Genomic DNA, 55,915 nt, shown 5'->3' with positions numbered 1-55,915 from the left:
ACCCGTGCACCTGGTGCACGGGTCGCGGCCCACCGCTTGGGCGACCGAATTTCAGAGGCGTACGGCCTTCTTCAGCGACCGGGCCTTGCGGACCACCCGGCGCGCGGTGGCATTGCGGGGCAGGAACGCCAGCCGTTCCGGGATACCGCCCGGCAGGCCCAGCGAGGTGAGTCGCTTGCGCTTGAAGTAGCGCTGGGTGCGCGGGCCGAATTCCTTCGACAGATATTTCTCCGCCGCCGGGCGCAGCGAGGGGTGGATCTGCGGCTGCATGGTGAAACCGACCGCGGTGACAAGGCCGCCCAGCGTCTTGGCCGCCACCGTTTCCTCGCCCTTGCGGCCCTCCAGGTCCGGGATCACCGCGTCCGCGAGGACGGCCGGGACCCGGTTGCTGTTCTGGTACGGCGTGAGGCGGTCGAGCAACGGCTCGGTGCCGACCCGGGCCACGGGCAGGTCGTAGAACGCGGCCGCGGTGAACAGGGCGGTCGAGAAGCAGCCGACGACCAGCGCGGGCGGGGACTTCTCGAACAGCACCTCGGCCAGCACCGGCAGGTCCAGGACGGTGAGGTCGACGCCCAGCTTCTCGGCCTCCGCCTCCAGGATCCGGCTGTAGCGGGCCGGTGCGGTGGGATGCGGCTTGAAGACGATCGCGCGGTGACCCCGCTCGACCGCCCCGCGCATCATCCGCACGTGCAGTTCCTCCTCTTCCTTGGCGGAGAGGATGTTCAGCGCGGACAGGTACTGGCCGAGCAGCAGCGCCGAGTTGGCCGGCAGCACCGGCGCCTCGGGCACGGCGGCGGTGAGCTCGCCCATCACCTTCAGGAAGGCGGTGGTGGGCACGACCTGCGCCGGCACGTCGAACTCGGTCAGCAGCATCGGCGTGAGACCGGCCACCAGGTCGAGGTGGAGCAGCCGCCGCACCCGCGTGCCGACCAGCGGGTCGAGCTTGTTGCGGGTGGGGCCGTAGCTCATCAGACCGTCGGCGTAGACCTCGACCGGGGCCTCGGTGAACAGCTGGGCCACGGTGAGGGCGGGGGCGACCTGGATGGACTCCAGGACCAGCTCCACCTTGTCGTCGCCCAGCTCCCACAGCAGCCGCAGATAGCGCTCGAAGAGCGGGATGTCGTCGGGCCGCGGCGCCCACGCGCCCGGGTGGAAGGGGCGGATGGCCTCGTTCCACGACAGCACGGCGTCGAAGTGGTCGCGCAGCGGCTCGAAGCCCGGCATCCGGTCGACGGCCGGCGTGGTCTCCGGCGTCGCGGAGTTGTTGAAGACCAGCAGCACCTGCCGGTCGCCGTCCGTCTCCGGGAAGAGGTCGGACTCTATGGCGGCGGCGAGGGTGGCCGCGCCGTACAGCGTCGAGACGCAGAAGATCCGGGTGGTACGGGGCATCAGGCGGCCGCCTTCGCTGTGGTGATCCGGCGCCGCAGCCGCCGCAGCTTGGCGGAGCGGCGCAAGTCCATGGTGTCGAGCACGTCACCCAGCGCTTCCTGCGGCATGCGCTGTATGGCCGCCGCGCTCATGGTCCGCAGCTGCTTGGCCACGGCCGGCTCCCACTTGGAGTCGTCCGCGAGGTGGTGGGCGATGATCGCGCAGTACGTCCGCACGGCCTTCGGCAGCAGCCGCTCGGCGTCCGGGTCGAGCGCCGTCTCCTCGACGACCTGGTCGAAGGCGCGGATGAAGTCGAGCTGCCGGACGTCACCGATCTGGGTGAGCGAGGAGGCGACCCCGCGCCGGTAGAAGACGCCGAGCAGGCTCACCACGGCGAACGACTCCGCCTCGCGGTGCAGCTTCCAGATCCACGGCCGGTCCTCGGCGGTGCGCAGCCCGTCCGTGAAGTGCAGCAGGCCCTTCTCCAGGAGCCGGCGGTGGTAGGCGCCGGCCCAGGCGTAGGCGTAGTCCACGGAGGTCGTGCGGTGTGCGGGCAGGATCGCCTCGCGCGGGTTCATGACCTCCCAGCGGCGCCCGTGCGGGACCCGGTGCACCGAGCGGGAGCGGGCGGTCGCCTGTACGTGGTCGGTGCGGATGAAGTCGCAGTCCAGCTTCTCCATGGCCGCCACCAGCTCCTCGTAGTAGCCGGGGGCCAGCCAGTCGTCCCCGTCGAGGAAGGTCAGGTACTCGCCGCTCGACGCGTCCAGACCGGTGTTGCGCGCGGTGGCGAGGCCTCCGTTCTTGTCGTGGCGGACGTAGCGCACCTGGGCCACGTCCGACAGTTCCTCGGCGGCGCGTTCAAGGATGGCCGGAGTTTCATCCTTCGAATGATCGTCCACAAGAACGAACTCGAAATCCGGTCGAGCGTTGAGGCGGAGGCTTCTGAGGGTGTCCGGGGCATATTGCTGCACGTTGTAGAACGGCACGATCACGGAGAGCTTTGGCACCCGCAAAAGCCTAGGAGGCGGCTCGGCTGCGGAACTTTCCGGTACCCGTACGGCGGGTGAACTCCATGTGTCGGAACGGTGCATCCCATGTACTTCCGAGGCTTTGGCGAGCCAGTTCGGCTCTCGGCGATGTGTTGTTAACTTTTTGGCCAGGTGCGGTTGGGCCGCACCTTGGATTTGCTTCCTAGCGTCTTCGTTGTGCCGCCTAGTACAACTAAGCCCATGAGAATCGCTGTTCTCGCGGACTCCGACACCCGCTGGAAATGGGGTGCGTTGACCGCGGCTCGTATCGTTCCGGGCCCGACCATGGAAGCCGCAGGGCGCGACGCCGCGCAAGTCGGCCCCGAGCTCAGTGGATTCCTGCTGCGCGGCCGGGCCACGCCGACGGCGCGCCAACTGGCCGAAGTGGGCGTCCATGTGGACTCGCTGAAGGAGGTCACGGCGCTGGAGTTCCTGCGCGTCATGGCCGAGGAGGAGTACGACCTCGTCGTGCTCGCCCTCGTCGGCGGCGGCGTCCAGGCCATGCTGCACGGCCTCAAGCGCGTGTGGGAGGGCCGCAAGCGGCGTCCCGTCGTCGTCACCGGCTATGTCGGCGTCGTCTACGAGAAGCTCGCCGACGGCCTGCTGCTGCGGCACGGCGCGGACCTCGTCCTCGCCAACTCCCGTCAGGACGCGGAGCGTTTCAGAGGTGTGTACGAAGGGGTGGGCGCGGACGCCTCGTCGGTGACGGAGGTGGCACTCCCGTTCCTCGGCGGCGCTCCCTACGAAGGTGAACACGACCCGTACACCGTGGTGTTCGCCGCGCAGCCGTCCGTACCGGACAGCCGCAAGGACCGTACGTACCTGCTGGAGCGGCTGATCCGGCACGCGCGCAAGCACCCCGAGCGCGAGGTGCTGCTCAAGCTGCGCTCGCGGCCGGGCGAACACACCACGCACATCGAGGAACTGCCCTACCAGAAGCTGGCCCAGAAGCTCGACGCACCGGCCAACTTCCGCCTGGTGTACGGGAACATGGGCGAGGTCCTCGACCGCACCGACCTGCTGGTCACCATCAGCTCGACGGCCGCGCTGGAGTCCCTGCACCGACGTATCCCAACCGTCATCCTCAGCGACCTGGGCGTGCGCGAGGTGCTCGGCAACCACCACTTCGTGGGCTCCGGCTGCCTCGCCTCCTGGGACCAGCTCGACGAGGGGCACCGGCCCGAGCCCGACGAGGACTGGGTGGCCCGCCAGGGCGTCGCCGCGGACGGTTCGTACGCCACCGCCTTCGACGCGGCGCGCGAGCGGATCACCAAGCTGCTCGGCCGGCCCGGCGGCCTCGCGCCCCTCACCCCGTACTACACACCGGCGACCGCGCCCGGCTACCTGCCCGGCATCCTCGCCCGCCACCACCTCGGCCCGGACGGCAGCCCGCTGCCCGGCGCCCCCGCCGCCGACAAGGAACCCAGCGCGGTCAAGCAGATAGTCCGCCGCGCCGCCCGCGGCGCCTACCGCCACGGCGTACAGCGCGTCGCCCCGGTGATCCGACGGATGGGCGACCTGTGAGCCCCCGCCCCACCGAGCGACCGCCGTCCCCGACCCCCTCCCAAGGAGTAGAGCCCATGTCCAACCCCGAAGCGGGTCGAGGCGCTTCGGTGCGCCGGGTGCTCGCGGTGATTCCCGCGCGTGGCGGTTCCAAGGGCGTGCCCGCGAAGAACCTCGCCTCTGTGGGCGGCGTACCGCTGGTGGCCCGTGCCGTGCGTGAGTGCCGGGCCAGCCGGCTGGTGACGGACGTCGTGGTCTCCACCGACGACCAGGCCATCGCCGCCGCGGCCCGCTCGGCGGGCGCCGAGGTCGTGCTGCGGCCCGCCGCCATCGCCGGCGACACCGCCACCTCCGAGGCCGCCGTGCTGCACGCCATGGACGCGCACGAGGCCCTGCACGGGGCCACGGTCGACGTCGTGCTGCTCGTGCAGTGCACCAGCCCGTTCATCATCCGCGAGGACGTGGACGGCGTCGTCGGCGCCGTCGTCGACAACGGCGCCGACAGCGCCCTGACCGTCGCCCCCTTCCACGGCTTCGTGTGGCGCGACGCCGACGACGAGGCGAGGGCCGGCACCGTCGCGGAGGCCGACGCGGCCACCGGCGGCGGCTACGGCGTCAACCACGACAAGTCCTTCCGCCCCCGCCGCCAGGACCGCCCCCAGGACTTCCTGGAGACCGGCGCCGTCTACGCGATGGACGCGGCCGGCTTCCGCGAGCACCAGCACCGCTTCTTCGGCCGCACCGAACTCGTGCGCACCGACCCGGCCCGGGTGCTGGAGATCGACGACCACCACGAGCTCGCCCGCGCCCGGGCGCTCGCCCCCCTCTTCGACGCGGACCGCCCCGGTTCGCTGCCGACCGGCGCCGACATCGACGCGGTCGTACTGGACTTCGACGGCACCCAGACAGACGACCGGGTGCTGATCGACGCCGATGGAAAGGAGTTCGTCTCCGTGCACCGCGGCGACGGACTCGGCATCGCCGCGCTGCGCAAGACCGGCCTGAAGATGCTGATCCTCTCCACGGAGCAGAACCCTGTCGTCGCCGCGCGGGCCCGGAAGCTGCAGATCCCGGTCCTGCACGGCATCGACCGGAAGGACCTCGCACTGAAGCAGTGGTGCGAGGAGCAGGGCATCGCGCCCGAGCGCGTGCTCTACGTCGGCAACGACGTCAACGACCTCCCGTGCTTCGCCCTCGTGGGCTGGCCCGTGGCGGTCGCGAGCGCCCACGACGTGGTACGCGGCGCCGCCCGTGCGGTCACCACCGTTCCCGGTGGCGACGGCGCGATCCGAGAGATCGCCAGCTGGATCCTCGGCCCCTCTCTCGATTCCCTCAACAAGTAAGGACTGTTTCCGACATGAGCAACTCCCGTCTGCGCACCTTCGGTTCGAAGACCGCAGGACCCGGTCACCCGGTCTACGTCGTCGGCGAGATCGGCATCAACCACAACGGTGAGCTGGAGAACGCGTTCAAGCTGATCGACGCCGCCGCCGAAGCCGGCTGCGACGCGGTCAAGTTCCAGAAGCGCACCCCGGAGATCTGCACCCCGCGCGACCAGTGGGACATCGAGCGCGACACCCCCTGGGGTCGCATGACCTACATCGACTACCGCCACCGCGTCGAGTTCGGCGAGGACGAGTACCGCCAGATCGACGAGTACGCCAAGAGCAAGAACATCGACTGGTTCGCCTCCCCGTGGGACACCGAGGCCGTCGCCTTCCTGGAGAAGTTCGACGTCCCCGCCCACAAGGTCGCCTCCGCGTCGCTGACCGACGACGAGCTGCTGCGCGCCCTGCGCGCCACCGGCCGCACGGTCATCCTCTCCACCGGCATGTCCACCCCGAAGCAGATCCGCCACGCGGTCGAGGTCCTTGGCTCGGACAACATCCTGATGTGCCACGCCACTTCGACCTACCCCGCGCAGGCCGAGGAGCTCAACCTCCGCGTCATCAACACCCTCCAGGCCGAGTACCCGAACGTGCCGATCGGCTACTCCGGTCACGAGACGGGCCTGCAGACCACCCTCGCCGCGGTCGCGCTGGGCGCCACCTTCGTCGAGCGTCACATCACCCTGGACCGCGCGATGTGGGGTTCCGACCAGGCCGCCTCGGTCGAACCGCAGGGCCTGCAGCGCCTCGTGCGTGACATCCGTACCATCGAGGCCTCGCTCGGTGACGGCGTCAAGAAGGTCTACGACTCGGAGCTCGGCCCGATGAAGAAGCTGCGCCGCGTGCCTGGCGTCGTCGCCGAGGCGGAGATCGCCGCCGCCGCGGGCGAGCCGGTTTCGGTCTGATCCACACAGGGACGGTCATACGTCGATGAGCCCCCGCGCCGGATCCGCCGGCCACCCCACGCTCGCGTTCGTCGAGAGCCCGGTACAGCTCCTGAACGTGCTGGAGTGGGCGCATGCCCATGCGCCCGGCGCGGAGCTCACCCTCGTCGTGCTGTCCCCGACCGACCCGATGACCCGCGGTCAGCTGCGCCGGATGGCGGAGCTGGCCCGCGAGGAGGGTCACCACGTCCGCTGGGAGGAGGCCCGCGGAGGTCCGGCCGCTCCGTTCCAGACGATCGGCGGCCTCAGCGGCCTGCTCCGGCGGGCACCCCGGGTCGTCCTGGGCGACCCCTTCTCCCGTTACGTACAACTGCTGTTGACCATCACCAAGGCCCGCGACCTCGTCGTCGTCGACGACGGCACCGCGACCATGGAGTTCGTCGCCCAACTGGCCCGCGGGGAGCGGCTGGTGCGCTGGCACCGCAAGGGCGGCCGGCCCGGCGCGCGGGACCTGCTCTTCGCCCCGGTGTCCTCCCGGGCCCGCCACCGCCTCACCCCGAGCGCGAAGCGGCGGGTCGAGGTCTTCTCCTCCATGCCGATGGACGAGACGCCGGTCGGTGTGACCGTCACCGCCAACGACTTCTCCTGGACCCGCGCGCGTTTCGGACCGCCGCGCATCACCAAGGGCGCCGACATGGTCGGCACCTCGCTGGTGGAGACCGGCGTGGTGGACGGCGAGCGCTACCTGGAGGCCGTCCAGCACCTCGCCAAGGCCCACGGCGCCACCCGGTACTTCGCGCACCGCCGCGAGAGCACCGAGAAGCTCCACCGGCTGGCCACCGAGACGGGCCTGGAGATCGTCCGCCCCGACCTGCCCCTTGAGCTGATCGCCCGCCGCGGCCCGATCGGCCGCACGATCCTCAGCTTCCCCTCGACGGTCGTCCACACCCTCCCGCTCGCCCTGGCCGGCACCGAGGTCCGCGTCGCCGTCTGCGACATCGACCCCGGCTGGCTCACGGACAAGGCCTCTCCCCGCGCCCAGGGCTTCCTCTCGGGCGTGACGGGCACGGCGAAGGACGTCACCAGACTGTCGTCGGTGACGGTGGTGGCCTGACCCGAGGGCTCGGCTCAGCCGTCCTTGCGGGCCACCAGGAACGCGCGTGGGCGGGTCTCCGTGTCCTGGGGTTCCCGGATTACGCGGGTGACCGGGACGAGGTCCGCCTTGGCCAGTTGTTCCGTCACCGCGTCCGGGGTGCGCCAGTAGTAGTCGAGCGAGATGTCGTGGCCGAAGCGTTCGGCGAGGTGCAGGCGGCCGTCGTCGTCGCCGCTCTGGAAGCCGAGCAGGACGTGGCCGCCGGGGGCCAGGAGGCGGTGGAACTCGGTGAATACCGTCGGCAGCCGGTCGTCGGGGACGTGGATGATCGAGTAGAGGGCGACGATTCCGCCGAGGGTCTCGGACGGCAGGTCCAGGGACGTCATCGATCCCACGTGGAAGCGCACGTCGGGGTGGGCCCGGCGGGCCAGTTCCACCATGCGGGGCGAGAGGTCCACGCCGAAGACGGGGATGCCGAGCCGCTGGAGCCGGGCGGTGACATGGCCGGGGCCGCTGCCTATGTCGGCCACCGGCCCGCCGCCCGCCTCTGCCACCAGCTCCGCGAAGCCGGTGATCAGGGCTCTGTCCAGGGTGTGGATGCCCAGCCAGTCCGAGAACTGCTCGGTGTAGGCGTCGGCGATCGTGTCGTACGAGGTCCGGGTGGTGTGCAGGAAATCCGCGGTTTCTGGGCTCACGTGGCCGCACCCTAGTGCGGCCCGGACGCGCCCGTCCGCCGGTTCATCGGGGCGGCACCTCCCGTTCTCCCGGCGGAGCGTCCCGCCACGGTTGTGCGACAGTGCGGTCCCGACAGGTGAACAGAACCGCCGGGTGCGTGCCGAGCGTGGTATCCGTTGAAGGAGTGACTCTCCGTGGATCTCATGATCCGCCCGACCGGAAAACGGGCGAGTTTACCCATCCGAACCGATACATACGCGTCGGGCGACCAGATTTTCTTCCCCTAACGGGTTGAACTTTTGTTGATCGAGGGTCAGTTGGTCCCTCCGGCGTCCTACCCTTCAGAGGGTGAAGCAACTTATGTCACTGGAGTCCGAGGCCGATCTGCCCGGGGAAGCATCGCTTCCCGGCACGCTGCCCGCCGCCCTGCGTGCCGAACTCGTCGCCTTCCGCCGCGACTTGCACATGCACCCCGAGCTGGGCAACCAGGAGTTCCGCACGACCGCGGCGATCAAGGCCCGCCTTGAGCAGGCGGGGCTGAAGCCGCGGGTGCTCGCCATCGGGACCGGGCTCATCTGTGACATCGGCGAGTGGGACGGCGGGCGGCCCATGCTCGCCCTGCGGGCCGACATCGACGCGCTGCCGATCCCGGACACGAAGAGTGAGTGCGCGTACCGCTCCACCGTGCCCGACCGCGCGCACGCCTGCGGTCACGACATCCACACCACCGTGGTCCTCGGCGCCGGCCTCGTCCTCGCCGAGCTGCACAAGGAGGGCCTGCTGCCGCGGCCCGTGCGGCTGCTCTTCCAGCCCGCCGAGGAGGTGCTGCCCGGCGGCGCCGCCGACGCCATCGAGTGCGGGGTGCTGGACGGCGTGGGACGGATCGTCGCCGTGCACTGCGACCCCCGCGTGGACGCCGGCCGGATCGGCCTGCGGCACGGCGCCATCACCTCCGCCTGCGACCGCCTTGAGGTCTCCCTCGACGGCCCCGGCGGCCACACCGCGCGCCCGCACCTGACCACCGACCTGGTCACCGCCGCCGCCCGGGTCGCCACCGACGTGCCCGCCCTGGTCGGCCGGCGCGTGGACAGCCGTAGCGGACTCGCCGTCACCTGGGGCCGGATCGAGACCGGGCACGCACCGAACGTCATCCCGCAGCACGCCGAGCTCTCCGGCACCGTGCGCTGCCTGGACCTGGAGACCTGGCGGCAGGCGCCCGACATCGTGGTCGCCGCGATCGACGAGATCGCCAACCTGCACCGCGCCAAGTCGGAGATCACCTACGTCCGAGGCGTCCCGCCGGTCGTGAACGACCCGGTCGTCACCGACCTGCTGCGTGACGCCATGACCGCCCGCCTGGGCGCGGACGCCGTCGAGTCCACCGAGCAGAGCCTGGGCGGCGAGGACTTCTCCTGGTACCTGGAGCACGTGCCCGGCGCCATGGCCCGGCTCGGCGTCCGCACCCCGGGGGAGCGGACCGTACGCGATCTGCACCAGGGCGACTTCGACGCCGACGAGTCCGCGATCACCGTGGGCGTGGAGATGTTCACCGCCGCCGCGCTGCTGGACGCCGCGGAGTAGTCGCAGGACGCGCAACAGCCCCCACGAGGGCTGTTGCGCCGTCCGGCGCAACACGGTTGTAAGCCAATCGTGCACCGTTCGAAATCCACCCGTGTCAGAGGGTCGGAGCCCGAGTTCAGACGCCGTTTGCCTCGAATCGATAACGGCTTTGGAGTAGGTCTTTTTCTGACATCTACGCGCGTTACGATGCCGCGAAGCCGACGCCGCATGGGCGTGCAGGCCTGAGCACTGGCATGGTGCTCACATCCAGCGCCGATATGGCGCTCAGGTCAGGTGAAGGAGCCTTCCCGTGCGCCGGGTAGCCAAGCTTTCCGCTGCGGTCGCCGCTTCCGCAGCTCTCGCACTGACTGCCACAGCCTGTGGCAGTACCTCCTCCGACAGCGACACCTCGTCGTCCGCCTCCTCCGGGAGCGGCAAGGGCATCAAGATCGGCCTCGCCTACGACGTCGGCGGCCGTGGTGACCGTTCCTTCAACGACTCCGCCGCGCGCGGTGCCGACAAGGCCGAGAAGGAGTTCGGCGGTTCCATCAAGGAACTGACCGCCAAGAGCTCCGACACGGAGGCCGACCGCGAGCAGCGCCTGACCGACCTGGCGGACGCCGGCTACAACCCGATCGTGGCCGTCGGCTTCTCCTACGCCACCTCGGTCGACAAGGTCGCCGCCAAGTACCCGAAGGTCAGCTTCGGTCTGATCGACTCGGTCGCGACGGCGAAGAACGTCGACAGCATCACCTTCACCGAGGAGCAGGGCTCCTACCTGGCGGGTGTCGCGGCGGCGCTGAAGACCAAGAAGGACCACGTCGGCTTCATCGGCGGTGTGGACACCCCGCTGATCAAGAAGTTCGCGGCCGGTTACGTCCAGGGCGTCAAGGACACCAACTCCAAGGTCAAGGTCGACGTCCAGTACCTGACCCACGGCTCCGACCTGTCCGGCTTCGCCAGCCCCGACAAGGGCAAGGAGGCCGCGTCCGGCCAGCTCGACAACGGCGCCGACGTGATCTACGCCGCGGCCGGCTCCTCCGGCAACGGCTCGATCGAGGCCGTCTCCGCGGTCAAGGGTGCCTGGGCCATCGGCGTGGACTCCGACCAGTACAACATCCCGGGTCTGTCGAAGTACAAGAACTCGATCCTGACCTCGATGGTGAAGAACGTCGACGTCGGCGTGTACGACTTCGTCAAGTCCGTGCACGACGGCAAGCCGCTGACCGGCAACCAGATCTACTCGCTCGAAAAGGGCGGTGTCGGCCTGGCCACCAGCGGTGGCTTCATCGACGACATCAAGACCCAGCTGGACGCCGCGAAGGCGAAGATCGTCGACGGCACCGTCAAGGTCAAGACCAGCTGACCTGACGGTTCCCGCCGGAACCCTGGCTCGGCGAGGGGTCTCGACAACCCCTCGTCGAGCCATAACAATGTGTCAACTCTACGCGTGTAGCGGGGAGTTGCCGCGCTAGCGTCGCCGACGCCTGCCCTCCCCTAACGAGCCCCTTTCCCCTTCAGGAGAGTGCGCCATCAACGCGTCCAGCCCTCCCGCTGCCGTCGAACTGCGCGGCATCACCAAGCGATTCCCCGGTGTCGTGGCCAACAAGGACATCGACATCACCGTCCGCACCGGCACCGTGCACGCCCTGTGCGGTGAGAACGGTGCCGGCAAGTCCACCCTGATGAAGATCCTCTACGGCATGCAGCAGCCGGACGAGGGCACCATCACCGTGGGCGGCGAGACGGTCACCTTCAACAACCCGGCCGACGCCATCGCCCGCGGCATCGGCATGGTCCACCAGCACTTCATGCTGGCCGACAACCTCACCGTCCTGGAGAACGTCGTCCTGGGAGCGGAGAAGCTGCACGGCATCGGCGCCGGGGCGCGCACGAAGATCAAGGAGATCTCCGACGCGTACGGCCTGAACGTGCGGCCCGACGTCCTGCTCGAAGAGCTCGGGGTCGCCGACCGCCAGCGCGTGGAGATCCTCAAGGTCCTCTACCGCGGCGCCAAGACGCTCATCCTCGACGAGCCCACCGCGGTTCTCGTGCCGCAGGAGGTCGAGGCCCTCTTCGACAACCTGCGCGAGCTCAAGGCCGAGGGCCTCACCGTCATCTTCATCTCCCACAAGCTGGGCGAAGTGCTGTCCGTGGCCGACGAGATCACCGTCATCCGCCGCGGCACCACCGTCGGCACGGTCGAGCCGGCCGGCACCACCCCCAAGCAGCTCGCCGAGCTGATGGTCGGCAGTGAGCTGCCGACGCCGGAGACCGAGGAGTCCACGGTCACCGACGTCCCGCTGCTGAAGGTCGACAAGCTCAACCTGAGCCAGACCGACCTCGACGGCGTCGAGCGCGTCATCCTCGACGCGATCTCCTTCACCATCCATCAGGGTGAAGTCCTCGGCATCGCGGGCGTGGAGGGCAACGGCCAGTCCGAGCTGGTCGAGGCGATCATGGGCATCCGCGACCCGGACGCCGGTGTCATCACCCTCGGCGACACCGACATCTCGCACGCCCCCACCCGCCACCGCCGCGAGGCCGGCATCGGCTACATCCCCGAGGACCGCCACCGCCACGGCCTCCTCCTGGAAGCCCCGCTGTGGGAGAACCGCATCCTCGGCCACGTCACCGAACGCCCCAACTCCCACGGCCAGTTGCTCGACATCAAGGGCGCCCGCGCCGACACCGGCCGCATCATCGAGGCGTACGACGTCCGCACCCCCGGCATCGACGTGACGGCCGCCTCGCTGTCCGGCGGCAACCAGCAGAAGCTGATCGTCGGCCGCGAGATGAGCCACTCGCCCAAGCTGCTCATCGCCGCCCACCCCACCCGCGGTGTGGACGTCGGCGCGCAGGCCGCGATCTGGGACCACATCCGCGAGGCCCGCCGCGAGGGCCTGGCCGTGCTGCTGATCTCGGCCGACCTGGACGAGCTCATCGGCCTCTCCGACACCCTGCGGGTCATGTACCGCGGCCGGCTGGTCGCCGACGCCGACCCCGCCACCATCACCCCCGAGGAGCTGGGCTCCGCCATGACGGGCGCGGCCACCGGCCACCTGGAGCACACAGAGGCCTCCGGCCCGGAGCGCACAGAGGACGACGCCCGATGAAGAAGCTGACCCAACGCATCGACAAGGAGCGGCTGCTCCTCGGTATCGCGGCCCCGCTGCTCGCGATCGTCGCCGCGCTCGTCGTCACCGCCCTGGTGATCCTCGCCACCGGCAAGAACCCGGGCGCCGCCTTCAGCGACATGCTGACCTACGGCTCCGCGAGCGACAGCCAGGTCTACATCCTCAACAAGGCGACGACGTACTACCTGGCGGGTGTCTCGGTGGCCATCGGCTTCCGGATGAACCTGTTCAACATCGGCGTCGACGGTCAGTACCGCATCGCCGCGTTCTTCGCCGCCGTCCTCGGCGGCGCGCTGACCACGCCCGGCTGGATCTCCATCCCGCTGATCATCCTGTGCGCGATGGGCACCGGCGCCGTGTGGGCGGCCATCGCGGGCGTCCTGAAGGTGACCCGCGGAGTCAGCGAGGTCATCTCGACGATCATGCTGAACTCGATCGCCACCGCGATCATCGCCTTCCTGCTCCAGCCCGGAAAGCTCGCCGAGCTGCAGAGCGGCGGCACGGTCGTCTCCACCGACCCGCTGCCCTCCTCCTCGTACTTCTTCCAGATCAACACGGGTGCGGCGGGCGAGCTGTGGGGCTTCATCGTCATCGCCGTGCTCGTCGGCATCGCCTACTGGTTCGTGCTCGGCCGCACCCGGTTCGGCTTCGACCTGCGCACGGTGGGCCAGTCCGAGAGCGCGGCCGCCGCGAGCGGTGTCTCGGTCAAGAAGATGGTCGCCACCAGCATGGTGATCTCGGGCGCGGTGGCCGGTCTGATCGGCATGCCGACCCTGCTCAACGACAGCCACCAGTTCAGCAACGACTTCCCGGTCGGCATCGGCTTCACCGGCATCGCCATCGCGCTGCTCGGCCGCAACCACCCGGTCGGCATCGCGCTCGGCGCCCTGCTGTGGGGCTTCCTGGAGCGCACCACCAACCACCTTGAGTTCGAGGGCTACGACAAGGAGATCCTCGGCGTGATCCAGGGCGTCATCGTCCTGTGCGTCGTCATCGCCTACGAGATCGTGCGCCGCTACGGCCTCAAGCGCCAGCAGCAGCGGGTCGGCGCGGAGCTCGCCGCCCAGGCCGCCGCCCCGACCGAGAAGCAGGAGGTGGCGCGATGACTGCCACGATGACCGACACGCCGCCCCCCGCGGCGCCCAAGGCGGACAGCGGACGCACCCGATCGAGCCGCTCGCTCGGCCAGATCCTGATGATCGTCGCGGGCGCGCTGCTGCTCGTCGCCGCGGTCCGCGTCATCACCGGCGCCGACCAGCTCACCTCCGAGGGCCAGGTCAGCGCCGCGCTGGCGCTGGCCGTACCGATCGGCCTGGCCGGTCTCGCCGGTCTGTGGTCGGAGCGGGCCGGCGTGGTCAACATCGGCCTCGAAGGCATGATGATCCTCGGCACCTTCGGCGCCGGCTGGATCGGCTGGCAGTCCAACCCCTGGCTTGGCCTGCTGTGCGGCATCGGCTTCGGTGTCCTAGGCGGCCTGGTGCACGCGGTCGCGACCGTCACCTTCGGCGTCGACCACATCGTCTCCGGTGTCGCGGTCAACCTGCTCGCGCTCGGCGCCACCCAGTACCTCGCCAAGATCTTCTTCTCGGACGGCAAGGCGGCCGACGCGGGCGGCAACCCCAAGCAGTCCCCGCCCGTGGACTCGCTGCCCAACATCGACGTACCCGGCCTCTCGGACGCGCTGAGCTCCGTCGAGAAGCACCACTGGTTCCTGATCTCCGACCTCGCCGGCATCCTCGGCGGCCTGGTCAGCGACCTGTCCGTGGTCACGGTGTTCGCCGCGCTGCTGTTCGTCGGCAGCTGGTGGCTGCTGTGGCGCACCGCGTTCGGCCTGCGGCTGCGCTCCTGCGGCGAGAACCCGATCGCCGCGGAGTCCCTCGGCGTCAACGTCTACAAGTACAAGTACGTCGCCGTCGCCGTCTCCGGCGGCCTCGCCGGTCTCGGCGGTGCCTTCCTCGCGCTGGTCACCTCGCACACGTACCTGGAGAACCAGACCGGCGGGCGCGGTTACATCGGTCTCGCGGCGATGATCTTCGGCAACTGGCGGCCCGGCGGCCTGGCCATGGGCGCGGGGCTGTTCGGCTACTCCGACGCGCTCCAGCTGCGCAACGGCGGCGAGACCGTCCACGCGCTGCTCCTGCTCCTTGTCGTCCTGCTCGCCGTACTGGCCGGCTGGAAGCTGTACAAGAAGGCGCTGTGGCAGGGCGGCATCAGCGCCGGCATGGCCGTCCTCGTCCTGCTCTGGTACCTGCTCACCGACGAGGTCCCGAGCGACTTCGTGGGCGCCACCCCGTACGTCGTCACCCTGCTGGTGCTCTCGCTCTCCGCGCAGCGCCTGCGGATGCCGAAGGCGGACGGCATGCGCTACCGCAAGGGCCAGGGCAAGTGACCTCGCGGCCGGACGTCGACTGGGACGGACTGCGGGAGGTGGCCCGCGAGGCCATGTCCCACGCCTACGCCCCCTACTCGGGTTTCCCGGTCGGCGTCGCCGCGCTGGTCGACGACGGCCGCACGGTCTCCGGCTGCAACGTCGAGAACGCGTCGTACGGTCTCGGCCTGTGCGCCGAGTGCGGTCTGGTCTCGGAGCTGCAGCGCACCGGCGGCGGGCGGCTGACGCACTTCACCTGCGTCGACGGGCGGGGCGAGATCCTCGTCCCGTGCGGCCGCTGCCGCCAGCTGCTGTACGAGTTCGGCGGCCCGGAGCTGCTGCTGGAGACCCCGGCGGGGGTTCTGCCGCTGTCGGAGATGCTGCCGCAGGCCTTCGGCCCGGACCACCTCACCAAGTAACACCCGTGCGGCCCCGCCGAGTTGTCGCCATCGCTCGGGGGCCGCACGGCTGCTGGAACCCTCGGAAGGAACCAAGCCATGGCCATGGACGCCGTCTCCGTCATCCGCACCAAGCGGGACCGCGGTGAGCTCAGCGACGCACAGATCGACTGGGTCATCGACGCGTACACCCGCGGGGAGGTCGCCGACGAGCAGATGTCCGCGCTCGCGATGGCCATCCTGCTCAACGGCATGAACCGGCGCGAGATCGCCCGCTGGACCGCCGCGATGATCGCCTCCGGCGAGCGCATGGACTTCGCCGCGCTGTCCCGCCCGACGGCCGACAAGCACTCCACGGGTGGTGTCGGCGACAAGATCACCCTCCCGCTGGCCCCGCTGGTGGCGGCCTGCGGCGCGGCCGTCCCGCAGCTGTCGGGCCGGGGTCTTGGCCACACCGGCGGCACCCTGGACAAGCTGGAGTCGATCCCGGGCTGGCGCGCGCTGCTCTCGAACGAGGAGATGCTGTCCGTCCTCGACGGGACCGGCGCGGTGATCTGCGCGGCGGGCGACGGACTGGCCCCGGCGGACAAGAAGCTGTACGCGCTGCGGGACGTCACCGGCACGGTCGAGGCGATCCCGCTGATCGCCTCCTCGATCATGTCGAAGAAGATCGCGGAGGGCACCGGCTCGCTGGTCCTGGACGTGAAGGTGGGCACGGGCGCCTTCATGAAGACGATCGAGGACGCGCGCGAACTGGCGTCGACGATGGTCGGCCTCGGCACCGACCACGGCGTGAAGACGGTCGCGCTGCTGACGGACATGTCGACCCCACTCGGTCTGACCGCGGGCAACGCTCTCGAAGTCCGGGAATCCGTCGAGGTGTTGGCCGGCGGCGGCCCCGCGGACGTCGTCGAACTGACCCTCGCCCTGGCCCGCGAGATGCTCGACGCGGCCGGCGTGAAGGACGCGGACCCGGCCAAGGCCCTGGCCGACGGCTCGGCGATGGACGTCTGGCGCCGCATGATCGCGGCTCAGGGCGGCGACCCGGACGCGACCCTGCCCACCTCCAAGGAACAGCACGTCATCAAGGCCCCGACCTCGGGTGTCCTGACCCGCCTGGACGCCTACGACATCGGCATCGCCGCCTGGCGCCTGGGCGCGGGACGCGCCCGCAAGGAGGACCCGGTGCAGGCCGCCGCGGGCGTCGAACTGCACGCCAAGCCGGGCGACGAGGTCACCGAGGGCCAGCCCCTGCTGACCCTCCACACGGACACGCCCGAACGCTTCGACTACGCGGTCGAGGCGGTACTGGGCTCCTACGACATCGAGGCCCCGGGCACGACGTTCACGGCGTCACCGGTGGTGCTGGAGCGGATCGCCTGACAGCAGGACAGGGGACATCAGGGGCCGGTCCTTCGGGGCCGGCCCCATCGCGGTCCCGGTCGGCGGGCATGCCTCCTGAGCGCGTGCCGTCGGCGAGCACACCCCGTTGCCGTCGGCGGACACACCCCGTGAGCGCGTGGTCCGCGATGAGTTCCGGCCGTCCGGTCGGTCTACCGCTCGTGGAAGCCATGACACCCGCCGTACTCGTGCTGCCCGGCCCCGTCACCCGTGACGAGGTGGCCGGGCTGTGCGACGGCGTGCGCACGCGGCTGGAGGCGACCGGGGCGGGCGTCGTCGTCGTGGACGTCGCCGCGCTCGGGCCGCCCGGGATCGGGGCGGTGGATCTGCTCGCGCGGCTCCAGCTGGCCGCCAAGCGGGCCGGGGGCCGGATCAGGCTGCGCGAGCCCGATCCCGCGCTACACGCCCTCCTCGGTCTGGTCGGGCTCCGCTTCGAGATGGAGGGGCAGGTCGAAGAGCGGGAACCACCGCTCGGTGTCGAGGAAGAAGTGGAACCCGGTGAGCCGGCCGTCTGAGATCTCCAGCACCTGGACCGCCCACGGGCTGTAGCCGCCCGCCTCCGGGTCCGGCTTGTACTGGGCGAACCCCGGCAACCCGTTGACCTGCACCGGCAGCAGCCGCGAGCCCTCGCAGGCGGAGCCGATCGTGGTCATGAAGCCGGTGATGTCGTCGTGGCCCGTCAGCCACAGGTCGAACGGCGGCATCGTCATGACCGCGTCCTCGTGCAGCAGCGCCGTCAGCGCCGTCATGTCGTACCCCTCGAACGCCTTCACATAGCGCTCCAGGAGCTTCTGCTGCTCCTCGTCCAGCGGGTCGGAGACGGCCGCGCCGGCCGCCTTGTCCTCCCGCTCCGCGAGCGTGGCCCGGGCCCGCTGCAGCGCGCTGTTGACCGACGCGACGGACGTGTCGAGCAGCTCGGCGACCTCGCTCGCCCGCCAGGCCAGCACCTCGCGCAGGATGAGCACCGCGCGCTGCTTGGCCGGCAGCTGCTGCAGGGCCGCCATGAAGGCGAGCCGCACGGATTCCTTGGCCACCGCGGCCTCCGCCGGGTCCTCGGGCGTGGGCAGCACGCGCGCGTCCGGCATGGGCTCCAGCCAGGTGTTGTCCGGGCGGGGGGAGAGCGCGGCCTGGGCGAGCGGGGTGGATTCGCTCAGGTCCATCGGGCGGGCGCGCTTGTTGCCCGCGGTCAGCATGTCCAGGCAGACGTTCGTCGCGATGCGGTAGAGCCAGGAGCGCAGGCTGGAGCGGCCCTCGAACTTCTCGTAGCTGCGCCAGGCGCGGACCATGGTGTCCTGCACCGCGTCCTCGGCCTCGAAGGAGGAGCCGAGCATGCGATAGCAGTACCCCGTCAGCTCCGTGCGGTGTTTCTCCAGCCGGACGTCCAGGTCCGTCGTCGTCGCCGTACCGTCGCTCATCGTCCACCCACCCCTGTGGTGTTTCTGTCGCGCTTCTGTGCGCCCAGCACTTCGGAAGCTACCGCAGGGCACTGACAATGGCCCCTGGAGTGAACAAAGGGGCAGGTCAGAGGTGGGGTGGAGGACCGGCGTCAGGCGGTCGCGGGGCGCGCGGCCAGCCGGGCCGCCCGGGTCCCGAGGAGAGTGATCGTCACGACTCCGGCCACCGCGAGCAGTCCGACGCCGACCGTCCCGGCCCAGTCGCCGGCGTGGAAGGCGAGCGCGCCCACCGTGCTGCCCGCGCTGGAGCCGATGTAGTACGCCGACTGGTACAGCGCCGAGGCCTGGGCGCGGCCGGTCGTGGCCGTCTTGCTGACCGCCGAGGAGGCGCACGCGTGCCCGGCGAAGAAGCCCGCGGTGATCAGCACCAGGCCCAGCAGGACCAGCGGGAGCGAGGGCGCCAGGGAGAGCAGCAGCCCGGAGGCCGTCGTACCGGCCGCGAGGTACAGCGCCCCGCGGCGGCCCAGCCGGCCCACCAGGCGTCCCGCCGTGGACGCCGACACCGTGCCGACCAGGTACACCAGGAAGATCGAGCCGATGATGCCCTGGGGGAGCGAGAAGGGCGCCTCGGTGAGGCGGTACCCGATCACCGTGTAGACCCCGCCGAAGACGGTCATGAACAGGGCGCCGATCGCGTACAGCCGGCGCAGCAGCGGGTCGGCGAGGTGGTCGCGGACCGTGCGGGCCAGCACCCGGGGCCGCAGCGAGCCCGGCGTGAAGTGCGTCGGCGCCGGCAGCAGCAGCCGGAAGGCCACCGCGCAGGCCACCGCGATCGCGCCGATGACACCGACGGCCACCCGCCAGCCCCACTCCTGCGCGACCCACCCGGTGATGACCCGGCCGCTCATCCCGCCGACGCTGTTGCCCGCGACGAACAGTCCGATCGCCGTGACCAGCGCCCTGGGCCGGACCTCCTCGGCGAGATACGCCGTCGCGGAGGCGGGCAGCCCGGCCAGCGCGGCCCCCTGGAGGAAGCGCAGCGCCACCAGCGTGCCCAGCGAGGGCGCGAACGGCACCAGGACACCCAGGCTCACCGCGACCACCAGCGACGCGGTCATGACCGTACGACGTCCGAACCGCTCCGACAGCGCGCTCATCGGCAGCACGAACAGCGCGAGTCCGCCGGTCGCCGCCGCCACCGTCCAGCTCGCGTCACTGGCCGCCACCCCGAACTCGCTTGAGATCAGCGGCAGCAGGGCCTGGGTGGAGTAGAGGAGCGCGAAGGTCGCGACGCCCGCGAGGAAGAGGGCGAAGCTCATCCGGCGGTAGCCGGGGCCGCCCGGGGTCAGCCGTGAGTCGGAGGCGGGGACGGAGGGCGTGGCGGCCACGACGGTGGACGCCCCGGTATCGGCGGGAGGCATGCTTCGAAGCTACGTACGCTCCCGTTCATCCGTCCAATGCACGGAAACGTCATAATCGTTCCCATGGCGCATCAGCAGAGGTCACAGGCTCAACTGTCACCGTCCGGTGACACAGAAGACATCGTCGCGCTCCTCGCGCCCCGCCTCGCGTACTTCGCCGGCGTCGCGCGCACCGAGCACGTCACGCGGGCCGCGCAGGAGATGCAGGTCCCGCAGTCCACCCTGTCGCGGGCCATGGTCCGCCTCGAACAGGACCTGGGCGTCGACCTGTTCGCCCGCAGGGGCCGCACGGTGTCGTTGACCCCCGCCGGCCGCACCTTCCTCACCTCGGTCGAACGCGCCCTCGCCGAGATCGAGAAGGCGGCCGAGGAGGTCCGTGCCGACGCCGACCCCACCACCGGCAAGGTCGCGTTCGGCTTCCTGCACACCATGGGCTCCGAGACGGTCCCCGGTCTGATCCGCGCCTTCCGCGCCGACCATCCCCGGGTCCGTTTCAGCCTCGTCCAGAACTACGGCGAGGCCATGCTGGAGCGGCTGCGCGCGGGCGAGCTGGACCTGTGCCTGCTGACGTCACCGACCCTCGACGCCCCCGACGTCGTGGCCCACCGCCTCGACGTCCAGAGACTCCGCCTCGTCGTCCCGGCCGACCACCGCCTGGCGACGCGCAAGCGGATCCGCCTCGCGGAGGCGGCCGACGAGACCTTCGTGACCCTGGAACCCGGCTACGGCCTGCGCAGCATCACCGACGACGTCTGCAAGGAGGCCGGCTTCCGCCCGAAGATCGCCTTCGAGGGCGAGGAGGCGGAGACGCTACGAGGCCTGGTGGCGGCGGGACTGGGAGTCGCCCTCCTGCCCCCACCGGCCGTACCCCGCCCGGGAGTCGCGGAACTGACGGTCACGGCCCCGAGGGCGGTACGGGAGATCGGCGTGGCGTGGATGGAGGGCCGTCCGGACACGCCCCCGGTGGCCGCCTTCAAGAAGTTCGTCCTGTCGAGAAAGGGGAGTCTCCTGACCTGACCTGACCTGACCTGACCTGACCGTCACCGGCGCAACGATTTTCCGAACCCCGCGGCCAACGGCATCCGCAACCCCAACGGCGGCGGAGCCGCGAACGCGTCCTCCAGCGGCCGGGCGAACGACGTCCCGAACAACGCCCCGCTCACGAAGTCCCGCGCCAGCGCGTGCACTTCCCCCCGGTACTGATGCAACCCGTGTCCGTCCGCGTGCACTTCGAACCGGCACACATCCCGGTTCGCCTTCTTCGCCCGGGAGGCGAGCCTGAACGACAGTTCGGGATCGGTCCGTTCGTCGTTCGTGCCGTGCACGATCAGCACCCGCCGCCCCACCAACTGCTTCACCGGTTCGGGCGAAGCCGCCACGTCGTCCTCCGGCAGCCAAGGCGCGATCGCCAGCACGGAGTTGACGGCCTCGTGCCCGCCGGCCCGCAGCGCCGCCCGGCCGCCCATGTCGACGCCGAGCAGACACACGGGCACGTCCCCGTAGCGTCGTACGACCTCGTCCGCCGCCCAGGACGCGTCGCCCGCGAGATGCGCCTCATTGCCGTTCCAGCCGCGGTAGCGGTAGTGGACGACGTGCGCGGCGAGGCCGTCGTCGCGGCCCGCGCGGGCCAGCCGGCGGCCCAACGCCCGTACGGAGGCGGTGGCGAGCATGGGGGACGGTCTGCGGGCGGACTCCTCGTCGCCGCCGGGGAGCAGCAGCACCACGCCGCTCACCGTCGTCGGCTCCGGGCCGAGTGCCCTCCCCAGCCGGGCCCGTCGCACCGGCGTCGTCGCTTGGTGTGCCATGACAGAACAGTGTCAGAAGGGTCGGTGCACACGAACCGTCCGCGCGGTCACCGTTACGTATCGACGGAGTTGTACACCGAGCGATCTACGCGCGTAGGAAGTAGAGTGCGGCAATGACGAGCCAGAGCACCGCGAACATCCCGACGCCGGACCAGATCCGCCGGGCGCCGAAGGTTCTGCTGCACGACCACCTCGACGGCGGCCTGCGTCCGGGCACGATCGTCGACATCGCGCGGGAGACGGGATACGACCGGCTTCCCGAGAGCGACCCCGACAAACTCGGCCTCTGGTTCCGCGAGGCCGCCGACTCCGGTTCCCTGGAGCGGTACCTGGAGACCTTCTCGCACACCGTCGGCGTGATGCAGACCCGGGACGCGCTGGTGCGGGTGGCCCGCGAGTGCGCCGAGGATCTCGCCGAGGACGGGGTCGTGTACGCCGAGGTGCGGTACGCGCCCGAGCAGCACCTGGAGGGCGGCCTGACCCTCGAAGAGGTCGTCGAGGCCGTCAACGAGGGCTTCCGGGAAGGGGAGCGGCTGGCCCGGGAGAGCGGTCACCGCATCCGGGTGGGCGCCCTGCTCACCGCCATGCGGCACGCGGCCCGCGCCCTGGAGATCGCCGAACTCGCCAACCGTTACCGGGACCTGGGCGTCGTCGGCTTCGACATCGCCGGCGCCGAGGCCGGCTTCCCGCCCACCCGGCACCTCGACGCCTTCGAGTACCTCAAGCGGGAGAACAACCACTTCACCATCCACGCCGGCGAGGCCTTCGGACTGCCGTCCATCTGGCAGGCCCTGCAGTGGTGCGGCGCCGACCGGCTCGGGCACGGGGTGCGCATCATCGACGACATCGAGGTCGCCGAGGACGGCTCGGTGCAGCTGGGGCGGCTCGCCGCGTACGTGCGGGACAAGCGGATCCCGCTGGAGCTGTGCCCCAGCTCCAACCTCCAGACCGGGGCCGCGGCCTCGTACGCCGAGCACCCGATCGGGCTGCTGCGCCGGCTGCACTTCCGGGCCACGGTGAACACCGACAACCGGCTGATGTCCGGCACCAGCATGAGCCGGGAATTCGAGCACCTTGTCGACGCGTTCGGTTACACGCTCGACGACATGCAGTGGTTCTCCGTCAATGCGATGAAATCAGCGTTCATTCCTTTCGATGAACGACTCGCGATGATCAATGACGTCGTGAAGCCCGGATATGCCGAGCTGAAGTCCGAATGGCTGTTCCAGTAGACCGCTCTCACCAGCGGGTATGTGGTCGATAAGGGGTGGCCGGGACGTTTCGTCTCACCGGAAATGCGGACGGGTATTCACAATCCGTCCGCATTTCGATGTTTGCGGCGGGTGGCTCCGCATGTTTACGGTCGTGGACCGCTCACATCCCCGTAACCCCATTTCGAGGACGCATTTCATGAAGCAGTCTGCTGCCAAGACCCTCGGTGTCGCCGCGCTCGGTGCCGCCTTCGCCGCCACCGGCGCGGGTGCCGCGAACGCCGCCCCGGCGGTTCCGGACGCGAGCCAGGCCCTGGGCACCCTCACCCAGACGCTGCCCGCGGAGAACGTCGCCAAGGCGCTGCCGGGTGCCGGTGAGGCCCTCAGCCAGGCGCAGCCCGCGCTCGCGTCGGGGCTGTCCGCCGTGCAGCCGGCCGCCCAGAAGGTGCTCGCCGACGGTCCGACCGCGCCGGTCGCCGGTCTCCTCGGCGGTCTCCCGGTGGGCCAGACCGGCCTGCCCACGCACGGCCTGCCGCTGAACGGGATCCCGCTCGGCTGAACCGCCCTCGGACACACGGATGGGGCGCACCCCCGGACACGGGGTGCGCCCCATCGGCGTACTCGGAAAGCGGTCACCAGGCGGAGCGGGCCGCCGCCTTCTCCTCGGACGGGAACAGGATCCACAGCGCGATGTAGAGCAGGAACTGCGGGCCCGGCAGCAGGCACGAGAGCACGAAGATCACGCGCATCGTGGTCGCGGAGGTGCCGAAGCGCCGCGCCAGCGCTGCGCACACTCCGCCGATCATGCGGCCGTTGGTGGGGCGGGCAATGGCGGACATGTGCGGCTCCTTCGTGAGCGTCGGTCGGGCGGCCGGTCCTGGCTGCCTCATCTGCCTTCAACGCTACGGAGGACCCGCGGATCCGGCGTCGCTCTACGGTGCGATGCCGACCCTGGGAATCGTCGGGGTCCGACCCTGAGCGGCTTCCTCCTGGAGGACGGCCGCGGGCGGCCTGCGCTCACCCCTGCGGCGGAGCCGGGCGCGGCCGGCCGGTACCACCGCGAGATGCGCGAGGGCCACGCCGATGGTGTTCAGGAACAGCGTGTCGACGTCCGCGACCCGGCCGGGCACACCCGTCTGCAACAGCGTGATGCCGAGCGAGATGAGAGCACCGGCGGCGACCGTGCGGACCAGGGACGACAGCGGCGCCGCGTACAGCCGCCCGTGCACCAGCGGGATCAGCACGCCGAGCGGGGCGAGCAGCCCCAGACCCTCGGCGATGCGCCGGGCCGCCTCGGGCCAGCCGAGCTCCAGATCGGCGTGGATCCCGGCGAACGGGCGCAGATTGGCGGGCTGTACCCAGGGGACGTCCAGCGGGCGCAGCGTGAGCCAGGCGACGAACACGAGATGTGCGACGAGGAGAACACCTCCTGCCACACGGACGCGGATCTCGGCGCTGCCGCCGACGAAGCCTTGACGCTGCACGCCACACAAGACGCGGCCCCCGGCGGGATCGGTTCCGGCTCACCCCCAGGTACCTGGATGAGGCCTCCGCCACACCCGTACGTCAGCCGCTCGTCACCTCGGCGGACGGTGGCTCCTGGGAGCCCGGGCGGGAGCGGACCTCGTCCGTGCACTCGTAGCGGCGCAGCGGGTCGTGGCCCGGGCCGCCCAGGATGACCGAGCCGTCGCCCTCCGCCGCCGCGGAGTCGGAGAAGGTGCACACGATCTGGGCCAGCGCGTAGGAGGTGAGGTCGGCGGGCGTGCTGCTCAGCCGCAGCGTGTCCTCCGGATCCCCGGCGCGCGGGCCGCCCACGGCGATGCCGCCGCGCACGTCCGTCGTGTACCCGGCCTCCCGCTCCGCGGACGACGGTGTCGCCGCCAGCTGGTCCAGCAGCCCCTGCGCCACCAGCACCCGCCGCTGCGAGTCCGCCGTGCCGTCCGGGACCCGTACCGTCCGGTCCACCGCGACCAGCGACGAGCCGCACAGCAGGAACACCTGCACCGGCAGCCCGCGCGAGGCCTGCGTGGAGATGTCCGGCTCGGCCAGCGAGCACTGCACCCGCGAGGGCGCCGCCCCGAAGTCCGTCGGCACCTCCGTGGAACGGATCCCGCACCCCGTCAGCAACGCGGCGAGCACGGGCAGCGCCAGCAGCCCGCGCACCCCGAACGGGCGTGCCGCGGTGGGTCGTACGGTCATGAGGGCTCCCCCTGCTTCCCCTCGGCCTGCTCGGGGTCCTCCGTCAGTGCCGACACGTCCTGCGGCAGCCGCAGCGTGAACACCGCACCCCCGTCGGGGGAGTTGGCGGCGGTGATCTCGCCGCCGTGGATGTGCGCGTTCTCCAGGGCGATGGACAGGCCCAGGCCGCTGCCCTCGGAGCGGGGGCGGGAGGCGCTCGCCTTGTAGAAGCGGTCGAAGACGTGCGGCAGGACGTCCTCGGGGATGCCGGGCCCGTGGTCGCGCACCGCGATGACCACCTCGGCACCCCCGCCGCCCTTGGCTCCCGACTCCCGCACCGCGACCCGTACCGGGGAGCCGCCGTGCTTGAGCGCGTTGCCCACGAGGTTGGCCATGATGACGTCCAGGCGGCGCGGGTCGAGCCGGGCGTGGATGCCGCGTTCGGCGTCCAGGTCGACCGCGTCCAGCCAGGCGCGCGCGTCCAGGCACGCGGTGATCTGGTCGGCGACGTCCACGTCGTCCAGGACGAGCCGGGCGGTGCCCGCGTCGAAGCGGGTGACCTCCATCAGGTTCTCGACCAGGTCGTTGAGCCGCCGCGTCTCACTGACGACGAGCCGTACCGCGGGCTCGATCATCGGATCCATGGACCCGGACTCCGCCTCCAGCTCCTCCTCCAGGATCTCGGTGACGGCGGTGATCGCGGTGAGGGGCGTACGGAGTTCATGGCTCATGTCCGCGACGAACCGGCGGGACGCCTCGTCCCGCGCGGCCATGTCGTCGACGCGTTTCTCCAGCGCCTCGGCCGCGTAGTTGAACGTCCGTGACAGATCGGCGAGTTCATCGGTCCCCGACACCCGCAGCCGGGTGTCGAGCCGGCCCTCGCCGAGCCGCCGGGCGGCCACGCCCAGCCGCTGCACCGGCTTGAGCACGGTCGTCGCGGCGGCCTGCGCGAGCAGCGCGGAGCCGATCAGCGCGAGCCCGGTGGCGATCCCCAGCGACCAGGCAAGGGAGTTGAGGTCCTTCGCCTCCGGCTCAAGGGACTTGAGCATGTAACCGGTCGCGCCGCCGCCGATCACCTTGGTGCCGGCCACCAGATACGGGGTGCCGTTCTGCACGACCCGCTGCCAGTAGAGGTGGTACGGGTACTTGTTGCCGGAGTCGACCTTCTGCTTCTTGTTCACCGCGGCGCGCAGCGAAGTCGGCACGTCCTGGAGGGAGAAGCCGTCCAGGGCGCCCGAAGTGCCGTACATGGCCTTGCCGTCGGCGCCCCGCGCGACCAGCAGCACACTGAAGCGCTGGCTGCTGCCCGACATCTGCCCGGCGGTGTGCTGGAGTTCGTCCTGCGAGGGGTCCGGCGGCAGCGAGCCCGCGCGGTTCTGCATCTCCTGCTGGAAGTCGCGCAGCACCGCGTCCTGGGTGCGGGTGAGCACCGCCTCGCGGTTGAGCCAGTACGCGATCCCGGACGCGGAGACCGCGGCCGTCAGCGCCACCAGGCCGAACACGACGACCAGGCGCAGCCGCAGACTGGTGAACCGCAGCCGGGACCACACCCCCTTGCGATCCGCGGCCCAGCCGCGGATCCCCCCGTGCGCTTCGGTCACTGAGGCGAGTCCAGCCGGTAGCCGACACCACGCACCGTACGGATCAGGGTCGGGGAGGACGGCACGTCCTCGACCTTGGCGCGCAGCCGCTGCACGCAGGCGTCCACAAGACGTGAGTCACCGAGGTAGTCGTGCTCCCACACCAGCCGCAGCAACTGCTGCCGGGACAGGGCCTGTCCGGGCCGCCGGCTCAGTTCGAGCAGCAGCCGCAGCTCGGTCGGGGTGAGCTGGAGGTCCTCGCCGTTCTTCGTCACGGTCATCGCCGCGCGGTCGATGACGAGGCTGCCGAAGGTCGCCGCGTCGGTCGACTCGCGTTCCCCGCGCCGCAGCACGGCCCGGATCCGGGCGTCGAGCACCCGCCCCTGGATCGGCTTGACCACATAGTCGTCCGCGCCGGACTCCAGCCCGACGACGATGTCGATGTCGTCGCTGCGCGCGGTCAGGAGGATGATCGGCAGCTGGTCCGTGCGCCGGATACGCCGGCACACCTCGAACCCGTCGATGCCGGGCAGCATCACGTCCAGCACGATCAGGTCCGGCCGTTGCTCGCGCAGCAGCTTCAGACCGTCCTCGCCGGTGGCAGCGGTGGCAACCCGGTGGCCCTGGCGCGTAAGAGACAGCTCCAGGGCCGTACGGATGGCGTCGTCGTCTTCGATCAGCAACAGGGAAGGCACGGGCCTCATTCTGGCCCATGGTGGGGTGGGGTTTCGACTCCTGTACAGGTACGGCCCGTACTGCCGCTCTCTGTGACCGCGCTGTGCGATTCCGTAGCCGGGCCTCTGTGACAGGTCTGTGACAGTCGGCGGACACGTCCATGAAGTGGCCCGGGCAAGCTTCTCGGCACAGGCAAGGAAACGCCGCGAGGCAGCACCGCCTGAGCAGGCCGAACACCGGAAGTCCACGACGGGGGGCGCGAGATGAACACGCTGCACAGCACAAGCGCAAGCGCGGTTGTCACGCGACTGCACGACGTCACCCGGGGTTCAGAGAAGTCCGGTGCCGTGAGCGGGCGGGGGTGCGCTCGCGGCACCGGGCGTCAGCACACCGGGTACATGACGGTGGTTGACAGTGTCACGGGGGAGACACACGGGGGAAGCGCGTACAGGGAGGGCACGGGGGAACGTCGTTCGCTGTCGGAGGCGGAGTTCACCGCCTACGTCCAGGAGCGTCGCGCCTCCCTGTACGCAACCGCCTACCACCTGACCGGCGACCGCTTCGAGGCCGAGGATCTGCTGCAGAGCGCGCTGTTCTCGACCTACCGGGCGTGGGACCGGATCAGCGACAAGGCCGCGGTCGGGGGCTACCTCCGCCGCACCATGACCAACCTGCACATCAGCGCGTGGCGCCGCCGCAAGCTGAACGAGTACCCGACCGAGGAACTGCCGGAGACGCCCGGCGACACGGACGCGATGCGCGGCACCGAACTGCGCGCGGTCCTGTGGCAGGCGCTCGCCCGGCTCCCCGAACTCCAGCGCACGATGCTGGTCCTCCGTTACTACGAGGGCCGCACCGACCCGGAGATCGCGGAGATCCTCGACATCAGTGTCGGCACGGTGAAGTCCAGCATCTGGCGGTCGCTCCGCCGGATGCGCGAGGACGAGGTCCTCAGCTTCGGCCGTGACGAGGAAGACGCCTTCGGGGAGCTCGTCGCCTGAGGGTCGGGGGAAGCACGGGGGAAGCAAGTGGGGGGAACGGCAGCCGAGGGGGCACCACTGGGGGGTGGTGAACGGCTGGCGGGGATCCAACGGGGGCCACGGGGGAACGGGGCCAACGGGGGAAAGCACGGGGGAGCACCACGGGGGAACGGGGAAGCGGGACTGGAGGGCCGGGGGGTCCGTCCAGTCCCGCTTTTTCGTGCGCCCCGATCTCCTTCTGTATGGAGGGTCAGACGGTCGGCGTCGCCGCGGGCCGGCGGCCCACCGCCGCCGCGGCCAGCCGCGTCAGGGCCTCGTCCTTGTCGCACGGGTGGGCACCCAGCGCGGTCTGCCGGCTGACGATCGACCGCTCCTGACGCATCAGCCGCCAGCCCCTGCGGAGCAGGAACGGCACCGACTTGCGGCCCTCGCGCAGATCCCGCAGGAACCGGCGCCGGAAGGTGCGCATCGGCCCGCGGCTCAGGCACAGCGCGTCGGCCAGCAGCCCCAGTTCACGGCAGCGCCCCACGATCTCGGCGGCGAAGATGCCCTCCGCGACGAAGAGCGGCGTGCGCCCGATGTCCACGGCGTCCTCGCCGGTGCGGGCGCTGAGCGAGATGTCGTACACGGGCACGTTCGTACGGCCCGTGCGGCACAGCTCGGCTATCGCGGCGACCGCGACCTCCGCGTCCCAGGACTCCGGGTGGTCCCAGTCGATGTCGGAACTCCCCGCCACCTGCGGCAGCGTCGGGTCGTTCCCTTCCTTGTAGAAGTCGTCGAGGCGCAGCACCGGCAGGCCGGAGCGGGCGGCGACGAGGGACTTGCCCGAGCCCGAGGGGCCGCAGAGCAGCACGACACGGGCGGAGGAAGGGACATGGATGCTCACGGGTCACCAGTTTGACGTATTCCGTACGCCCTGCCGACCCCGCGGGTCGTCTTTGGAGTGCGCATCACACCTCAACTACCCTTCGTGTCGACACGATTACCCTGCGCACCAGAAGGTGGCACCAGCGATGGCACGACACACGTCCTCCCCGAACCCGACCGCCCAGCGGGCCCTGGTCGCCCTCGCGACGGCAGGCGTGGCGCTCGGCGCCGGTGCCGCGTCGGCCGCCGCGGACACCGAGCCGGTGCTGGACGTGATGCGCACCCGACCCACGTCCCTCGGCACCATCGACCCGCAGGCCGGCACGCAGGCCCTCACCGGCATGGTCGGCTACGTCACCGGGCCGGTCGCCGACCTCAAGCCCAACCCCCTCGCGGGCACCGGCGTGGACCCCCTCGACAACGGCCTCGGCACCCAACTCGCCGACTTCAAGCCCCTCGCCACCCAGGCCCTGACCGGCCCGGTCGCCCAGGCCGAGTCGATCGGCAGCATCCCGGTGGTGGGACCGGTGACGGGGCTGCTGCGCTGACGCACGCGCGAAGAGAGCCGCGCCGCCCCCGGATGGTGGGGCGGCGCGGCTCGTTCGTGGGGGGATCGGTCAGTACGACGAACCCGATGCGCCCAGGGCGCCCGTCGGGTGCCAGACCGTCTTCGTCTCCAGGAACGCCGTCATGCGGTCGAGGCCCGGAGCCGCCGACCAGTCGACTTCGTCCACAGGCTGTGGACGGAGAACGCGCTTGAGGTTGTCGGCCGCCGCGATCTCCAGCTCCTTCGCCAGTACGTCATCGGCGCCGGCGAGATCGATCGCGTTGACGTCCTGGTGCGCGGCCAGGGGCGTCGCGATCTCCGCCGTCCGACCGGAGAGGACGTTGACGACACCGCCGGGCACGTCGGAGGTGGCCAGGACCTCGCCCAACGACAGGGCCGGGAGCGGGGACTTCTCGCTGGCGATCACGACGGCCGTGTTGCCCGTCGCGATCACCGGGGCCAGCACCGAGACCAGGCCCAGGAACGAGGAGTCCTGCGGGGCGAGGACCGTGACCACGCCCGTCGGCTCCGGGGAGGACAGGTTGAAGAAGGGCCCCGCGACCGGGTTGCCGCCGCCGACCACCTGGGCGATCTTGTCGGTCCAGCCCGCGTACCAGACCCAGCGGTCGATCGTCGCGTCGACGACAGCGGCCGCCTTCGCCTTCGACAGGCCCTCCGCGTCCGCGACTTCACGCACGAACTGGTCCTTGCGGCCCTCCAGCATCTCGGCCACGCGGTAGAGGACCTGCCCCCGGTTGTACGCCGTCGCGCCGGACCAGCCGCCGAACGCCTTGCGGGCGGCGACGACCGCGTCACGGGCGTCCTTGCGGGAGGACTGCGGCGCGTTCGCCAGCCACTTGCCCTTTGAGTCGGTCACCTCGTACACCCGGCCGCTCTCGCTACGGGGGAACTTGCCCCCGACGTACAGCTTGTAGGTCTTGAAGACGCTCAGCCGCTGCTGCTCGCTCTTGTCGGACTTATCAGACATCGAGGTACGCCTCCAGGCCGTGGCGACCGCCCTCGCGGCCGAAGCCCGACTCCTTGTACCCGCCGAACGGCGAGGTCGGGTCGAACTTGTTGAACGTGTTGGACCAGACGACGCCCGCGCGCAGCTTGTTCGCGACGGCGAGGATCCGGGAGCCCTTCTCCGTCCAGATGCCCGCCGACAGGCCGTACTGGGTGTTGTTGGCCTTGGCGACGGCCTCGTCCGGGGTGCGGAAGGTGAGGACCGACAGGACCGGGCCGAAGATCTCGTCGCGCGCGATGGTGTGCGCCTGGGTGACGTTCGTGAAGAGCGTCGGGGCGAACCAGTAGCCGGAGGAGGGCAGTTCGCACTCCGGGGACCATCGCTCGGCGCCCTCCGCGGTGCCCTGCTCGACGAGCGAGGTGATCCGGGCGAGCTGCTCGGCGGAGTTGATCGCGCCGATGTCCGTGTTCTTGTCCAGCGGGTCGCCGAGGCGGAGCGTGGACAGGCGGCGCTTGAGCGAGTCCAACAGCTCGTCCTGGATGGACTCCTGGACAAGAAGCCGGCTTCCCGCGCAGCAGACCTGGCCCTGGTTGAAGAAGATGCCGGTGACGATCCCCTCCACGGCCTGGTCGATGGGGGCGTCGTCGAAGACGATGTTCGCGCCCTTGCCGCCGAGTTCGAGGGTGACCTTCTTGCGGGTGCCCGCGATCGTCCGCGCGATCTCCTTGCCGACGGCCGTGGAGCCGGTGAAGGCGACCTTGTTGACGTCCGGGTGCGCGACCAGCGCGGCGCCCGAATCCCCGTATCCCGGAAGGATGTTGACGACACCCTTGGGCAGGCCCGCCTGGCGGCAGATGTCCGCGAAGAACAGCGCCGACAGGGGAGTGGTCTCGGCGGGCTTGAGCACCACCGTGTTGCCGGTGGCCAGCGCCGGGGCGATCTTCCAGGCCAGCATCAGGAGCGGGAAGTTCCAGGGGATGACCTGGCCCGCGACACCGAGGGGTCGGGGGTTCGCGCCGAAGCCGGCGTGGTCCAGCTTGTCGGCCCAGCCCGCGTAGTAGAAGAAGTGGGCCGCGACCAACGGCAGGTCCGCGTCCCTCGTCTCCTTGATCGGCTTGCCGTTGTCCAGGGTTTCCAGGACGGCCAGTTCGCGGCTGCGCTCCTGGATGATCCGGGCGATGCGGAACAGGTACTTGGCGCGCTCGGCGCCCGGCAGCGCCGACCACTTCTCGAAGGCCTTGCGCGCGGCCTTCACCGCGCGGTCGACGTCCGCCTCGCCGGCTTGGGCGATCTCGGAGAGGACCTCCTCGGTCGACGGCGAGACGGTCTTGAAGACCTTGCCGTCGGCGGCCTCGGTGAACTCGCCGTCGATGAACAGGCCGTAGGAGGGGGCGATGTCGACGACCGAGCGGGACTCGGGCGCCGGCGCGTAGTCAAAGGTAGCCATGATGGATCAGTCCACCGTCACGTAGTCGGGGCCGGAGTAGCGGCCGGTGGCCAGCTTCTGACGCTGCATCAGCAGGTCGTTCAGGAGCGAGGACGCGCCGAAGCGGAACCAGTGGTTGTCCAGCCAGTCCGCGCCCGCGGTCTCGTTGACCAGGACCAGGAACTTGATGGCGTCCTTGGAGGTACGGATGCCACCGGCGGGCTTCACGCCGACCTGGACGCCGGTCTGCGCGCGGAAGTCGCGCACCGCCTCCAGCATCAACAGGGTGTTCGCGGGCGTCGCGTTGACGGCGACCTTGCCCGTCGAGGTCTTGATGAAGTCCGCGCCGGCCAGCATGCCGAGCCAGCTCGCGCGCCGGATGTTGTCGTACGTCGACAGCTCGCCGGTCTCGAAGATGACCTTGAGGCGAGCGGCGCCCGAGGCCTCCTTCACGGCGACGATCTCGTCGTACACCTTCATGTACTTGCCCGCGAGGAACGCCCCGCGGTCGATGACCATGTCGATCTCGTCGGCGCCCGCGGCCACGGCGTCGCGCACGTCGGCCAGCTTCACGTCGAGCGCGGCGCGGCCGGCCGGGAAGGCGGTGGCGACGGAGGCGACCTTGACCGAGGAGCCGGCGACGGCCTCCTTGGCGGCGGGCACCATGTCGGGATAGACGCAGACGGCCGCGGTCGAGGGCGTCGCGCGGTCGGTCGGGTCCGGGTGGACCGCCTTGGCGCCGAGCGCCCGGACCTTGCCGGGGGTGTCCGCGCCTTCCAGCGTCGTCAGGTCGACCATCGAGATGGCGAGGTCGATGGCGTACGCCTTCGCGGTGGTCTTGATGGAACGGGTGCCGAGCGAGGCGGCGCGCGCCTCCAGGCCGACCGCGTCGACGCCGGGCAGCCCGTGGAGGAAACGGCGCAGCGTGCTGTCGGAAGCCGTTACCTCGCCGAGTGCGTGTGCAGCAGGTGCAGTGGTGGGCATGGTCACCAGACGAGCATATCTACGCGCGTAGCGGCTGTACAGCCCCGGGAAGATCCGTGCCCCGAAGAGGCGCGGGGCTGTATCGATGTGCGGCTCCGCCGCGTGGGCGCGACCAGCCACATACGGCCCGCACTCGCAAACGTACGGATCCCCCCAACGGCGACCGGGCGCACCGCTGAGGCACAATCGGCACCATGACGACCCCGCCCCACGAACCCCCCGCGCCGCAGGCCCCGGCAGCCGAGTCCAGGGACCGCATCTACCGATCACCCGCGGGAATCGCCGGCGGCGTACTGCTGCTCGCCATCGTCGCCTGGCTCGGCCTGGACGCGATCTTCTCCGGCCACGGCCGCACGCCGTGGCTCGCCCTCGCCACGCTCATCCTCGTCGTGCCGCCGATCGTCGCCTTCACCCTGCGCCCCGCGGTGTACGCCAACGCGGACCGGATGCGCATCCGCAACCCGTTCCGGGTGATCGTGCTGCCCTGGGGGCAGGTCGCCTCGCTGCGATCGAGTTTCTCGAACGAGGTCGTGGCGGAGTCCGGCACCAAGTACCAGCTGTGGTCCGTCCCCGTCTCCCTGCGGGCGCGGAAGAAGGCGTCCCGGCGGGAGTCCCGGGCGGCGGCGGACCAGGCCGCCGGGAGGAGCGGGCGGAGCCGCGGCGGTTTCGGCGGTGCCTTCGGGGGCGGCGGCGCACTCGGCGGTGGCCTCGGTGGCGGGTTCTCGCGCGGTGCCGCGGAGGCGGACGGGCCGATGCGCGCGGAGACCGACAAGGTCATGGACGAGCTGCGGGAGTTCATGGAGACCCGGGGGCAGGCCGAGACGGCTCAGGGCGAGGTGGCCGTGCGCTGGGCGTACGAGGTCGCGGTGCCGACGCTGGCCGGGGCCGTGCTGCTGGTGATCCTGCTCGCGGTGGGCTGACGGCCCGTACGCCCGGAGATTTGGCACCCCGTGGCGGGGGTGCCCCATTTGGCAACGTTGTCCGCATGTCGTGGTGAGCGCTTTCCCTCAGCCTTTCCTAGGGGTTACCGAGGGGATACTTCGACATGAAGCGTGGAGGCGGCCGTCAGGTTTGTCCGGCCCCCGTCACTCCTGTCTCAGTAGATTTGGTGTCGCTGCCCCTCCAGTGCCGTACCTGCGGATTTTACTTTTTTAAGGGGCGGCGGGGGTGGGGACATGGAGCGGTCCGGCGGGACGGCAAGACCTGCCGTCGCGGTGGTGGGCATGAGATGTCAGATCGACATCAACGGTACGGGCGGGTTCGGATGGCGGCTGATCGCGCCGAACGGACGCTCGGTGGCGGTATCGCTGACCTCGCAGGACACCCACGACAAGTGCCGGGCGGCGTTCGTCCGGCTGTGCGCGCGCCACGGCGAGATGGGCGGCGGGATCCAGCACGGCACCGAGGGTGGCGGCTGGGTGTGGGTGGTCTGGGACGCGGCGGGCCGGCATCTGGCGGGATCGGCCCGTACGTACGAGCGGCACGCGACCTGTCGGGCCGCGTACGACCGGTTCCGTGGCCTGTTGCCCGAACTGGTCGGTGCGGGGCCGGAGTTATGGGGCGAGACGTGAGTCATGGGCGAGTCGTGAGTGACCCCGGGTAACCGAAGTTGCCCCCTGGGAACCTCTCGTTCACGTTTCGGGATGGGCATGTCAACCGATGGCACGGAGTGTCTGAAACGTGCCTTCGCTGAGAAGATCCAGACAGCCGCAGCCCGTGATCGCGGGTGTCGGCGACATCGATGTCGGTGACGTCGACGTACCGAGACGCCTGTACGCCGATCCCGGTCTGCCCGACCGGGTCTTCCGCGTGGTGCTGCGCTCCGGCGGCGGCTTCGTGCTGGCCGTCATGCTGCTGGTCGGCGGCTTCCTGCTCTACCGCGCCTGGCTGGCGCTCGACCGGGCCGGCTGGTCGTTCCTGACCACCTCCGAATGGGCGCCGGACGCCGGGAAGTTCGGCATCGCGGCCGTCCTGGTCGGCACCATCCTGATCGCGACCGTCGCGGTCCTGGTGGCCGTACCGCTGGCCACCGGCGCGGCCCTGTACATCTCCGAGTACGCCCCGCCGCGGCTGCGCCAGACGCTGGTCACCGTCGTCGACCTGATGGCCGCGGTGCCGTCGGTGGTCTACGGGCTGTGGGGCCTGTTCTTCCTGCAGGACAAGGTCCTGCCCACGGCCCGCTGGATCTCCGCCTACTTCGGCTGGATCCCCGTCTTCTCCGTGCGGGGCGCCGATCCGGACGACCCGCTCGCGCCGGAGAGCATCTACACCTCCTCGACCTTCATCGCCGGACTGGTCGTCGGCATGATGATCGCGCCGATCATCTGCTCGATCATGCGCGAGGTCTTCACCCAGGCGCCCGCCGGTGAACGCGAGGGCGCCTACGCGCTCGGCGCGACCCGCTGGGGCATGATCCGCAGCGTCGTCCTGCCCTTCGGGCGCGGCGGCATGATCGGCGGCACGATGCTCGGGCTCGGCCGCGCGCTCGGCGAGACGATCGCCATCTTCATGATCATCTCGCTGACCTTCGACATCCAGTGGCACGTCCTGCAGTCCGGCACCAGCTCGGTCTCCTCGCTGATCGCCCTGCGCTACGGAGAGGCCAGCGAGTTCGGCATGTCCGCGCTGATGGCGGCCGGCTTCGCCCTGTTCCTCATGACGCTGGTCGTCAACTTCGCCGCCTCGTCCATCGTCGCCCGGTCCCGCTCCGGCGCGTCCAGCGACGCGTGATGCCCGGCCGGCGGCTCGACAGGTGCCCCCGTCCCGTCTTCCGGCCGCCGACATTGCGTCCCCCTGCCCCTCCGACCGCCGTCTCCCCGCGACCGGCACCTCCGCCCCTCCTCCGCCCTCCCTCGCGATCCGGCCCAGTGCCTCCCCGCCCCACACGCCAGACAAGGAATGAGCGACCATGACCGTTGCCCCCGAAGCGCCAGGTGCGCGTGCGGCGACCGGCCGTCCGCGCACCACGCTGCCGGGCCCGGCCCGCGCCGTCGCGCCCGGCGGTGAGCGCCGGCGGGCCCTGACGCAGCTGCGCGCCACCGACGTGTACGCCATGGTCGGCGCCGCCGCCTCCGCGCTCTCGCTGACCTGGCTGCTGTTCGCCCGGCTGCTGCCCTTCAACGGCGCGGTCGGCTTCGTGGTGATGGCGTACGGCTTCTTCCTGCTGATCTACGCCCTGCTGGTCTCCTTCGACGAGGACGGGCCCGCGATCGTCGACCGGATCGCGGCGGCGGTCGTGCGGTCGATGGGCGTCCTGATGGTGGTGATCCTCGCCTTCGTCGTGTTCTACGCGCTCGTCGAGGGCCGGCAGGCGCTGGTGCACCTGAACTTCTTCACCCAGGACATGGAGTTGGCGGGACCGCTGGAGCCGCTCAGTGTGGGCGGGGCGCTGCACGCGGCGGCCGGCACGCTGATCATGATCGTGATCGCGCTGGTGATCACCGTGCCGGCCGGCCTGGTCTGCGCGGTGTTCCTGACCGAAGTGCCCGGCGCCTACTCGCGGTTCGTGCGCACCATCGTCGAGGCGATGACCGCGCTGCCCTCGATCGTCGCGGGCCTGTTCATCTACGCGACTGTGATCCTCGGCCTCGGCCTCGACCAGTCCGGCTTCGCCGCCGCGCTCGCCCTGTCGGTGATGATGCTGCCGATCATCATCCGGGCCGCCGACGTCGTCATCCGGCTGGTGCCCGGCACCCTGCGCGAGGCCAGCTACGCGATGGGCACGAGCCGTTGGCGCACGGTGTGGCACGTGGTGCTGCCGACCTGCCGCTCGGGCCTCACCACCTCGGTGATCCTCGGCACCGCGCGCGGCATCGGCGAGACCTCGCCCGTGCTGCTGACCGCCGGCTTCACCTCCGAGCTCAACCTCGACCCGCTGCACGGCCCGATGGTCTCCCTGCCGCTGGCCACCTTCGAGTTCGTCAAGTCGCCCGAGCCGACGATGATCTCGCGCGGCTTCGGTACGGCGGCCCTGCTGATGGCGCTGGTGCTGCTGCTGTTCATCGCCGCCCGGATCGTCGGCGGGCGCGGCCCCGGCCAGTTGACCCGCCGTCAGGAACACCGGCGCGTGCTCGCCTCCCAGCGTGACGCGCGTCGATTCGCCCACCGCGCGGCGGCCCCCGCCGCCGCGCACCTCCAGCTCCCCGCCCCGCACTCCGACGTCCGTACCGAAAACGGGAGTTCCTCGTGAGACCCGCCACTCGTTTCCGTCTGGCGGCCACCGTGCTGTCACTGCTGTGCGCCCTGCTCGCCGTCCAGCCGCAATCGGCCACGGCGGCCTCCTACGCGAAGATCACCGGCTCCGGCTCGACCTGGAGCTCCAACGCCGTCCAGCAGTGGGTGCGCAACGTCAAGGCCAACTACGGCATGACGGTCAACTTCACCGCCAACGGCTCCTCGCAGGGCCGTGAGCAGTTCAAGAACAAGACCGTCGACTTCGCGGTCTCCGAGATCCCCTACGGCCTCAAGGAACAGGGCGTCACGGACACCCCGCCCAGCCGCGGCTACGCCTACATGCCGATCGTGGCCGGCGGTACGGCGTTCATGTACAACCTCAAGATCAACGGCAAGATGGTCACCAACCTGCGCCTGTCCGGCGATGTGGTCACCAAGATCTTCACCGGGAAGATCACCCGCTGGAACGACCCCGCGATCGCCGCCGACAACCCGGGCCTGACCATGCCGGCCCGCGCGATCGTCCCGGTCGTCCGCTCCGACGGCTCCGGCACCAGCGCCCAGTTCACCACCTGGATGTCCAAGCAGTACCCGGCCCTGTGGAGCGACTACTGCTCCCGCACCGGGCGCGGCAGCGGCAACTGCGGCATGACCTCCAACTACCCGCTGCTCAGCGGCTCCGCGATGATCTCCAAGTCCGGCTCGCTGGGCGTCTCGGGCCATGTGCGCCAGCCCTCGGGCGAGGGCGCGATCACCTACGTCGAGTACTCCTACGCCAAGAACACCGGCTTCCCGGTGGCCAAGGTGCTCAACAAGGACGGCTACTACGTCGAGCCGACCGCCGCGAGCGTCGCGGTGGCGCTGACCAAGGCCGAGATCAACGAGAACAAGCAGTCCGTGAACTACCTGACGCAGATCCTCGACAAGGTCTACGCCAACCCGGACGCCCGTACCTACCCGCTCTCCAGCTACAGCTACATGATCCTGCCGACCAAGGCGGAGGCGGGCTTCACCAACGCCAAGGGCAACTCGCTGGGCACGTTCGCCCGTTACTTCCTGTGCGACGGCCAGCAGCAGGCGGACGACCTCGGTTACTCGCCGCTGCCGAAGAACCTCGTGCAGGCGGGCTTCGCCCAGATCCGCAAGGTGCCGGGCGCACCCACGGGCAGCATCAACATCAACAGCTGCCGCAACCCCACCTTCTCGGGCGGCGTCAACACCCTGATCAAGAACGCCCCTTACCCCAAGTCCTGCGACAAGAAGGGGTCGACGCAGTGCACCACGGGCACCGCAGGGGCCGCGGACACCGACACCCCGGTGAAGCCGGGCGCGCAGGGCGGTAACACCTCGGGCGGCTCCGGCTCGTCGGGCGGCGGTTCCTCCTCCGGCGGTTCGTCCGCCACGGGCGGTACCGGAGGCAGTGACACCAACGGCGACGGAAAGCCCGACAGCACCGCGAGCGCCACGGCCGGCGGCACCTCGGGCGGCACCGTCGACCCCGACACCGGCGAGGTCGTCAGCGGCGACGGCACGGGCACCGGCGACACCTCCGTCGCCGCCAACCCGGTCAGCCTCGCCTCCGACAGCGCCGGCGGGATGCGCGGCGCCCTCATGGCGCTGTCGGCGGTCCTGCTCGTCCTGGTGGTCGTCGGACCACCGCTCACCGCACGGGCGCTGGCGGCACGGTCGCGCCGCAAGAGGGAGTTCTGATGAGACGGCTGACCCTACGGACGCCGGCCGGCCGGCGCCGGGTGACCGCGGGTGTGGGCTGCCTGCTGTCCGCCGTGGTGCTGGCGGTGCTGCCGCTGCCCCCGGGCACGGACCGGGCGCAGGCGGCGACGGGCGAGAGCTCGGCGGTGACCAAGAGCGGGACCAAGGGGACGAACGGCGACGACTTCTCCGGTCTCAAGGTCACCGTGCACCAGACGAAGAACCTGACCGGGCAGGGCGTCCAGGTGTCCTGGACGGGCGGGCAGCCGTCCGAGGACGTGTACTCCAACTTCCTGTCGATCATGCAGTGCTGGGGCGACGACGCGTCCGGCCCCGACCGCACCCAGTGCGAGTACGGACTGGGCGCGGGATCGCAGGCGGGAGACGGCCGGTTCGTCTATCAGGCCGGCTCCGGGATCGGTGACCCGCTGGAGACCGAGACCTCGACGCCGGTCGACAAGAACGGCACCCACTACGTGCCCTTCCAGCCGGTCGAGGGCCAGGGCGATCCCACCACGAGCGGCACGGACACCACGTACTTCACCGACGGGGACACCAACGGCGTCGCGTTCCTGCCGAACGACGGCGACGGCGGTGGCGACATCGCGTTCGAGGCGAAGTCGGCCGTCGAGCAGCCCGCCCTCGGCTGCGGCGCCCGCACCACGGCGGCCGGCACGATGCAGCCGTGCTGGCTGGTGGTGGTGCCCCACGGCACCCACGACCCCGACGGCAGGACGCACGGCGGGGGCAACCAGGTCGCCTCCTCGCTCAGCAGGACGAACTGGGACCAGCGCATCGTCTTCCCGCTCGACTTCGCGCCGGTCACGGACAACTGCGACCCGGACAAGCCCGAGCGCGGGATCATGGGCTCCGAACTGGCCACCGACGCCATCACCTCGTGGCAGAGCGCGCTGTGCAGGACCGGGGCGTACCGCTTCAACTACACCCAGTCCGGTGAGCAGCAGGCGCGTGACGCCGTGACCTCGGGCGACTCGGCGGCGGGGCTCGCCATGACGGTGGATCCCGTCGAGCCGGTCGACGGCATGGCCCAGGTGGTGCAGGCGCCCGTCGCGGTCACGGGCCTGACGGTCGGCTTCGTCTGGATGTACGACAGCGGCGGCACCCAGACACTGCCGCTGCACGAACTCAAGCTGAACCAGCGGCTGTTGGCCAAGGTGCTCACCCAGTCCTACCCCTACAGCCTGCTCCAGCCGACCGACGGCACCCCCGAGTACCTGGCCGGCAATCCGGCGTCCATCGTGAAGGACCCCGAGTTCCTCGAACTCAACCCGGACCTCGCGGGCCAGGCGGCCGGCAACGCCCCGCTGGGTCTGGCCGTCACCGTGGACAACACCGACTCCGCCCGCATGGTGTGGAAATACATTCTGGCGAACAGCGCCGCGAAAGAATTCATCGAAGGAAAAGCCGACCCCTGGGGAATGAAGGTGAACCCCTCGTACAAGGACGGGGTCGTCTCGGATTCCCTGGACTTCTATCCCAAGTCTGATCTCACGCCCACGAAAGTAGTCTGCCCGTCGAGCAACGGCCTCTCGATCACCCGCACCGGCCTCGACGTCGTCCCCTATGTCAATGACATGCACGAGGGGGCGCTGAAGGTGCGCCGCGGCGACATCGGCACCGCTTATGAATGCGTCGCCACCAACAACGTGCCGAAACTGACCCCGCTGGGCCGTCCCATCCCGACGAAACAGCGGCAGTACGGCTTCGTCGACAACGCGTCCGCGACCCGCTATCTGCTGGGCGCCGCCGCCCTGGCCAACGCCGACGGCGAGTACGTCAAGCCGACCACCGACGCCCTGCTCAAGGCGGTCGCCCAGATGCCCGACTCGGACGTGGCCGGCGTCAAGACCACCGACCCGACCCGGATGAAGGACGGCGCCTATCCGCTGACCGCCGTGGTCTACGCGGCGGCCTCCCTCGACCAGGCCAAGGACGCCCGGCAGGACTACGCCAAGGTGATCCGCTACGCGGCCGGCGACGGACAGACCCAGGGCACGGTGAAGGGTCAACTGCCCCTCGGTTACGCGCCCTTGCCCGTGGCCCTGCGCACACAGGCGAAGCAGGTGGCGGCACAGCTGGAGAAGGGCCTGCCCGACGCCGAGGAGTCCGACGGCGGCACCTCCGGAGGCGGCGGCGACCTCAGCGGCACCGGCAGCGGCGGCTCGCTCGGCGGCGCCGACGGCGGCACCGGCACCGGCGGTTCGGCCGGCACCTCGGGTGCCGCGGCCGACCCGGGCGGCTCGGACACGCCCGCGCCCTCCGCCGCCCCGTCGGAGACGGACCCGGCCAAGCAGAACGTGGCCCAGTCCGGCGGCTCCACCCCGTCGGAGGTGCTCGGACTGATCCGCTGGGTGCTGCTCGGCGTCCTCGTGGCCGGCGGCGTGGCCGCCCTCGCGGGCCCGGTCATGCTGCGCCTCTCGGCCCGCCGGGCGAGCGGCCCCTGAGTATTTCGAAACGTCCGGATTCCCCGGGGAGAAATACCTCCCGGGGAATTCGTACACTGCTCCAGGAATTCCCTTGGAGTCATTTAGGAAACGGACTCGTAACCTGATGACCGGCTGGATTTGGTGGTCGTAGGAACGGGTCTGCGGAATTGTTCTTCGTGGCCGGCCGACGGGTCGGCGGCGAAAGAGATCCGGATTTTGCTTGTACGTCCTTCGCTCGATCCGTTTCCACGGAGGAGAACCAAAGTGAACGTCAAGTCCCGCCTGCGTATCGGTGCCGGTGTCGGAGCGGTCGCGCTGGGCCTCGGTGCCCTGGCCGCCCCCGCCTACGCGGACCCCAACCCGGTCACCGACTACCGTCAGCTCGCCGGTGTCGGCTCCGACACGACCCAGGACGTCGTGAACGCCCTGGGCGACTCGATCACGAACTCCGGCGGCAAGGTCATCGCCTCGTGGAACGCCACCGGTTCGGCCACGATCAAGACCAAGGCGACCGGCTGTGAGATCAACCGCCCCGACGGCTCCGGCGCCGGCATCACCGCGCTGAACACCGCCCTGGACGGCAACACCGGTTGTGTCGACTTCGCCCGTTCCTCGCGTGGTCCGAACAACTCCACCACCACGGACCTGACCTTCATCCCGTACGCCAAGGACGCGGTGTCCTGGGTGAAGCAGGCCGGCAGCGCCGTCCCCGACGACCTGACGACCGCCCAGCTCAAGGGCATCTACGAGTGCACCATCACCTCGCTGAACGGTGTCGCGCTCACCCCGATCCTGCCGCAGTCGGCCTCCGGCACCCGCGCCTTCTTCCTCAGCTCCATCGGCGTGACCACCCCGGGCTCCTGTGTCACGACGAACTCCTCCATCCAGGAGAACGACGGTTCGGCCATCGACAGCGCCGGCGACATCTTCCCGTACTCCGTGGCCCAGTACACGGCCCAGGAGTCCTTCGTCGTGGACGACCGTCGCGGTGACGCGGTGCTCGGCTCCGTGAACGGCGTGGTCGCGCGCAACGACGACCTCTCGCTGAACCTGTCCTTCCCCTACCTGCGCAACGTCTACAACGTCGTGCCGACCGCCAAGCTCTCCGACTCGGTGATCGCCGACACCTTCGTGGGCACCGGCTCCAAGGTCTGCACGAACTCCTCCACCATCAGCCTCTACGGCTTCGGCACCCTCGGCAGCGACTGCGGCAGCACCACCCTCAAGGGCGAGAGCTGATCACCGACTCGTAGCCGCGCAACGGCCGGGCACCCACGGGTGTCCGGCCCTGTCGGCATTTCCATCCACGACCCAGACCCCGCGGGGGGACCACCACATGACTCACCGACTCGCCCATCTCAGATCACCCGTAGCCCTGTTGACCTCCTGCGCGCTGCTGTTCGCCGCCCTGGCCGGGGTGCTCGCCTTCTCGGGGCGGGCCAGCGCGGCCACCGACCTCGGCAAGTTCACGGTCACCCCGGCCGCGGGGAAGATCGCGGACATCCCGATGGTCACGTCCGTCACCACGAGCACGGGCTGCAACGCGACCACCGCGCAGACGATCGTGCTCCGGCTGATCAGCCCGACCAACCCCAACTCGCTGCTGCCGCTGGCCCAGTCGTCGACGAAGACCGGTGCCAGCGCGGACCCGTTCACGGTCGCGCTCCAGGCCACCGCGGCCAAGCCGAGCCTGCAGTCGGCCCTGACGAGCGCGGGCGTCGTGGCGCCCTACGACGGCACGTACACCGTCGCCCTGATGTGCGGCACCAGCACGACCGCCGACCGGTTCCTCGCCAAGATCCGTGTCACGGGCGACAGTTGGGCCCTCCTTGAGCAGCAGCCCACGACCCTCGCCCTGACCACGCCCGCCAGTGTGCCGGTCAACGGCGATCTCAAGCTCACCGCGACGGTGACACCGGCCGTGGCGGGCTCGGTGGAGTTCAAGACCGGCGACACCTCGCTCGGCAAGGCGGACGTCACCAACGGCACCGCCGAACTCACGGTCAAGGCCCCCGCGGTCGGCGGCCCCCGTCCCTACGACGCGGTGTTCACGCCCACCGACGCCGAGGCCTACTCCAGCTCGCAGGCCTCGGCCGGCGCGAACATCAGTTACGTCGTCTCCGCCAAGGACGCCGACGGCAAGGTCCTCGCCGCCAACCCCACCCTGTACATCGGCCAGAAGGTCAAGGTCACCGTCCAGGGCTTCACGCCGGCCACCGCCGTGCACGTGAACCTCACGAACTCCACCGCGACCTACGAGGACGTGACGGCGAACGCCGACGGTGTCGTGGCGGACTACGCGTTCACCGTGCCCAACGCCCTGCCCAACGGCGCCCACTCGCTCCAACTCTCCGAGAAGACGGGCGTCTTCGCCTCCTTCGACCTCGTCAGCACCGACGAGACGCCCTCCAGCCCCACCCCCACCGAGAACCCCGACCTCTCGGTGACCGACGAGGACGGCAACGCCCTCGACGCCAACCCGAACCTCGAAGCGGGCCAGAAGGTCAAGATCACCGCTCGTGGCTACACCGCGTCCGCCGCGGTCGAGGTGACCCTCGCCGACAGCGAGGAGACCTTCCTGGACGCCAAGGCGAACGCCGAAGGCACCGTCGAGAACTACGAGTTCACCGTCCCCGAGGACATCGAGGACGGCGACCACACGCTCACCCTCGCCGAGGACAAGACCGACGGGCAGAGCGTCGACTTCGCGTTCACGACCGGCGACGACTCCAGTGAGTCCCCGGAGCCCAGCGCGTCCGACTCGGCGAGCGACGGCACGGACACCGGCGGCTCCGACAGCGGCGGTTCGGACACGGGCGGCAGCTCCGGCGGTTCCGGCGGCGGCACCGGCGGCTCCATGGCGGCCACCGGCACGCAGATCGGCGCGATCGGCCTCGCCTCCCTCGCGTTCCTCTCCGCCGGCGGGGCGCTCGTGCTGCACATGCGCCGCAAGGGCCTGCTGTCCTTCGGCAGCGACACCCCGCAGCACCACTGACCGGCCGGGCGGTCCGGGGGCGCACGCCGACGCGCCCCCGGGCCCGCCCGTCCGCCGTACGGGAGCCGCCGTACGAGAGAACTCGCGCACGAGACGTCGTACGCAGGAAACCGTCCCGCTTCGAGGAGCGCACCCCGTGACCACGCTCGCCCCGCCTCCGACCCACCCGGCGCCCGCCGGCCCGCCACCGCCCCCCGAACAGCCGCGGCAGGACACGCCACGGCTCCCCGCCCGCCCCGGGCTCGCACTCGCCGGGGCGGCCCTGTGCGTTCTCGCCGCCGTGCTCCTCGGGTTCGCCGCGAACCTCACCGTCGTCGGGCATCTCCAGCACGCCCGCGACCAGCAGACGGCCTACGACGAGCTGCGCCGCCAACTCGCCCTGGGCACCGCCCCGGTGGGCCAGCGCGACTTCGAGGGCAAGCTGCTGAAGGCGGGCGCGCCCGTGGCGCTGCTGCGGATCCCCGCGCTCGGCCTGCGCGAGGTGGTCGCCGAGGGCACCACCTCCGAGGTGCTGATGTCGGGCCCGGGCCACCGCCGCGACACCCCGCTGCCCGGCCAGGCCGGCACCGCCGTGATCATGGGCCGCCAGTGGGCGTACGGCAGTCCCTTCAACGACCTGCACCAGCTGCCCGTCGGTACCCGCGTCGAACTCACCACCGGACAGGGCAAGTCGGTCTATGAGGTCACCGGCATCCGCCGGGCCGGCGACGAGCTGCCCGCCCCGATCACCGGCGGCCAGGGACGGCTCACCTTGATCACCGCGACCGGGGCGCCGTACACACCGAGCGGCGTGCTCCGCGTCGACGCCGAGCTGATCACGCCGGTGCAGCCCAACCCGCCGCGTGACCTCAGGTCGGGCTGGATCGCGGACTCCGAACAGGCCCTGGGCACCGACCCCGGCGCCTGGCTCGGCGTCTTCCTGTGGACGCAGGGCCTGTTGATCGCCTCGCTGCTCGCCGTGTTCACGTTCCGCGTCTGGGGCCGCTGGCAGACCTGGATCTGCGCGGGCCCCGTGCTCGTCGCGCTCGGCCTCGCCGACTCCCAGGCCATCACGGCCCTGCTGCCCAACCTGCTCTGAACCACCGGACCCCGCACGGAAGTTGACACCCACGCCATGTCGACCATCGACAACTCCGACCTCACCGACACGATCGTCCAGCCGCCCGTCGTGGACACGAGAGCCACCCACACCGCCCTCGCCGGCGGCGGGCCCGCGACCCTGCGCGCCGACGCCGTCTCAGCCTGGTTCGGCGACCACAAGGTCCTCGACCGGGTCTCGCTGACCATGCCGGCCCGTGAGGTCACCGCGCTCATCGGCCCCTCCGGCTGCGGCAAGTCGACCTTCCTGCGCATCCTCAACCGCATGCACGAACTGATCGGCACGGCCTCGCTGGCCGGCCGCGTGCTGCTCGACGACGAGGACATCTACGACCGCGGCCGGCGCATCACCCACGCCCGCCGGCAGATCGGCATGGTCTTCCAGAAGCCCAACCCCTTCCCGGCCATGTCGATCTACGACAACGTCCTGGCCGGCCTCAAGCTCAACGCCATCAAGGTCACCCGCGAGGGCAAGGACGACCTGGTCGAGGAGTGCCTCACCAAGGCGGGCCTGTGGAAGGAGGTCAGGGACCGGCTCCGCCAGCCCGGCGGCGCCCTCTCCGGCGGCCAGCAGCAACGCCTGTGCATCGCACGGTCGTTGGCGGTACGCCCGCGCGTGCTGTTGATGGACGAACCGTGCTCGGCGCTCGACCCGACCTCGACCCGGCGCATCGAGGAGACCATCGCCGAGCTCAAGTCGGAGGTCACCATCGTCATCGTCACCCACAACATGCAGCAGGCCGCCCGCGTCTCGGACAGCTGCGCCTTCTTCCTCGCCTCGCAGGGCACCCCCGGCGTGATCGTCGAGCACGGCCCCACCGACGCGATGTTCAACTCCCCGCAGGACGAGCGGACTTCGGACTACGTGAACGGACGGTTCGGGTGACAGGACGGCACCGCACGGGCCGGCACCGCACGGGCCGGTCCCTCGCCGGCGCGCTCACGGCGGCCCTCCTGCTCGCCGGCTGCGGAACGGGGACGCGGGCCACGCACACCGCCGACCGCGCACCGACCCCTTCGGTGCCGCAGGCCACGTCCGCGCCCGCCACCGACGGCACCACCGAGCCGCCCGCCCCGGCCTCCCTCGCCCCGCCCGTCCGCCGCACCCCCCGGCCCTCCGCGAGCGCCGACGGCCGGGTCCGCGGCCCGGACCTGTCCCGCCCGGCGCCGGCGCCGACTCCCGCCCGCAGCAAGGCAGTCCCCCCGACCCCGACGCCCTCCCCGCTCGCCACGACCGGCCGCCCGAAGGGCACCAGCATCCGCATCGGCACCTGGTCCGCGGGAGTCATCAGAGGCGGCCAGGAGGAGGTGGACGCCTGCGAGGAGGCCGTGCAGTGGACCGGCCCGCTGCTCGGCACCGAGGACGGCTACGAACTGCGCACCGCCGTCATCGTCGGCCACGACTACTGCGGCTTCGACCGCTTCGCCACGCTGCCCGTCGGCAGCAGGGTCACGATCAGCTCCCCGCGCGGCAGTTGGACCTACCGGGTGTACGCCCACTACATCACCCCGGGCCGGGGCGCCCCGGCCGCCGGGCTCTACTGGGGCGACCTCACCCTGCAGTCGTGCGTGGGGCCGGACACGGGGTTCAGTTACCTGATGCGTGACTGAACCCCGTGCCCTCTGCGCACGGCATCCCGCCTGTTGTGTGAAAGGGGGGCGGCGGGGCTGCCCGGCCACGGATGTCTCCAAGGGGGGAGGAGCACATCCGTACCGCCGTTCCAGAATGGGGCGGGTGGGACCGGAGCAGGCGTCCGGGGAGCATGCGACAGCCCAACTCCCCGTTAATCAGGGCGCGCTGGGCCACACCAGGGCCATATAGGCCCCGCAGTACGCCGAGCCGAGCACCGCCGCCGTCAGGACCAGCGCGCGGTACCGGCGCGAGGCGCGGGCCAGATGCAGGGCGAGCGGCAGCAGCAGCGGGAAGCCCGGCAGCAGGAAGCGGGCGCGCGGGAAGTAGACGCCCCCGCTGCACAGCACGATCACCAGCAGCACGCCGGTGAAGACGAGCAGCGGCAGCGGCTGCCGGTCCCACACCGACAGCGCGTACAGCACCACCGCCACGATCAGCGCGCAGGACACCAGCACGAAGAACAGCTCGGGCGTGGAGTCGTACATCAGGTACTCGCGCATCCGGCGCAGGGTCTGCACCCCGCCGTCCACCTCGTTGTGCCACAGCCGCTGCACGGCGAAGTAGCCGTCCCAGCGGCCAAGGCGCAGCCCCACCCAGCCGACGTACCCGCACCAGCCGAGCGGAGCCAGGACGGCGGCCGCCAACAGGCGCGGGTCGAAGGGGCGTCGGCGCAGCGCGAGCAGGGCCCAGACGGTGACCGCGGCGGCCACCGCGATGCCGGTCGGGCGGGTCAGTCCGGCCAGCGTGGCCAACACCCCGGCCAGCAGCGGGCGTTCGGTGAGCACCGCGTACAGCGCCCAGGCCGCGAACGCCGTGAACAGCGACTCCGTGTACCCCATCCACTGCACCAGGCCCACCGGCAGCGCGGCCCACAGCACGGTCAGCAGCACCCCGACCCGGCGCCCGTGCAGCCGGTCGCCCACCGCGAAGACGCCCCAGGCGGCGACGATCGAGGCGACCACCGCGATGCCCAGACCGGTGGAGGCGCGGGAGCCCGGGGTCAGGACGACGACGGCCTTCATCAGATACGGGTAGAGCGGGAAGAAGGCCAGGTTGTTGGCGTCCCGCGCGGTGCCCAGCACGTGTGCGTAACCGTGGTCGGCGATGCCGAGGTACCAGTCGGCGTCCCACTGGACCGCCAGGATCGGCCACACACCGTGGTGCTGCCGGTGCGCCCAGAGACCGAGCACCAGCAGACCGAGGAGCCGTACGGCGAGATAGGCGAGGAGGGCGGGGGCCGCGCGGAGCCACACCGGCGGGGGAGCGGGCCTCGGTGAGCCGGCGGGTGAGGGGGTCGCCCGGGGTGTCGCCCGGGTGGCGGTCGAGGACACGGCGGTGGCTCCAGGGCTGACTCGGCGGTGCGTTCGCCGTACACCGTTGCCGCCGCGCCCCGGTCGGGCACGGACCCCAGGTCAACGGACACGGGTAAATCACCCGATGGGGTGCTACGGACCCGTACATGGGTCAATACAGAGGTTCAGTCCAGTCACCATTCACCGGCCGCTGCCAGCGTCACGCCCATGAACTCTCCGCTGCACACGCCCCGCATGGGCATCCCCGCCGAACTCGCCGACAGACTGACCATGCCGGAGCGGCACGCGTACCTCCGCACCGCCCTGTCCCGCCGCGGCCTGCTCCGCACCAGTGCGATCGCCGCGGCCACGGGCGCGGGCCTTGCCGCCGCGGGCCCGGCCAGAGCCGCGAGCCCGGACCTGATCACCCGCCCGGCCACCGAGTCCGTCGACGGCGCGCTCGTGGCGCCGTTCGGCCGCCATCTCGCGTACGGCGCCGACCCGCGCACCCAGATGCGGGTCTCCTGGCAGGTCCCGCTCCCCGTCCGCGATCCCTACCTGCGGATCGGCCTGAGCCCCCTCGACCTCGGCCACCGCGTCCACGCCGAGATCCGCGACCTGTTCACCCCGGCCGGCGTCGGCAAGAGCGCCGACATCGACCAGTACTACGTCCACGCGGCCCTGGACAACCTGCGCCCCGGCACCACCTACTACTACGGCGTCGGCCACGACGGCTTCGACCCGGCCCACCCCGGCGCCGCGCACACCGTCTACTCCTTCACCACCGCCCCCGCCGAGCGCACCGCCCGCCCCTTCACCTTCACGGCGTTCGGCGACCAGAACCCCAGCTACACCTCCATCGGCCTCAACGCCCTGGTGCAGGCACAGAACCCGGCCTTCCACCTGCACGCCGGGGACATCTGCTACGCCGAGGAGACCGGCCACGGCCTGCCCGCCGACGCCAGCAGCTACGACGCCCGCCAGTGGGACCAGTTCCTCGCCCAGATCGAGCCGCTGTCCAGCCGCGTGCCGTGGATGGTCGCGTTCGGCAACCACGACATGGAGGCCTGGTACTCACCCAACGGCTACGGCGGCAACGAGGCCCGCTTCACCCTCCCGGAGAACGGCTTCGACCCCGACAACGCGCCGGGCGTCTACTCCTTCGTCCACGGCAATGTCGCCGTCGTCTCGGTGGACGCCAACGACGTCTCGTACGAGATCCCCGCCAACATCGGCTACACCCACGGCAAGCAGACCGCCTGGCTCGACAAACGCCTGGGCCAGCTCCGCAAGACGCCGGGCATCGACTTCATCGTCGTCTTCCACCACCACTGCGCCTACTCCACCACCACCTCGCACGCCTCCGAGGGCGGGGTGCGCGAGCAGTGGGTGCCGCTCTACGAGAAGCACCAGGTGGACCTCGTGGTCAACGGCCACAACCACATCTACGAGCGCACCGACCCGGTCGTCCAGGACAAGCCCGTCCGCGCCCTGCCCATCGGCGGCACGCACGAGCCCGCGCGCGGCGGTGTCGTCTACGTGACGGCGGGCGCGGGCGGCGAGAGCGTGTACGCCTTCCCCGTGGCCGACAGCTACGAGGGCCACGAGGACGAGGTCGGCCCGGTGCCGACGTACTACACCGGCTCGGGCGGCAAGGTCACCGAGAACGTCGACTGGTCGCGGGTCCGGTACACCGGTTACTCCTTCATCCGCGTCGACGTCACCCCCGCCCACCGGCACGGCACCTCGACCCTGACGGTACGGGCGCTGGCGGCGACGGGCGCGGAGGTGGACCGCTTCACGGTCAGGCGGAAGGCCAACTGACCGCAGACCGAAGGTGGTTCAGATACCGGCGGCGGCCGAGAGATCGCGCTTGATCGCCGCCAGCAGGTCGGACGCCGTGGCCCGTGCCGCCGGAAGATCCGCGTGCGCGGCCACCGGCACGACGACCTCCAGGTAGCACTTCAGCTTCGGCTCGGTGCCGCTCGGGCGGACGATCACCCGGGCCCCCTCCAGCGTGTACCGCAGCCCGTCGGTGGGCGGCAGCTTGTCGGTTCCGCGGTCCAGGTCCTCGGACCGGGTGACGGCGAGCCCCGCCAACGCGGTCGGGGGCCGCTCCCGCAGCCGCCGCATGGCAGCGGCGATCACGGACAGGTCCTCGACCCGCACCGCCAACTGGTCGGTGGCGTGCAGCCCGTGCTCGACGGCGAGGTCGTCGAGGAGATCGAGCAGCGTCCGCCCCTCCTCCTTCAACTCCGAGGCCAGCTCGGTGACGAGGAGCGCGGCGGTGATGCCGTCCTTGTCGCGCACGCCGTCGGGGTCGACGCAGTACCCGAGGGCCTCTTCATAGCCGTACCGGAGCCCGTCCACGCGGGCGATCCACTTGAACCCGGTGAGGGTCTCCTCGTACGGCAGCCCGGCCTTCTCGGCGATCCGGCCGAGCAGCGACGACGACACGATCGACTCGGCGAAGGTCCCGCGCGCCCCGCGCCGCACGAGATGAGCGGCGAGCAGCGCGCCGACCTCGTCCCCGCGCAGCATCCGCCACTCGCCGCTCTCCTTGACGGCGACGGCACAGCGGTCGGCGTCGGGGTCGTTGGCGATGATCAGGTCCGGATCGGTGGCCCGGGCCCGCGCGAAGGCGAGGTCCATGGCGCCGGGCTCCTCCGGGTTGGGGAAGGAGACGGTCGGGAAGTCCGGGTCGGGCTCGGCCTGTTCGGCGACGAGCACGGGTTCCGGGAACCCGGCCCGCGCGAAGGCGGCCATCAGTACGTCCTTGCCGACGCCGTGCATGGCGGTGTAGACGGTACGGGCGCTACGCGGCGACCCGGCCGCGAGGACAGCATCGGTACGGGCGAGATAGGCGTCGAGAACGGAGTCGTCGAGGATCTCCCAGCCGCCGTCGGGCCGCGGAACATCGTCCAGGCGCGCGACGGCATCGATCTCGGCGGCGATCTCCGCATCCGCGGGCGGCACGATCTGCGAACCGTCACCGAGGTACACCTTGTACCCGTTGTCGCGGGGCGGGTTGTGGCTGGCGGTGACCTCGACCCCGGCGACCGCGCCCAAGTGCCTTATGGCGTAGGCGAGTACGGGAGTGGGCAACGGCCTCGGCAGCACGGCGGCCCGCAGCCCGGCGCCCGTCATCACGGCGGCGGTGTCCCGGGCGAAGTCGGCGGACTTGTGCCGGGCGTCGTACCCGACGACGACCAGCCCGCCCGTCTCGCCCTTCCCCTTGAGATACGCGGCGAGCCCGGCGGCGGCCCGGATCACGACGGCCCGGTTCATCCGCATGGGCCCGGCCCCCAGCTCACCGCGCAGACCCGCGGTGCCGAACTGGAGGGTCCCGCTGAACCGCTCCCCGAGTTCACCGACATCCCCGGCCTCGATGAGCTTGCCCAGCTCGTCGCGGGTCTCCGGATCCGGGTCCTCGGCGAGCCAGGCCTGGGCCCGGGCGATGAGATCGTCGTGCACGGTCGCTCAACCTCTCGTTGACAACTGCTGTGCGGGGGCTGGTCTTTCGAGCTGGTCTTTCTTCGACGCCGGTCCGTATCTTTCAGCCCGTCCGGCGTTTGAGGACGAGGCCCTTTCGGGGCCGAAGGGGGGTCCGGGGGCACAGCCCCCGGCAACGCGCCTAAAGCCGACCGAGCACCTGAGTGAGCAGCGACCCCATACGCGTAGCAGAGTCCCGACCCGCCTGAAGAACCTCTTCGTGGTTCAGCGGCTCCCCAGTCATCCCCGCGGCAAGGTTCGTCACCAGGGAAATACCCAGCACCTCAGCCCCCGCCTCACGCGCGGCGATAGCCTCCAGCACCGTCGACATGCCCACCAGATCCGCCCCGATCACCCGAGCCATCCGAATCTCCGCCGGAGTCTCGTAGTGCGGCCCGGGGAACTGCGCGTACACGCCCTCCTCCAGACTCGGGTCGATCTCCTTGCACAGCGCCCGCAGACGGGGCGAGTACAGATCGGTGAGGTCGACGAAGTTCGCGCCGACGATCGGAGAGGTCGCCGTCAGATTGATGTGGTCGCTGATGAGCACCGGCTGCCCCGGCCGCATCCCCTCCCGCAGACCGCCACACCCGTTGGTGAGGACGATCGTCTTGCTGCCGGCGGCCACCGCGGTGCGCACACCGTGCGCGACGGCGGCGACGCCCCGGCCCTCGTAGTAGTGGGTACGGCCCAGGAAGACCAGGGCCCGCTTCGCGCCGATCTGGTACGAGCGGATCGTTCCGCCATGTCCCTCCACCGCCGGCGGCGGGAAGCCGGGCAGCTCGGTGACCTGGAACTCGGCGTCGGGTGTGCCGAGGGCGTCCACGGCCGGAGCCCAGCCCGAGCCCATCACGAGGGCGACGTCGTGGGTCTCGGCGCCGGTCAGTTCGCGCAGGCGCGAGGCGGCGGCGTCAGCGGCGGCATGGGGGTCGCCCTGGATGTCGTCCGGAAGAAGAGATGCGTTCACGCGATGAGGGTAGCCGGTCTGGGCCTACGCGCGTAGATGACAGAGCTCACGGGAATGCGATCGTTGTCTTGTCGTTTCCAACGAGACCTGTGAGCGGGATGTGCGTGGGAAGCTCTCAGCGGGGCCGCTTCCGCGGCTCCACCACATGGTTCAGCAGGGCCGCCCGCGCGGCTCCACCACACGGTTCAGCAGGGCCGCTTCCGCAGCTCCATCACATAGTCGTGCGGCGCCCCCGCCGACTCCGCCGCGTCCGCCAGCTCCCCGAGATACCGGGCCGACGGCAAGCCACCCTCGTACCCGTTGAGGACGTACACCCACGACGGCTCCTCGCCCTCCAGCGTGTGCACCCGCACCCGCATCCGGCGGTAGATGCCGAGGCCGACGCCCTCCCACCGGTCCATGGACTCCTCGTCCAGCGGCGCGATGTCGTACAGCGCGACGAAGACCTGGCACAGCGGGTCCTCGACCAGCGTCGCGAGCGCGCCCTCCCAGCCCATGTGCTCGCCCCCGAAGGTCAGCCGCCACCCGTTCAGCCAGCCCGTGGCGCGCATGGGCGAGTGGGGGGCGCGGCGGGTCATCAGCCGCGCGTCGAGGTTGCCGGCGTACGCGGCGTAGAGCGACATGCGTCGAGGGTACGGCAGCCGACACACGCCCCTCTCCGGTCCCACGGACCCCTCGGGTCGCCCCGGGGCGGTGGCACCTTGAAGCGTGCGGGACAATGGGGTACGTGACTCGGATCGTGATCATCGGTGGCGGACCCGGCGGATACGAAGCTGCCCTGGTAGCGGCGCAGCTCGGCGCGGAGGTGACCGTCGTCGACTGCGACGGTCTGGGCGGGGCGTCGGTGCTGACCGACTGCGTGCCGTCCAAGACCCTCATCGCCACGGCGGAGGTGATGACGACCTTCGACTCCTCGTACGAAGAGCTCGGCATCATCGTCGCCGACGACACGCCACCGCTGGAGCAGGCGGCCCGGGTGGTCGGCGTCGACCTCGGCAAGGTGAACCGGCGTGTGAAGCGGCTCGCCCTCGCCCAGTCGCACGACATCACCGCCTCCGTCACCCGGGCCGGCGCCCGGGTCATGCGCGGCCGCGGACGCCTGGAGGGCATGCAGGCCCTCGACGGCTCCCGCAAGGTCGTCGTCAGCGCCGCCGACGGCACCGAGGAGACCCTGACCGCCGACGCCGTGCTCATCGCGACCGGCGGCCACCCGCGCGAGCTGGACGACGCCCTGCCCGACGGCGAGCGCATCCTCAACTGGACGCAGGTCTACGACCTCACCGAGCTGCCCGAGGAACTCATCGTGGTCGGCTCCGGCGTCACCGGCGCCGAGTTCGCCGGCGCCTACCAGGCCCTCGGCTCCAAGGTCACCCTCGTCTCCTCCCGCGACCGCGTGCTGCCCGGCGAGGACCCGGACGCCGCCGCCGTCCTGGAGGACGTCTTCCGCCGCCGCGGCATGAACGTCATGGCCCGCTCCCGCGCCGCCGCCGCCAAGCGGGTCGGCGACCGGGTCGAGGTCACCCTCTCCGACGGCCGCGTCATCACCGGCTCCCACTGCCTGATGGCCGTCGGTGCCATCCCGAACAGCGCGGGCCTCGGTCTGGAGGAGGCCGGCGTGCGGGTGCGCGAGTCGGGCCACATCTGGACCGACAAGGTCTCCCGCACGACCGCTCCGGGTGTGTACGCGGCCGGTGACGTGACCGGCATCTTCGCGCTCGCCTCCGTGGCCGCCATGCAGGGCCGGATCGCCATGTACCACTTCCTCGGCGACGCGGTGGCCCCCCTCAACCTCAAGACGGTCTCCTCGAACGTCTTCACCGACCCCGAGATCGCCACCGTCGGCTACTCCCAGGCCGACGTCGACTCCGGCAAGATCGACGCCCGCGCGGTGAAGCTGCCGCTGCTGCGCAATCCGCGCGCGAAGATGCAGGGCATCCGGGACGGCTTCGTGAAGCTCTTCTGCCGCCCCGGCACCGGCATCGTGGTCGGCGGTGTCGTGGTCTCCCCGCGCGCCTCGGAACTGATCCATCCGATCTCGATCGCCGTCGACAACAATCTGACGGTCGAACAGATCGCGAACGCGTTCACCGTCTATCCGTCCCTTTCGGGGTCGATCGCCGAGGTGGCCCGACAGCTGCACACCCGGAAGGCGACGGGCGAGGCCTGACCGCCGAAACGGACTCCCCGCTGGTCACGGGGAGTTGTCGAGCATGCGTACGGCATAGTCGGCGCGGGTAGGCCTTATACCACTCCCCGTGCTTGTGTGCGAACAACTTCTGCTATTCGGCGCAAACTGCTGAAAGCAGACGGTCGTCCGCGTTACTGTCAGTTTCGTGTTCGCTGCAGAACGTCGCCAATTGATCCTCGAAATGGTGCGAGCGAACGGGGCCGTGTCGCTCCGTGAACTCGCCCGCGTCGTCCAGACCTCCGAAGTGACCGTACGGCGGGACGTGCGCGCACTGGAGGCAGAAGGACTCCTCGACCGCCGGCATGGCGGTGCGGTACTGCCGGGCGGGTTCACGCGGGAGTCCGGCTTTCCGCAGAAATCACATCTCGCGACCGCCGAGAAGACGGCCATCGCCGATCTCGCCGCGGGCTTCGTCGAAGAGGGCGAGGCCATCGTGGTCGGAGCGGGTACCACCACGCAGGAACTGGCACGCCGGCTCGCCCGGGTGCCCGGACTGACCGTCGTCACCAACTCCCTGTTGGTGGCCCAGGCGTTGGCCCATGCCAACCGGGTCGAGGTCGTCATGACCGGCGGCACCCTGCGTGGCTCCAACTACGCCCTCGTGGGCAGCGGTGCGGAGCAGTCCCTGCAAGGGCTGCGGGTCTCGCGGGCCTTTCTGTCCGGGAGCGGGCTCACCGCCGAGCGCGGGCTCTCCACGTCCAACATGCTGTCGGCGTCCGTCGACCGGGCGTTGGTGCAGGCCGCGGCGGAGGTCGTCGTCCTCGCCGATCATACGAAGCTCGGTTCGGACACGATGTTCCAGACGGTGCCTACGGATGTGATCACGCGGTTGGTGACCGATGAGCCGCCGGCTCATGACGACCGGGCGGGGGCGGAGTTGCAGGCGCTGGCGGATCAGGGCGTGCAGATCGCTGTCGCGGGTGCGTCGGGTAATGCGGCGGGGAATGATGCGGTCCCCCCGCGGGGGGCTCGCCGGGATGTGGCCCTGCCGGGGCCTCGCCGGCAAGGGGCGGGGTTGCGGGCGGCGAATCTTGGTGAGACTTCGCCAGGTGCCGAGCGGGCTCGCGTTGCTGATATGCGGC

The 55,915-nt window shown here is 70.7% G+C and carries 50 protein-coding genes; 31 read left to right on the top strand and 19 right to left on the bottom strand.

Translation table 11 applies throughout. The features are described 5' to 3' along the window. Nucleotides 1-51 precede the first annotated feature (51 nt). Together ACWDR3_RS26060 and ACWDR3_RS26055 are read right to left on the bottom strand one after the other, a co-directional pair. Nucleotides 52-1,389, bottom strand: a complete 1,338-nt coding sequence (locus ACWDR3_RS26060) for an alpha-2,8-polysialyltransferase family protein (protein ID WP_450354988.1) — start codon at nucleotides 1,387-1,389, stop codon at nucleotides 52-54. Further along, on the bottom strand, nucleotides 1,389-2,375 hold the full coding sequence (locus ACWDR3_RS26055) for a glycosyltransferase family 2 protein (protein WP_450354987.1): 987 nt from the start codon (nucleotides 2,373-2,375) through the stop codon (nucleotides 1,389-1,391). The genes ACWDR3_RS26060 and ACWDR3_RS26055 overlap by 1 nt, the downstream gene beginning before the upstream one ends. 198 nt (nucleotides 2,376-2,573) lie before the next feature. On the opposite strand from ACWDR3_RS26055, the gene ACWDR3_RS26050 reads away from it, so the two are divergent. The 4 genes from ACWDR3_RS26050 to ACWDR3_RS26035 are packed head-to-tail and all read left to right on the top strand — an operon-like array spanning nucleotide 2,574 to nucleotide 7,285. Then, nucleotides 2,574-3,920: a DUF6716 putative glycosyltransferase gene (locus ACWDR3_RS26050; RefSeq protein WP_450354986.1), complete on the top strand. Its 1,347-nt coding sequence runs from the start codon at nucleotides 2,574-2,576 to the stop codon at nucleotides 3,918-3,920. Between the two features lie 56 nt (nucleotides 3,921-3,976). Then, nucleotides 3,977-5,242, top strand: coding sequence for a cytidylyltransferase domain-containing protein (locus tag ACWDR3_RS26045; RefSeq protein WP_450354985.1), 1,266 nt, complete (start codon nucleotides 3,977-3,979; stop codon nucleotides 5,240-5,242). A 14-nt stretch (nucleotides 5,243-5,256) separates the two neighbouring features. Continuing rightward, nucleotides 5,257-6,192 (top strand): N-acetylneuraminate synthase family protein, encoded by a 936-nt coding sequence (locus ACWDR3_RS26040; protein WP_450354984.1) that lies wholly within the window; start codon nucleotides 5,257-5,259, stop codon nucleotides 6,190-6,192. Between the two features lie 25 nt (nucleotides 6,193-6,217). After that, on the top strand, nucleotides 6,218-7,285 hold the full coding sequence (locus ACWDR3_RS26035; protein ID WP_450354983.1) for a hypothetical protein: 1,068 nt from the start codon (nucleotides 6,218-6,220) through the stop codon (nucleotides 7,283-7,285). A gap of 14 nt (nucleotides 7,286-7,299) precedes the next feature. Here ACWDR3_RS26035 and ACWDR3_RS26030 read toward each other — a convergent pair whose 3' ends face one another. Next, nucleotides 7,300-7,959: a class I SAM-dependent DNA methyltransferase gene (locus ACWDR3_RS26030; protein ID WP_450354982.1), complete on the bottom strand. Its 660-nt coding sequence runs from the start codon at nucleotides 7,957-7,959 to the stop codon at nucleotides 7,300-7,302. Nucleotides 7,960-8,299: 340 nt separating this feature from the next. Between ACWDR3_RS26030 and ACWDR3_RS26025 the strand changes: the two genes are divergently transcribed. From ACWDR3_RS26025 to ACWDR3_RS25990, 8 genes are all read left to right on the top strand, one after another. Continuing rightward, nucleotides 8,300-9,520 (top strand): amidohydrolase, encoded by a 1,221-nt coding sequence (locus ACWDR3_RS26025; protein ID WP_450354995.1) that lies wholly within the window; start codon nucleotides 8,300-8,302, stop codon nucleotides 9,518-9,520. A 289-nt stretch (nucleotides 9,521-9,809) separates the two neighbouring features. Continuing rightward, nucleotides 9,810-10,865, top strand: a complete 1,056-nt coding sequence (locus ACWDR3_RS26020; protein WP_450354981.1) for a BMP family lipoprotein — start codon at nucleotides 9,810-9,812, stop codon at nucleotides 10,863-10,865. Between the two features lie 199 nt (nucleotides 10,866-11,064). Then, a complete protein-coding gene (locus ACWDR3_RS26015; protein WP_450354994.1) occupies nucleotides 11,065-12,615 on the top strand; it encodes an ABC transporter ATP-binding protein in 1,551 nt (516 codons plus the stop codon). Beyond that, nucleotides 12,612-13,742 carry an ABC transporter permease gene (locus ACWDR3_RS26010; RefSeq protein ID WP_402352795.1) on the top strand — a complete coding sequence of 377 codons (1,131 nt, stop codon included), beginning with the start codon at nucleotides 12,612-12,614 and terminating at the stop codon, nucleotides 13,740-13,742. The genes ACWDR3_RS26015 and ACWDR3_RS26010 overlap by 4 nt, the downstream gene beginning before the upstream one ends. After that, the gene (locus ACWDR3_RS26005) at nucleotides 13,739-15,025 is read left to right on the top strand and encodes an ABC transporter permease (RefSeq protein WP_450354980.1); all 1,287 of its coding nucleotides are present in this window, start codon (nucleotides 13,739-13,741) and stop codon (nucleotides 15,023-15,025) included. Before ACWDR3_RS26010 ends, ACWDR3_RS26005 begins: the two co-directional genes overlap by 4 nt. Next, complete coding sequence (locus tag ACWDR3_RS26000; protein ID WP_450354979.1) at nucleotides 15,022-15,423, top strand: cytidine deaminase; 402 nt, start codon at nucleotides 15,022-15,024, stop codon at nucleotides 15,421-15,423. The genes ACWDR3_RS26005 and ACWDR3_RS26000 overlap by 4 nt, the downstream gene beginning before the upstream one ends. A gap of 84 nt (nucleotides 15,424-15,507) precedes the next feature. Next, nucleotides 15,508-16,785: a thymidine phosphorylase gene (locus ACWDR3_RS25995; protein ID WP_450354993.1), complete on the top strand. Its 1,278-nt coding sequence runs from the start codon at nucleotides 15,508-15,510 to the stop codon at nucleotides 16,783-16,785. 146 nt (nucleotides 16,786-16,931) lie between these two features. Then, nucleotides 16,932-17,318: an STAS domain-containing protein gene (locus ACWDR3_RS25990; protein ID WP_450354992.1), complete on the top strand. Its 387-nt coding sequence runs from the start codon at nucleotides 16,932-16,934 to the stop codon at nucleotides 17,316-17,318. On the opposite strand, the gene ACWDR3_RS25985 is transcribed toward ACWDR3_RS25990, so the two are convergent. Both ACWDR3_RS25985 and ACWDR3_RS25980 read right to left on the bottom strand, forming a co-directional pair. Continuing rightward, nucleotides 17,202-18,218 carry a sigma-70 family RNA polymerase sigma factor gene (locus ACWDR3_RS25985; protein ID WP_450354978.1) on the bottom strand — a complete coding sequence of 339 codons (1,017 nt, stop codon included), beginning with the start codon at nucleotides 18,216-18,218 and terminating at the stop codon, nucleotides 17,202-17,204. The genes ACWDR3_RS25990 and ACWDR3_RS25985 overlap by 117 nt on opposite strands. A 131-nt stretch (nucleotides 18,219-18,349) precedes the next feature. After that, nucleotides 18,350-19,618 carry an MFS transporter gene (locus tag ACWDR3_RS25980; protein ID WP_450354977.1) on the bottom strand — a complete coding sequence of 423 codons (1,269 nt, stop codon included), beginning with the start codon at nucleotides 19,616-19,618 and terminating at the stop codon, nucleotides 18,350-18,352. A gap of 63 nt (nucleotides 19,619-19,681) precedes the next feature. On the opposite strand from ACWDR3_RS25980, the gene ACWDR3_RS25975 reads away from it, so the two are divergent. Then, the gene (locus ACWDR3_RS25975; protein ID WP_450354976.1) at nucleotides 19,682-20,635 is read left to right on the top strand and encodes a LysR substrate-binding domain-containing protein; all 954 of its coding nucleotides are present in this window, start codon (nucleotides 19,682-19,684) and stop codon (nucleotides 20,633-20,635) included. 23 nt (nucleotides 20,636-20,658) lie between these two features. Here ACWDR3_RS25975 and ACWDR3_RS25970 read toward each other — a convergent pair whose 3' ends face one another. Continuing rightward, a complete protein-coding gene (locus tag ACWDR3_RS25970) occupies nucleotides 20,659-21,423 on the bottom strand; it encodes an alpha/beta hydrolase (protein ID WP_450354975.1) in 765 nt (254 codons plus the stop codon). Nucleotides 21,424-21,536: 113 nt separating this feature from the next. Here ACWDR3_RS25970 and ACWDR3_RS25965 point away from each other — a divergent pair, with 113 nt between their 5' ends. Continuing rightward, nucleotides 21,537-22,655 carry an adenosine deaminase gene (locus tag ACWDR3_RS25965; protein ID WP_450354974.1) on the top strand — a complete coding sequence of 373 codons (1,119 nt, stop codon included), beginning with the start codon at nucleotides 21,537-21,539 and terminating at the stop codon, nucleotides 22,653-22,655. 178 nt (nucleotides 22,656-22,833) lie between these two features. Further along, entirely contained in the window at nucleotides 22,834-23,193 is a 360-nt protein-coding gene (locus ACWDR3_RS25960) for an ATP-binding protein (protein ID WP_401713695.1), read from the top strand. Nucleotides 23,194-23,266: 73 nt separating this feature from the next. On the opposite strand, the gene ACWDR3_RS25955 is transcribed toward ACWDR3_RS25960, so the two are convergent. The 5 genes from ACWDR3_RS25955 to afsQ1 form a co-directional block, all read right to left on the bottom strand. Then, on the bottom strand, nucleotides 23,267-23,473 hold the full coding sequence (locus ACWDR3_RS25955) for a PspC domain-containing protein (RefSeq protein ID WP_123998126.1): 207 nt from the start codon (nucleotides 23,471-23,473) through the stop codon (nucleotides 23,267-23,269). A 93-nt stretch (nucleotides 23,474-23,566) separates the two neighbouring features. Next, the gene (locus ACWDR3_RS25950; RefSeq protein WP_450354973.1) at nucleotides 23,567-24,118 is read right to left on the bottom strand and encodes a VanZ family protein; all 552 of its coding nucleotides are present in this window, start codon (nucleotides 24,116-24,118) and stop codon (nucleotides 23,567-23,569) included. 82 nt (nucleotides 24,119-24,200) lie between these two features. Then, nucleotides 24,201-24,833 (bottom strand): hypothetical protein, encoded by a 633-nt coding sequence (locus tag ACWDR3_RS25945; RefSeq protein WP_450354972.1) that lies wholly within the window; start codon nucleotides 24,831-24,833, stop codon nucleotides 24,201-24,203. Further along, nucleotides 24,830-26,413, bottom strand: a complete 1,584-nt coding sequence (locus tag ACWDR3_RS25940) for an ATP-binding protein (RefSeq protein WP_450354971.1) — start codon at nucleotides 26,411-26,413, stop codon at nucleotides 24,830-24,832. Before ACWDR3_RS25940 ends, ACWDR3_RS25945 begins: the two co-directional genes overlap by 4 nt. Further along, on the bottom strand, nucleotides 26,410-27,087 hold the full coding sequence (afsQ1, locus tag ACWDR3_RS25935; protein ID WP_123998123.1) for a two-component system response regulator AfsQ1: 678 nt from the start codon (nucleotides 27,085-27,087) through the stop codon (nucleotides 26,410-26,412). The genes ACWDR3_RS25940 and afsQ1 overlap by 4 nt, the downstream gene beginning before the upstream one ends. Before the next feature lie 243 nt (nucleotides 27,088-27,330). Between afsQ1 and ACWDR3_RS25930 the strand changes: the two genes are divergently transcribed. After that, a complete protein-coding gene (locus ACWDR3_RS25930; protein WP_450354970.1) occupies nucleotides 27,331-28,068 on the top strand; it encodes a SigE family RNA polymerase sigma factor in 738 nt (245 codons plus the stop codon). A 229-nt stretch (nucleotides 28,069-28,297) separates the two neighbouring features. Here the strand turns inward: ACWDR3_RS25930 and ACWDR3_RS25925 are convergent, their stop codons facing one another. Continuing rightward, a complete protein-coding gene (locus ACWDR3_RS25925) occupies nucleotides 28,298-28,933 on the bottom strand; it encodes a uridine kinase (RefSeq protein ID WP_450354969.1) in 636 nt (211 codons plus the stop codon). A 127-nt stretch (nucleotides 28,934-29,060) separates the two neighbouring features. Between ACWDR3_RS25925 and ACWDR3_RS25920 the strand changes: the two genes are divergently transcribed. Beyond that, the gene (locus tag ACWDR3_RS25920; protein ID WP_450354968.1) at nucleotides 29,061-29,462 is read left to right on the top strand and encodes a hypothetical protein; all 402 of its coding nucleotides are present in this window, start codon (nucleotides 29,061-29,063) and stop codon (nucleotides 29,460-29,462) included. Nucleotides 29,463-29,531: 69 nt separating this feature from the next. Here ACWDR3_RS25920 and ACWDR3_RS25915 read toward each other — a convergent pair whose 3' ends face one another. Genes ACWDR3_RS25915 through deoC form a run of 3 tightly spaced genes read right to left on the bottom strand, consistent with a single transcriptional unit; the run spans nucleotide 29,532 to nucleotide 32,838 of the window. Next, entirely contained in the window at nucleotides 29,532-30,449 is a 918-nt protein-coding gene (locus ACWDR3_RS25915; protein ID WP_450354967.1) for an aldehyde dehydrogenase family protein, read from the bottom strand. Further along, nucleotides 30,442-31,875 carry an aldehyde dehydrogenase family protein gene (locus tag ACWDR3_RS25910; RefSeq protein ID WP_450354966.1) on the bottom strand — a complete coding sequence of 478 codons (1,434 nt, stop codon included), beginning with the start codon at nucleotides 31,873-31,875 and terminating at the stop codon, nucleotides 30,442-30,444. Before ACWDR3_RS25910 ends, ACWDR3_RS25915 begins: the two co-directional genes overlap by 8 nt. Before the next feature lie 6 nt (nucleotides 31,876-31,881). Then, complete coding sequence (deoC, locus tag ACWDR3_RS25905; protein WP_450354991.1) at nucleotides 31,882-32,838, bottom strand: deoxyribose-phosphate aldolase; 957 nt, start codon at nucleotides 32,836-32,838, stop codon at nucleotides 31,882-31,884. A gap of 194 nt (nucleotides 32,839-33,032) precedes the next feature. Between deoC and ACWDR3_RS25900 the strand changes: the two genes are divergently transcribed. The 11 genes from ACWDR3_RS25900 to ACWDR3_RS25850 all read left to right on the top strand — a co-directional run bounded on the left by ACWDR3_RS25900 (nucleotide 33,033) and on the right by ACWDR3_RS25850 (nucleotide 46,872). Continuing rightward, nucleotides 33,033-33,758: a PH domain-containing protein gene (locus ACWDR3_RS25900; RefSeq protein ID WP_450354965.1), complete on the top strand. Its 726-nt coding sequence runs from the start codon at nucleotides 33,033-33,035 to the stop codon at nucleotides 33,756-33,758. 303 nt (nucleotides 33,759-34,061) lie between these two features. Continuing rightward, nucleotides 34,062-34,409 carry a hypothetical protein gene (locus ACWDR3_RS25895; protein WP_450354964.1) on the top strand — a complete coding sequence of 116 codons (348 nt, stop codon included), beginning with the start codon at nucleotides 34,062-34,064 and terminating at the stop codon, nucleotides 34,407-34,409. 109 nt (nucleotides 34,410-34,518) lie between these two features. Further along, complete coding sequence (gene pstC, locus ACWDR3_RS25890; RefSeq protein ID WP_450354963.1) at nucleotides 34,519-35,568, top strand: phosphate ABC transporter permease subunit PstC; 1,050 nt, start codon at nucleotides 34,519-34,521, stop codon at nucleotides 35,566-35,568. Between the two features lie 178 nt (nucleotides 35,569-35,746). Then, nucleotides 35,747-37,027, top strand: coding sequence for a phosphate ABC transporter permease PstA (gene pstA, locus ACWDR3_RS25885; protein WP_450354962.1), 1,281 nt, complete (start codon nucleotides 35,747-35,749; stop codon nucleotides 37,025-37,027). Beyond that, entirely contained in the window at nucleotides 37,024-38,721 is a 1,698-nt protein-coding gene (gene pstS / locus ACWDR3_RS25880) for a phosphate ABC transporter substrate-binding protein PstS (RefSeq protein ID WP_450354961.1), read from the top strand. The genes pstA and pstS overlap by 4 nt, the downstream gene beginning before the upstream one ends. Further along, nucleotides 38,721-41,186: a hypothetical protein gene (locus tag ACWDR3_RS25875; protein ID WP_450354960.1), complete on the top strand. Its 2,466-nt coding sequence runs from the start codon at nucleotides 38,721-38,723 to the stop codon at nucleotides 41,184-41,186. The genes pstS and ACWDR3_RS25875 overlap by 1 nt, the downstream gene beginning before the upstream one ends. 246 nt (nucleotides 41,187-41,432) lie before the next feature. After that, nucleotides 41,433-42,407, top strand: a complete 975-nt coding sequence (locus ACWDR3_RS25870) for a hypothetical protein (RefSeq protein WP_450354959.1) — start codon at nucleotides 41,433-41,435, stop codon at nucleotides 42,405-42,407. 97 nt (nucleotides 42,408-42,504) lie between these two features. Next, complete coding sequence (locus ACWDR3_RS25865) at nucleotides 42,505-44,163, top strand: hypothetical protein (RefSeq protein ID WP_450354958.1); 1,659 nt, start codon at nucleotides 42,505-42,507, stop codon at nucleotides 44,161-44,163. Between the two features lie 136 nt (nucleotides 44,164-44,299). Beyond that, nucleotides 44,300-45,241: a sortase gene (locus ACWDR3_RS25860; protein ID WP_450354957.1), complete on the top strand. Its 942-nt coding sequence runs from the start codon at nucleotides 44,300-44,302 to the stop codon at nucleotides 45,239-45,241. 36 nt (nucleotides 45,242-45,277) lie between these two features. After that, nucleotides 45,278-46,147, top strand: a complete 870-nt coding sequence (locus ACWDR3_RS25855) for a phosphate ABC transporter ATP-binding protein (RefSeq protein ID WP_450354956.1) — start codon at nucleotides 45,278-45,280, stop codon at nucleotides 46,145-46,147. Further along, the gene (locus tag ACWDR3_RS25850; protein WP_450354955.1) at nucleotides 46,144-46,872 is read left to right on the top strand and encodes a hypothetical protein; all 729 of its coding nucleotides are present in this window, start codon (nucleotides 46,144-46,146) and stop codon (nucleotides 46,870-46,872) included. The genes ACWDR3_RS25855 and ACWDR3_RS25850 overlap by 4 nt, the downstream gene beginning before the upstream one ends. Nucleotides 46,873-47,049: 177 nt before the next feature. On the opposite strand, the gene ACWDR3_RS25845 is transcribed toward ACWDR3_RS25850, so the two are convergent. Further along, the gene (locus ACWDR3_RS25845; protein WP_450354954.1) at nucleotides 47,050-48,225 is read right to left on the bottom strand and encodes a hypothetical protein; all 1,176 of its coding nucleotides are present in this window, start codon (nucleotides 48,223-48,225) and stop codon (nucleotides 47,050-47,052) included. A 216-nt stretch (nucleotides 48,226-48,441) separates the two neighbouring features. On the opposite strand from ACWDR3_RS25845, the gene ACWDR3_RS25840 reads away from it, so the two are divergent. Next, nucleotides 48,442-50,010, top strand: coding sequence for a purple acid phosphatase family protein (locus tag ACWDR3_RS25840; protein WP_450354990.1), 1,569 nt, complete (start codon nucleotides 48,442-48,444; stop codon nucleotides 50,008-50,010). Nucleotides 50,011-50,028: 18 nt separating this feature from the next. Here ACWDR3_RS25840 and ACWDR3_RS25835 read toward each other — a convergent pair whose 3' ends face one another. The 3 genes from ACWDR3_RS25835 to ACWDR3_RS25825 form a co-directional block, all read right to left on the bottom strand. Further along, nucleotides 50,029-51,660 (bottom strand): phospho-sugar mutase, encoded by a 1,632-nt coding sequence (locus ACWDR3_RS25835; protein WP_450354953.1) that lies wholly within the window; start codon nucleotides 51,658-51,660, stop codon nucleotides 50,029-50,031. Between the two features lie 160 nt (nucleotides 51,661-51,820). After that, nucleotides 51,821-52,645 (bottom strand): purine-nucleoside phosphorylase, encoded by an 825-nt coding sequence (locus tag ACWDR3_RS25830; RefSeq protein WP_450354952.1) that lies wholly within the window; start codon nucleotides 52,643-52,645, stop codon nucleotides 51,821-51,823. A 185-nt stretch (nucleotides 52,646-52,830) separates the two neighbouring features. After that, nucleotides 52,831-53,268 (bottom strand): gamma-glutamylcyclotransferase, encoded by a 438-nt coding sequence (locus ACWDR3_RS25825; protein ID WP_280878252.1) that lies wholly within the window; start codon nucleotides 53,266-53,268, stop codon nucleotides 52,831-52,833. A gap of 95 nt (nucleotides 53,269-53,363) precedes the next feature. On the opposite strand from ACWDR3_RS25825, the gene ACWDR3_RS25820 reads away from it, so the two are divergent. Then, complete coding sequence (locus ACWDR3_RS25820) at nucleotides 53,364-54,812, top strand: NAD(P)H-quinone dehydrogenase (RefSeq protein WP_450354950.1); 1,449 nt, start codon at nucleotides 53,364-53,366, stop codon at nucleotides 54,810-54,812. Nucleotides 54,813-55,014: 202 nt separating this feature from the next. Beyond that, nucleotides 55,015-55,915: DeoR/GlpR family DNA-binding transcription regulator (locus ACWDR3_RS25815; RefSeq protein ID WP_450354989.1), on the top strand; the 901-nt coding region annotated here is incomplete at its 3' end.

Source organism: Streptomyces sp. NPDC001002 (genome assembly GCF_053599215.1).
The sequence above is the reverse complement of the archived record's forward strand: the minus strand, read 5'-3'. Positions and strand labels throughout refer to the sequence as shown.

Excerpts from the sequence above, each read along its gene's own strand:
- ACWDR3_RS26060 (WP_450354988.1), bottom strand. The coding sequence starts at position 1,389 with ATGCCCCGTACCACCCGGATCTTCTGCGTCTCGACGCTGTACGGCGCG.
- ACWDR3_RS26045 (WP_450354985.1), top strand. The coding sequence starts at position 3,977 with ATGTCCAACCCCGAAGCGGGTCGAGGCGCTTCGGTGCGCCGGGTGCTC.
- ACWDR3_RS26040 (WP_450354984.1), top strand. The coding sequence starts at position 5,257 with ATGAGCAACTCCCGTCTGCGCACCTTCGGTTCGAAGACCGCAGGACCC.
- ACWDR3_RS26035 (WP_450354983.1), top strand. The coding sequence starts at position 6,218 with ATGAGCCCCCGCGCCGGATCCGCCGGCCACCCCACGCTCGCGTTCGTC.
- ACWDR3_RS26025 (WP_450354995.1), top strand. The coding sequence starts at position 8,300 with ATGTCACTGGAGTCCGAGGCCGATCTGCCCGGGGAAGCATCGCTTCCC.
- ACWDR3_RS26010 (WP_402352795.1), top strand. The coding sequence starts at position 12,612 with ATGAAGAAGCTGACCCAACGCATCGACAAGGAGCGGCTGCTCCTCGGT.
- ACWDR3_RS26005 (WP_450354980.1), top strand. The coding sequence starts at position 13,739 with ATGACTGCCACGATGACCGACACGCCGCCCCCCGCGGCGCCCAAGGCG.
- ACWDR3_RS25995 (WP_450354993.1), top strand. The coding sequence starts at position 15,508 with ATGGACGCCGTCTCCGTCATCCGCACCAAGCGGGACCGCGGTGAGCTC.
- ACWDR3_RS25990 (WP_450354992.1), top strand. The coding sequence starts at position 16,932 with ATGAGTTCCGGCCGTCCGGTCGGTCTACCGCTCGTGGAAGCCATGACA.
- ACWDR3_RS25985 (WP_450354978.1), bottom strand. The coding sequence starts at position 18,218 with ATGAGCGACGGTACGGCGACGACGACGGACCTGGACGTCCGGCTGGAG.
- ACWDR3_RS25980 (WP_450354977.1), bottom strand. The coding sequence starts at position 19,618 with ATGCCTCCCGCCGATACCGGGGCGTCCACCGTCGTGGCCGCCACGCCC.
- ACWDR3_RS25975 (WP_450354976.1), top strand. The coding sequence starts at position 19,682 with ATGGCGCATCAGCAGAGGTCACAGGCTCAACTGTCACCGTCCGGTGAC.
- ACWDR3_RS25970 (WP_450354975.1), bottom strand. The coding sequence starts at position 21,423 with ATGGCACACCAAGCGACGACGCCGGTGCGACGGGCCCGGCTGGGGAGG.
- ACWDR3_RS25965 (WP_450354974.1), top strand. The coding sequence starts at position 21,537 with ATGACGAGCCAGAGCACCGCGAACATCCCGACGCCGGACCAGATCCGC.
- ACWDR3_RS25960 (WP_401713695.1), top strand. The coding sequence starts at position 22,834 with ATGAAGCAGTCTGCTGCCAAGACCCTCGGTGTCGCCGCGCTCGGTGCC.
- ACWDR3_RS25955 (WP_123998126.1), bottom strand. The coding sequence starts at position 23,473 with ATGTCCGCCATTGCCCGCCCCACCAACGGCCGCATGATCGGCGGAGTG.
- ACWDR3_RS25945 (WP_450354972.1), bottom strand. The coding sequence starts at position 24,833 with ATGACCGTACGACCCACCGCGGCACGCCCGTTCGGGGTGCGCGGGCTG.
- ACWDR3_RS25930 (WP_450354970.1), top strand. The coding sequence starts at position 27,331 with ATGAACACGCTGCACAGCACAAGCGCAAGCGCGGTTGTCACGCGACTG.
- ACWDR3_RS25920 (WP_450354968.1), top strand. The coding sequence starts at position 29,061 with ATGGCACGACACACGTCCTCCCCGAACCCGACCGCCCAGCGGGCCCTG.
- ACWDR3_RS25915 (WP_450354967.1), bottom strand. The coding sequence starts at position 30,449 with ATGTCTGATAAGTCCGACAAGAGCGAGCAGCAGCGGCTGAGCGTCTTC.
- ACWDR3_RS25910 (WP_450354966.1), bottom strand. The coding sequence starts at position 31,875 with ATGGCTACCTTTGACTACGCGCCGGCGCCCGAGTCCCGCTCGGTCGTC.
- deoC (WP_450354991.1), bottom strand. The coding sequence starts at position 32,838 with ATGCCCACCACTGCACCTGCTGCACACGCACTCGGCGAGGTAACGGCT.
- ACWDR3_RS25900 (WP_450354965.1), top strand. The coding sequence starts at position 33,033 with ATGACGACCCCGCCCCACGAACCCCCCGCGCCGCAGGCCCCGGCAGCC.
- ACWDR3_RS25895 (WP_450354964.1), top strand. The coding sequence starts at position 34,062 with ATGAGATGTCAGATCGACATCAACGGTACGGGCGGGTTCGGATGGCGG.
- pstA (WP_450354962.1), top strand. The coding sequence starts at position 35,747 with ATGACCGTTGCCCCCGAAGCGCCAGGTGCGCGTGCGGCGACCGGCCGT.
- ACWDR3_RS25875 (WP_450354960.1), top strand. The coding sequence starts at position 38,721 with ATGAGACGGCTGACCCTACGGACGCCGGCCGGCCGGCGCCGGGTGACC.
- ACWDR3_RS25865 (WP_450354958.1), top strand. The coding sequence starts at position 42,505 with ATGACTCACCGACTCGCCCATCTCAGATCACCCGTAGCCCTGTTGACC.
- ACWDR3_RS25855 (WP_450354956.1), top strand. The coding sequence starts at position 45,278 with ATGTCGACCATCGACAACTCCGACCTCACCGACACGATCGTCCAGCCG.
- ACWDR3_RS25840 (WP_450354990.1), top strand. The coding sequence starts at position 48,442 with ATGGGCATCCCCGCCGAACTCGCCGACAGACTGACCATGCCGGAGCGG.
- ACWDR3_RS25825 (WP_280878252.1), bottom strand. The coding sequence starts at position 53,268 with ATGTCGCTCTACGCCGCGTACGCCGGCAACCTCGACGCGCGGCTGATG.
- ACWDR3_RS25820 (WP_450354950.1), top strand. The coding sequence starts at position 53,364 with ATGGGGTACGTGACTCGGATCGTGATCATCGGTGGCGGACCCGGCGGA.